The 57,671-nt window shown below is 71.0% G+C and carries 43 protein-coding genes and 3 rRNA genes (2 of these 46 only partly in view); 34 read left to right on the top strand and 12 right to left on the bottom strand.

Features of this window, described 5'->3' with window-relative positions:
* Positions 1-1,033, top strand: the 3' portion of a protein-coding gene (locus F7Q99_RS08250; RefSeq protein ID WP_153460700.1) for a hypothetical protein. 218 nt of this gene lie to the left of the window's left edge; only the last 1,033 of its 1,251 coding nucleotides appear in the window; its start codon lies off the left edge, out of view; its stop codon occupies positions 1,031-1,033.
* A gap of 70 nt (positions 1,034-1,103) precedes the next feature.
* On the opposite strand, the gene F7Q99_RS08245 is transcribed toward F7Q99_RS08250, so the two are convergent.
* Positions 1,104-2,507: an APC family permease gene (locus tag F7Q99_RS08245; protein WP_153460699.1), complete on the bottom strand. Its 1,404-nt coding sequence runs from the start codon at positions 2,505-2,507 to the stop codon at positions 1,104-1,106.
* A gap of 472 nt (positions 2,508-2,979) precedes the next feature.
* Entirely contained in the window at positions 2,980-6,927 is a 3,948-nt protein-coding gene (gene eccCa / locus F7Q99_RS08240) for a type VII secretion protein EccCa (protein ID WP_153460698.1), read from the bottom strand.
* Positions 6,928-7,168: 241 nt separating this feature from the next.
* Between eccCa and eccD the strand changes: the two genes are divergently transcribed.
* From eccD to F7Q99_RS08160, 16 genes are all read left to right on the top strand, one after another.
* Positions 7,169-8,620: a type VII secretion integral membrane protein EccD gene (eccD, locus tag F7Q99_RS08235; RefSeq protein ID WP_153460697.1), complete on the top strand. Its 1,452-nt coding sequence runs from the start codon at positions 7,169-7,171 to the stop codon at positions 8,618-8,620.
* Between the two features lie 171 nt (positions 8,621-8,791).
* A complete protein-coding gene (gene rpsO, locus F7Q99_RS08230) occupies positions 8,792-9,082 on the top strand; it encodes a 30S ribosomal protein S15 (RefSeq protein WP_238741294.1) in 291 nt (96 codons plus the stop codon).
* Between the two features lie 458 nt (positions 9,083-9,540).
* Complete coding sequence (locus tag F7Q99_RS08225) at positions 9,541-11,748, top strand: polyribonucleotide nucleotidyltransferase (RefSeq protein WP_326846421.1); 2,208 nt, start codon at positions 9,541-9,543, stop codon at positions 11,746-11,748.
* A gap of 66 nt (positions 11,749-11,814) precedes the next feature.
* Positions 11,815-13,206 carry a M16 family metallopeptidase gene (locus F7Q99_RS08220; protein ID WP_153460696.1) on the top strand — a complete coding sequence of 464 codons (1,392 nt, stop codon included), beginning with the start codon at positions 11,815-11,817 and terminating at the stop codon, positions 13,204-13,206.
* 14 nt (positions 13,207-13,220) lie between these two features.
* Entirely contained in the window at positions 13,221-13,967 is a 747-nt protein-coding gene (dapB, locus tag F7Q99_RS08215) for a 4-hydroxy-tetrahydrodipicolinate reductase (RefSeq protein ID WP_153460695.1), read from the top strand.
* Between the two features lie 25 nt (positions 13,968-13,992).
* Positions 13,993-14,451, top strand: coding sequence for a tetratricopeptide repeat protein (locus F7Q99_RS08210; protein WP_153460694.1), 459 nt, complete (start codon positions 13,993-13,995; stop codon positions 14,449-14,451).
* Complete coding sequence (gene thyX / locus F7Q99_RS08205) at positions 14,448-15,179, top strand: FAD-dependent thymidylate synthase (RefSeq protein WP_326846420.1); 732 nt, start codon at positions 14,448-14,450, stop codon at positions 15,177-15,179. Before F7Q99_RS08210 ends, thyX begins: the two co-directional genes overlap by 4 nt.
* Positions 15,180-15,417: 238 nt before the next feature.
* Positions 15,418-16,317, top strand: a complete 900-nt coding sequence (gene dapA / locus F7Q99_RS08200) for a 4-hydroxy-tetrahydrodipicolinate synthase (protein ID WP_153460693.1) — start codon at positions 15,418-15,420, stop codon at positions 16,315-16,317.
* A gap of 170 nt (positions 16,318-16,487) precedes the next feature.
* Positions 16,488-18,173 carry a ribonuclease J gene (locus F7Q99_RS08195; protein ID WP_153460692.1) on the top strand — a complete coding sequence of 562 codons (1,686 nt, stop codon included), beginning with the start codon at positions 16,488-16,490 and terminating at the stop codon, positions 18,171-18,173.
* A gap of 484 nt (positions 18,174-18,657) precedes the next feature.
* A 16S ribosomal RNA gene (locus tag F7Q99_RS08190) occupies positions 18,658-20,181 on the top strand.
* Positions 20,182-20,457: 276 nt separating this feature from the next.
* A 23S ribosomal RNA gene (locus F7Q99_RS08185) occupies positions 20,458-23,577 on the top strand.
* 72 nt (positions 23,578-23,649) lie between these two features.
* Positions 23,650-23,766, top strand: a 5S ribosomal RNA gene (gene rrf, locus F7Q99_RS08180).
* The 16S, 23S and 5S rRNA genes sit together here, the layout of an rRNA operon.
* 227 nt (positions 23,767-23,993) lie before the next feature.
* Positions 23,994-26,588, top strand: coding sequence for a sensor histidine kinase (locus F7Q99_RS08175; RefSeq protein WP_153460691.1), 2,595 nt, complete (start codon positions 23,994-23,996; stop codon positions 26,586-26,588).
* Between the two features lie 79 nt (positions 26,589-26,667).
* Positions 26,668-27,348 carry a response regulator gene (locus F7Q99_RS08170; RefSeq protein ID WP_033351413.1) on the top strand — a complete coding sequence of 227 codons (681 nt, stop codon included), beginning with the start codon at positions 26,668-26,670 and terminating at the stop codon, positions 27,346-27,348.
* A 65-nt stretch (positions 27,349-27,413) separates the two neighbouring features.
* The gene (locus tag F7Q99_RS08165) at positions 27,414-27,821 is read left to right on the top strand and encodes an OB-fold nucleic acid binding domain-containing protein (RefSeq protein ID WP_153460690.1); all 408 of its coding nucleotides are present in this window, start codon (positions 27,414-27,416) and stop codon (positions 27,819-27,821) included.
* A gap of 2 nt (positions 27,822-27,823) precedes the next feature.
* Positions 27,824-28,603, top strand: a complete 780-nt coding sequence (locus F7Q99_RS08160) for a DUF3159 domain-containing protein (RefSeq protein WP_326846419.1) — start codon at positions 27,824-27,826, stop codon at positions 28,601-28,603.
* A 75-nt stretch (positions 28,604-28,678) separates the two neighbouring features.
* Here the strand turns inward: F7Q99_RS08160 and F7Q99_RS08155 are convergent, their stop codons facing one another.
* Entirely contained in the window at positions 28,679-29,347 is a 669-nt protein-coding gene (locus F7Q99_RS08155; RefSeq protein ID WP_153460688.1) for a potassium channel family protein, read from the bottom strand.
* Positions 29,347-30,015 (bottom strand): potassium channel family protein, encoded by a 669-nt coding sequence (locus tag F7Q99_RS08150; RefSeq protein WP_326846418.1) that lies wholly within the window; start codon positions 30,013-30,015, stop codon positions 29,347-29,349. The genes F7Q99_RS08155 and F7Q99_RS08150 overlap by 1 nt, the downstream gene beginning before the upstream one ends.
* 237 nt (positions 30,016-30,252) lie before the next feature.
* Between F7Q99_RS08150 and F7Q99_RS08145 the strand changes: the two genes are divergently transcribed.
* Both F7Q99_RS08145 and F7Q99_RS08140 read left to right on the top strand, forming a co-directional pair.
* On the top strand, positions 30,253-32,328 hold the full coding sequence (locus F7Q99_RS08145; protein WP_153460686.1) for an APC family permease: 2,076 nt from the start codon (positions 30,253-30,255) through the stop codon (positions 32,326-32,328).
* A gap of 341 nt (positions 32,329-32,669) precedes the next feature.
* Positions 32,670-34,016 carry a class I SAM-dependent RNA methyltransferase gene (locus F7Q99_RS08140; RefSeq protein ID WP_153465945.1) on the top strand — a complete coding sequence of 449 codons (1,347 nt, stop codon included), beginning with the start codon at positions 32,670-32,672 and terminating at the stop codon, positions 34,014-34,016.
* 69 nt (positions 34,017-34,085) lie between these two features.
* Here the strand turns inward: F7Q99_RS08140 and F7Q99_RS08135 are convergent, their stop codons facing one another.
* Positions 34,086-34,283 (bottom strand): hypothetical protein, encoded by a 198-nt coding sequence (locus F7Q99_RS08135; RefSeq protein WP_153460685.1) that lies wholly within the window; start codon positions 34,281-34,283, stop codon positions 34,086-34,088.
* 242 nt (positions 34,284-34,525) lie between these two features.
* Between F7Q99_RS08135 and F7Q99_RS08130 the strand changes: the two genes are divergently transcribed.
* Together F7Q99_RS08130 and F7Q99_RS08125 are read left to right on the top strand one after the other, a co-directional pair.
* Positions 34,526-34,762, top strand: a complete 237-nt coding sequence (locus F7Q99_RS08130) for a toxin-antitoxin system HicB family antitoxin (protein ID WP_153460684.1) — start codon at positions 34,526-34,528, stop codon at positions 34,760-34,762.
* Positions 34,759-35,181 (top strand): fic family toxin-antitoxin system, toxin component, encoded by a 423-nt coding sequence (locus F7Q99_RS08125; protein ID WP_153460683.1) that lies wholly within the window; start codon positions 34,759-34,761, stop codon positions 35,179-35,181. The genes F7Q99_RS08130 and F7Q99_RS08125 overlap by 4 nt, the downstream gene beginning before the upstream one ends.
* Positions 35,182-35,249: 68 nt before the next feature.
* Here the strand turns inward: F7Q99_RS08125 and F7Q99_RS08120 are convergent, their stop codons facing one another.
* Positions 35,250-36,122 carry a GNAT family N-acetyltransferase gene (locus F7Q99_RS08120; protein ID WP_326846416.1) on the bottom strand — a complete coding sequence of 291 codons (873 nt, stop codon included), beginning with the start codon at positions 36,120-36,122 and terminating at the stop codon, positions 35,250-35,252.
* 234 nt (positions 36,123-36,356) lie between these two features.
* Between F7Q99_RS08120 and F7Q99_RS08115 the strand changes: the two genes are divergently transcribed.
* The 6 genes from F7Q99_RS08115 to F7Q99_RS08090 all read left to right on the top strand — a co-directional run bounded on the left by F7Q99_RS08115 (position 36,357) and on the right by F7Q99_RS08090 (position 41,683).
* Positions 36,357-37,253, top strand: a complete 897-nt coding sequence (locus tag F7Q99_RS08115; protein WP_153460681.1) for an ATP-grasp domain-containing protein — start codon at positions 36,357-36,359, stop codon at positions 37,251-37,253.
* On the top strand, positions 37,250-38,035 hold the full coding sequence (locus F7Q99_RS08110; RefSeq protein ID WP_153460680.1) for an ATP-grasp domain-containing protein: 786 nt from the start codon (positions 37,250-37,252) through the stop codon (positions 38,033-38,035). The genes F7Q99_RS08115 and F7Q99_RS08110 overlap by 4 nt, the downstream gene beginning before the upstream one ends.
* Positions 38,036-38,092: 57 nt before the next feature.
* On the top strand, positions 38,093-38,923 hold the full coding sequence (locus F7Q99_RS08105; protein WP_153460679.1) for a putative RNA methyltransferase: 831 nt from the start codon (positions 38,093-38,095) through the stop codon (positions 38,921-38,923).
* Between the two features lie 213 nt (positions 38,924-39,136).
* Entirely contained in the window at positions 39,137-40,507 is a 1,371-nt protein-coding gene (locus F7Q99_RS08100; protein WP_153460678.1) for an AAA family ATPase, read from the top strand.
* Positions 40,508-40,539: 32 nt separating this feature from the next.
* Positions 40,540-40,929, top strand: a complete 390-nt coding sequence (locus tag F7Q99_RS08095) for a nucleotide pyrophosphohydrolase (RefSeq protein WP_326846415.1) — start codon at positions 40,540-40,542, stop codon at positions 40,927-40,929.
* A 97-nt stretch (positions 40,930-41,026) separates the two neighbouring features.
* Positions 41,027-41,683, top strand: coding sequence for a DUF6099 family protein (locus F7Q99_RS08090; protein ID WP_153460677.1), 657 nt, complete (start codon positions 41,027-41,029; stop codon positions 41,681-41,683).
* Here F7Q99_RS08090 and F7Q99_RS08085 read toward each other — a convergent pair.
* Both F7Q99_RS08085 and dapD read right to left on the bottom strand, forming a co-directional pair.
* Positions 41,629-41,844 (bottom strand): hypothetical protein, encoded by a 216-nt coding sequence (locus F7Q99_RS08085; RefSeq protein ID WP_153460676.1) that lies wholly within the window; start codon positions 41,842-41,844, stop codon positions 41,629-41,631. The two genes, F7Q99_RS08090 and F7Q99_RS08085, sit on opposite strands and share 55 nt — an antisense overlap.
* A gap of 591 nt (positions 41,845-42,435) precedes the next feature.
* Positions 42,436-43,425 carry a 2,3,4,5-tetrahydropyridine-2,6-dicarboxylate N-succinyltransferase gene (gene dapD / locus F7Q99_RS08080; protein ID WP_326846414.1) on the bottom strand — a complete coding sequence of 330 codons (990 nt, stop codon included), beginning with the start codon at positions 43,423-43,425 and terminating at the stop codon, positions 42,436-42,438.
* 141 nt (positions 43,426-43,566) lie between these two features.
* Here dapD and F7Q99_RS08075 point away from each other — a divergent pair, with 141 nt between their 5' ends.
* The 3 genes from F7Q99_RS08075 (at position 43,567) to argF (ending at position 48,986) form a co-directional block, all read left to right on the top strand.
* Positions 43,567-45,192: a 3' terminal RNA ribose 2'-O-methyltransferase Hen1 gene (locus tag F7Q99_RS08075; protein WP_326846413.1), complete on the top strand. Its 1,626-nt coding sequence runs from the start codon at positions 43,567-43,569 to the stop codon at positions 45,190-45,192.
* Positions 45,189-47,861 (top strand): polynucleotide kinase-phosphatase, encoded by a 2,673-nt coding sequence (locus tag F7Q99_RS08070; RefSeq protein WP_153460673.1) that lies wholly within the window; start codon positions 45,189-45,191, stop codon positions 47,859-47,861. The genes F7Q99_RS08075 and F7Q99_RS08070 overlap by 4 nt, the downstream gene beginning before the upstream one ends.
* 123 nt (positions 47,862-47,984) lie before the next feature.
* Complete coding sequence (gene argF, locus F7Q99_RS08065) at positions 47,985-48,986, top strand: ornithine carbamoyltransferase (protein WP_153460672.1); 1,002 nt, start codon at positions 47,985-47,987, stop codon at positions 48,984-48,986.
* Between the two features lie 62 nt (positions 48,987-49,048).
* Here the strand turns inward: argF and F7Q99_RS08060 are convergent, their stop codons facing one another.
* From F7Q99_RS08060 to F7Q99_RS08050, 3 genes are all read right to left on the bottom strand, one after another.
* Positions 49,049-49,582, bottom strand: a complete 534-nt coding sequence (locus F7Q99_RS08060) for a superoxide dismutase family protein (protein ID WP_153460671.1) — start codon at positions 49,580-49,582, stop codon at positions 49,049-49,051.
* Between the two features lie 199 nt (positions 49,583-49,781).
* On the bottom strand, positions 49,782-50,225 hold the full coding sequence (locus F7Q99_RS08055; RefSeq protein WP_230210174.1) for a type II toxin-antitoxin system VapC family toxin: 444 nt from the start codon (positions 50,223-50,225) through the stop codon (positions 49,782-49,784).
* A gap of 191 nt (positions 50,226-50,416) precedes the next feature.
* Positions 50,417-50,776, bottom strand: a complete 360-nt coding sequence (locus F7Q99_RS08050; RefSeq protein ID WP_153460670.1) for a hypothetical protein — start codon at positions 50,774-50,776, stop codon at positions 50,417-50,419.
* Between the two features lie 29 nt (positions 50,777-50,805).
* On the opposite strand from F7Q99_RS08050, the gene F7Q99_RS08045 reads away from it, so the two are divergent.
* The 4 genes from F7Q99_RS08045 (at position 50,806) to F7Q99_RS08030 (ending at position 55,675) form a co-directional block, all read left to right on the top strand.
* On the top strand, positions 50,806-51,930 hold the full coding sequence (locus F7Q99_RS08045; RefSeq protein ID WP_153460669.1) for a hypothetical protein: 1,125 nt from the start codon (positions 50,806-50,808) through the stop codon (positions 51,928-51,930).
* On the top strand, positions 51,927-52,079 hold the full coding sequence (locus F7Q99_RS08040) for a hypothetical protein (protein ID WP_153460668.1): 153 nt from the start codon (positions 51,927-51,929) through the stop codon (positions 52,077-52,079). The genes F7Q99_RS08045 and F7Q99_RS08040 overlap by 4 nt, the downstream gene beginning before the upstream one ends.
* Before the next feature lie 222 nt (positions 52,080-52,301).
* Complete coding sequence (acnA, locus tag F7Q99_RS08035) at positions 52,302-54,947, top strand: aconitate hydratase AcnA (protein WP_326846412.1); 2,646 nt, start codon at positions 52,302-52,304, stop codon at positions 54,945-54,947.
* Positions 54,948-55,033: 86 nt separating this feature from the next.
* Entirely contained in the window at positions 55,034-55,675 is a 642-nt protein-coding gene (locus F7Q99_RS08030) for a maleylpyruvate isomerase family mycothiol-dependent enzyme (protein ID WP_153460666.1), read from the top strand.
* 91 nt (positions 55,676-55,766) lie between these two features.
* On the opposite strand, the gene pepN is transcribed toward F7Q99_RS08030, so the two are convergent.
* Positions 55,767-57,671, bottom strand: partial view of an aminopeptidase N gene (gene pepN / locus F7Q99_RS08025; protein WP_326846411.1) — the 3' portion only. Its footprint extends 660 nt past the window's final position; the window shows 1,905 of its 2,565 coding nt (coding positions 661-2,565); its start codon lies off the right edge, out of view; the stop codon is at positions 55,767-55,769.

Here is a 57,671-nt window from a genome sequence, read left to right as displayed (position 1 = left end):
CGCGGCGGGCACCGCCACGGTCGCCGCCGCCCCCACCACGACCGCGGCGGGCACCGCCACCGCCGCGGCCACCCCGACCGCCGCGCAGTCCTCGGCGCCGACCGTGATCACCGGCGACGAGGTGCTGGCCATCTTCCGGGCCCTGCTGCCCAAGGGCCAGGTGACCGAGGCCAAGGGGCGCGGCACCAACGACGCGCAGTTCAACGGCACGTTCGCGGACGCCGGCCTGGTCTTCGACGACGGCCAGGGCAAGTCGCTGATGAGCATCAGCATCCAGAAGCACCGCCCCAAGAACGTCCAGCCGCGTACCTGCTCGGCGGACTTCACGCTCACCCGCACCGACTCCTGTGCCGTGACCACGCTGCCGGACGGCTCGAAGCTCATGCTCAGCCAGGGCTACGAGTACTCGGACCACCGCGCCGACACCAAGGAGTGGTTCGCGACGCTGGCCCGTCCGGACGGCGGGGAGATCTCCCTCAGCGAGTGGAACTCGGCGCAGGAGAAGGGCGCGCCCGACAGCCGCCCCAACCCGCCGCTCACCCTGGACCAGATGAAGGCGATCGTCACCGACAAGTCCTGGGACCGGGTCGTCGCGGCGGTCAAGTACGACGGCATCGACACCGATGCGATCGACCCCGGCCTCTCGCTGGAGGAGCGCGAGGCGATCCTGGCCAAGCTGCTGCCCTCCGGGGTGACGGTGACGGGCCGCAGCAGCAGGGAGCTCCAGGCCACGTTCCAGCTGGCCCAGGGCGGGACAGCCGGCTCGCTGGTGCTCCGGGTGGAGAACTGGGCGAAGTCGCCCGACACCCCGGTGGCGCGAGCGTTCAAGGACGCGACCGTCCTGCCCGACGGGAGCAAGGTCGTGATGCGCGGCCCGGGTACCGACAGCCCGAAGTCCCCGCAGGTCGTGGACGTCCTGCGTCCCGACGGCGTGGAGGTCGTGGTCGGGGAGGGTCCGACCGGCAAGCCGCTGCTCACTTTCGACCAGTTGAAGGCGATCGCCATCAGCCCGGAGTGGAAGGTCAAGAAGTAAGCGCGTGACGACGCGGCAGTGCCCCGGGCGAGGGGGAAGCCCGGGGCACTGCCGCGTGTGGGGTTGGGGGTCAGGCCTGCTGCTGGTCCTCGGGGAGGGTGATCACCCAGCGGGTGTCCTGCCGGGGGCGCAGGTAGAACACCCAGTAGAGGGTGGCGGCGGCGGTGATGCCGCCGGTCCAGAGCAGGGGCTCGGCGTCCAGCTGGGTCATGACGTAGACCAGGACGGCGATCAGGACCACCGGGACGGCCGGCCACAGCGGCATCCGCCAGGCGGCGGCGTGCTTGTGGTGGGCGCGGCGGGAGAGCAGCGAGGCGATGGCGACCAGCAGGTACATCGCGGTCACGGCGACGCCGGTGATGTTGCTCAGCAGTTCGCCCTTGACGAAGCAGAGGGCGGCGCCGGGCACGCCGACGGCGAGGGTGGCGATCCACGGGGAGCCGAACCGGCCCAGGGCGCCGAAGGCCTTGTTGACCGGCTCGGGCCAGGCCTTGTCGCGGGCGGAGGCGAACAGCACCCGGGAGTTCTGGATGACCATGACGATGCCGGCGTTGATGATGGCCAGCGCGATGCAGAGGCTGATGAAGGTGCCGATCGCCGAGTTGCTCCAGGCGGTGACCATGCCGGAGATGTCGCCGGAGGCCAGGGTCTGCGGGTCGGGGGCGCCCATGGTGATGGCGGCGACCGGGATCAGGATGACGGCGGCGGAGAGGCCGAGCGTCCAGAGCACGGTACGCGAGACGTTGCGGCGGGGGTTCTCCAACTCCTCGGAGAGGTAGACGGCCGTGGAGAAGCCCTGGGTGACGAAGAGGGCGATGCCGAGCGCGCCGATGATGGCGCCGATGCCGACGGTGCTGGTGGTGCCGCCGTCCCCGGCGACCACGCCGTGCAGCAGGCTGGGGTGGTCGGGGTTGGTGTGGGCGAAGCCGAGCACCGAGACGACACCGGCCGCGACGACCTCCAGCACCAGGAAGATGCCGGTGATCCAGGCGTTGGCGCGCAGGTCGAGCAGACCGGCCAGGGTGGCGGCCAGCATCACCGCGGCGCCCGCGATGGGCTTGTCGACGTGCATGACCGGTGCGAGGTAGTCGGCGGTGCCGAGGGCGATGACCGAGGGGACGACCATCACCACGATCAGCGACTGGACGAAGACCAGCCAGCCGGCCAGCCGTCCGGCCAGGGTGCCGACCATCGCGTACTCACCGCCGGCGCTGGGGATCAGCGTGCCGAGCTCGGAGTAGCAGAAGGCGACGGCGATGCAGAGCACCGAGCCGATCGCGATGGCCAGGGCGGTGGCGCTGCCGATGCTGGAGAACAGCTGCGGCACGATCACGAAGAGCGTGGAGGCCGGGGTGACGCACGACAGCGTGAGCAGGGTGCCGCCCACGACGCCGATCGAGCGCTTGAGCGTCTGGGGCGCCGCACCGTCCGCAGTCGAGGCTGCGGGGACTGGCTGGCGAAGCGTGTCGGTCATAGGGCTTCCGATCGGCTCTGTCGGTCCTGGGACGGGAGCGGTATCGCCTCCGCTGACTGGCTGCTCGGGTCTGGTCCGGTCGCTCCCGGGCCGCAATGGAACCTTGGGCGGATTGATCGCGTCAACGGCCGGATTGCTTCGGAATCCGTTGCATGGAAGCGCATAAACATGCGATCCGCGTGATCGCGTAGGGCCAGTGTCAGGTATGTCCGAGTTGTTACGTTGGCCGCATCGCATGTGAATCGAAGGTGAGCAAGGTCTTGAAGGGAATTTTCGAAGGCTGAATCGCACCTGGATGGTGGCGCCCCAAGGCGCCTCCGAGCGGCCTCGCAAGCTCCCGGGCCGGGTACGGGAATCGCAGCCCCGCGCCGTAAAGATGTAGGTAACGTTTCAGCACCTGGGACGCGGAAGGGGCCGGGCCCTGGGAGCCCGACCCCTTCGATCACCCTGCGTAGCCGTCAGGCGGCCGCCGCTACACCACCGGCAGCCAGCCCGTCTGGACCATCTGCCCGCCCGTGGCCCGCCGCGACACGTACAGTCCGCGGCCCGGCGGCAGCGCCTGCGGCTTGACCGTCCCCAGCAGCGCGCCCTCGTCCCGGTTCCCGGACAGGATCACGCCCTGCCCGCCCAGCTCGCGCATCCGCTGCATCACCGGCTCGTACAGCGACCGGCCGGCGCCGCCCGCGCTGCGCGCCACGATCACGCGCAGCCCGATGTCCCGCGCGAACGGCAGGAACTCGGCCAGCGGCGCCAGCGGATTGCCCGAACCCGTCGCGACCAGCTCGTAGTCGTCCACGATCACGAACATGTCCTTGCCGCTGTACCAGCTGCGGTTGCGCAGCTGCTCGGCGGTCACCTGCGGCCCGGGCAGCCGGCGCGAACAGGCCCCGCGCAGCATGCCGACGACCGCCGACATGGCCGGCTGCGCCGCCGCGTACTCCACCAGGTACTCCGGCGGGACGGTGCCCAGCAGTGCGCGCCGGTAGTCGCCGACCACGATGCCCGCCTGGTCCGGCGTGTACCGCTCGGTGATCTGCTTGACCAGCATCCGCAGCAGCGCCGACTTCCCGGACTCGGTGTCGCCGAACACGATGAACAGCGGGTCGGTCTCGAAGTTGACGAAGACCGGCGCCAGCTCGGCCTCGTCCACGCCGAAGGCGACCCCGCGCTCCGGCTGCTCGGAGCCCTTCGGCAGCGAGAGCCCGTCGAGGACGGCCGGCAGCATCCGCACCTGCGGCGCGCGCGGGCCGGTCCAGGCCGCGTCGACGGCGGCGACCAGGCCGGCCACCCCCTCCTGGAGGTCGTCCACCGCGGACGAGCCGTCCATGCGGGGCAGGCCGGACAGGAAGTGCAGCCGGTCCGGGGTGACGCCGCGCCCAGCCAGCGCCGGGACGTTCTGCGCCAGCCGGCGGTCGACCTCGGACTCCATCGAGTCGCCGAGCTTCAGCTCGGTGCGGTTCTGCAGCAGGTCCTTGAGCGCCGGGCGCACCTCCGCGTACCGGGCCGCGGTGATGACCAGGTGGACGCCGTAGCCGAGCCCGCGCTGGGCGATGTCGCCGATGACCGGCTCCAGCACCTCGAACTCCTGCTTGAAGGTGTTCCAGCCGTCGATCACCAGGAACACGTCGCCGAACGCCTCGTCCGGCAGCTGCCCGGCCGCCCGGCGGGCCCGGTAGGTCGCGATGGTGTCGATGCCGGCCGCCCGGAACAGCTCCTCGCGCCGGTTCAGCACCCCGTGCACCTCGGACACCATCCGGCGCACCTTGTCGACGTCCAGGCGCCCGGCCACCCCGCCGACGTGCGGCAGCCCGGCCAGCGACTGGAAGCTGCCCGCGCCGAGGTCCAGCAGGTAGAACTGCACCTCCAGCGGGGTGTGGGTGAGACCGAACGACGCGACCACGGTACGCGCCACCGTCGACTTGCCCGAGCGCGGGCCGCCCACGATCAGGCCGTGGCCGGCCGCCCCCGCGAAGTCGAGCTCCAGGATGTCGGTCTTCTGCTCGCGCGGCTTGTCGACGACGCCGACCGGCACCCTCAGCCGGCCCACCGGGAAGCCCGGCGCGCTCAGCCCGCGCTCCGGCACCACCTGCAGCGGCGGCAGCAGGCGGTCCATGCTCGGCGCGTCGTCCAGCGGCGGCAGCCACACCTGGTGCGCGGCGGGGCCCTGGCCCGCCATCCGCTGCACGAAGACGTCGAGGACCGTGTCCACCAGCGCGTCGTCCTGCTCGGGCTGCTGCGTCGCCGCCTCCTGTGCGGCCGGCTCGGGCGGCGCCTCCACCTCGGCCGCGGTGAACACCACCGGCCGCGCGCCCGCCCGCTGCCCGCCGGTGGACCGCTGCTGTCCCGGCGCCCGGTAGGGCCCCGACACGTACGCGGCCTTGAACCGCTCCATCACGTCCTCGCCGAACTTCAGGTAGCCGACGCCCGGCACCGGCGGCAGGTGGTACGCGTCCGGCGCGCCGATCGCCGCCCGCGACTCGGCCGCCGAGAAGGTGCGCAGACCGATCCGGTAGGAGAGGTAGGTGTCCAGGCCGCGCAGCTTGCCCTCCTCCAGGCGCTGCGAGGCCAGCAGCAGGTGGACTCCCAGCGACCGGCCGATCCGGCCGATCTGGATGAACATCTCGATGAAGTCGGGCTTGGCGGTGAGCAGTTCGGAGAACTCGTCGATGATCAGCACCAGCGAGGGCAGCGGGTCCAGGGCCGCGCCGGCCGCCCGGGCCCGCTCGTACTCGTGGATGTTGGCGTAGTTGCCCGCCCGGTGCAGCAGCTCCTGGCGGCGGTGCAGCTCGCCCTCGATCGCGTCGCGCATGCGGTCGACCAGGGTGAGTTCGCCCTCCAGGTTGGTGATCACTGCGGAGGTGTGCGGCATGTCCGCCATGCCGGAGAAGGTCGCGCCGCCCTTGAAGTCGGCGAGGACGAAGTTCAGGGTCTCCGAGGAGTGCGTCATCGCCAGCGCCAGCACCAGGGTGCGCAGCAGCTCCGACTTCCCGGAGCCGGTCGCGCCGACGCACAGGCCGTGCGGGCCCATGCCCTCCAGCGCGGCCTCCTTGATGTCCAGGTAGACGTGCTCGCCGCTCGCGCCGACGCCGATCGGCACCCGCATCCGCTCGTGCTGGGCGCGCGGGCGCCAGCTGCGGGTGACGTCGAAGGAACCCGGGTCGCCGGAGTTCATCAGGTCGGTGAAGTCGAGGTTGGACAGCAGCGGTTCGTCGTCGCCGCCGGCCGAGATTCGGTACGGCGCCAACTGCCGTGCCAGCGCCTCGGACTGCCAGATGGACAGCAGGTCAGGCGTACCGGTGTAGGTCGCGCCGGACGCCGCGCGCAGCACCAGCTCCCCGGGGTTGACGGTCACCATCAGGTGCCCGCTCGGCTCGTCCAGCTCGCCCGGGACGACCTCGATCACGGTCACCCCCTGCACGCCCTCCGGGCTGGCGAGCAGCGAGTCGTGCGGCACCGCGGCGCCGTCGATCACCACCACCAGGTGCGGCTGGTCCGGCGGCGCGGCCGCGTCCCGGACGAACCGCTGGCGGCCGGAGAGTTCGTCCTGGAGCAGGTACTCCAGTTCCGCCAGACCGGTGGCGGTCAGCCGGCGCGAGCCCGCGCCGTCGGTCTCCTTGCGGTGCTGGTTGTGCGGGAGCCACTTGGTCCACTCCCACTCCTCGGCCGCGCCCGGCGCCGCCGCGACCGCCACCAGCAGGTCGTCCGGCGAGTGCAGGGTGGTCAACTGGGCGATCATCGCCCGCACGTTGCCGTACACCGAGTCCGGGTCGCCGCACACCGTGACGTGGTAGAAGGCGCGCAGCGACACCGCGAGCGGCAGGTCCTGGAGCGTGCCGTGCGCGCTCAGGAAGGAGTGCATGGCCGCCGCCGACAGCGGCTCCAGCTCGTCCATCGGCGCGGTCTGCGGCGCCACCAGTGGTGTGGACAGCTGCACCGGCCCGAGGCCCACCCGGATCTGCGCGAAGTCCGCGTCCCCGGTGCGGCGCTCCCACAGCCGGCGCCCGTCCGCCACGATCGACCACAGCTGGTCCGGCGCCGGGTTCAGGAACAGCAGTGCGCCGCGCTGGCTCTTTGCGGTACGGCGCACCCGGCGGCGCATCTGCTGCAGGTACTTGAGGTAGTCACGGCGGGCGTCGGACGTCGCGGTGGATCCGCCGCGGCGGGCCCGGACGATCTGCGCCAGCGCCATGCCGACCGTCGAGACGATCATCAGACCGCCCATGATCTTCATCGGGGCCGGGGACGTCGGCGCGAAGAAGAACACCGACGAGCCACCCATGCCGAGCATCGGCAGGATGCTCATCATCCAGTCCTCGCCGCCCTGCCGGGGCAGCTCGGGCGGGCCGACCAGCTCCACAGGCTCGTCCGGCACCGCCGGCGGATACGCCCTGGCCGCGCGCTTCACCATGATCACACCCATGCGCCCCCCCACCCCGTGGCGTTGATCGCTGAATACGGCATCAGGCCGCGCCGATCCTACTGGTCGCACCCGCACTCTCCGCCAGCCGCGGACCCTCCGGCCGCCCCGGTGTCGCCACCACCGGTCACGAACCGAGCGGGTAGGGTAACGCCGCGCCAACTCGCGGGCGCGCCGGGCGGGTTCGCCGCGGCACCGTCAACAGGGGGGAACGCCCAGTGCGTCGAACGACCGAGGCGGGCGCATGAACGCCGCCACCACCGGATTCTGCCGGGTCACCGTCGTCACCCCCGACCGCCGGATCGACGTCGCCCTGCCCGAGGACCTCGCGCTCGCCGACGTCTACCCCGAGGTGCTGCGACTGGCCCGGGCCACCCAGCCCGACGGCACCCCCACCGGCTTCCACCTGGTCCGCCGGGACGGCACCGTCCTCGACAGCAGCCTGTCGCTGGCCGCCCAGCACGTCCGCGACGGCGACCTGCTCGCGCTGCGCCCCTTCGCCGAATCCCTCCCGCCCGCCGTGTACGACGACGTCGCCGACGCCATCGCCGCTGCCGTCGAGGCCGACCGCCGGTTCTGGAGCCCCGAACTCATGCGGGCCTTCGGGCTGTCCGGCGCCACGGTGCTGCTCGCCCTGCTCGGCTTCGCCCTCTGGTGCTCCGCGCTGCGCCATGACATGCACGGCCTGCCCGGCATCCTGGCCGGCGTCACCGCCGTCGTCCTCACCGCCCTGGCCGGGGTCCGCGCCCGCGTCTACCGGGACACCCGGGCGGCGCTCGCGTTCGGCCTCGGCGCACTGCCGCACGCCCTGATCGCCGGCAGCGGCATCCTCGCCGCCACGCACGCCGGGGACGGCCCCGGGCGGCTGCAGTTCCTGGCCGGCTGCGTCACCGTCCTGGTCGTCGCCGTGCTGCTGGCCGGTCTGCTCCCCGAGCGCGACGCGGTGTTCGTCGCCGCGGCCGTCGCCGCCGCCGCGGGCGCGCTCGCCGGCTTCGCCGCCGTCCTGCTGCCCGGCACCCCGGCCGGCCACATCGCCGCCGTCACCGGCGTCACCGCCGTCGCCGCGATCGGCTTCCTCCCCGGGCTGTCCGCCCGCTTCGCCCGGCTGCCCGTCGGCTTCAGCGCCCCCGGCCAGGCCCGCACCCGCAGCCGCGAGCACGAGGAGGAGAACCGCGCCGAGACCGTCCAGTACGAGCGGATCGCCCAGCAGGCCCGCCGCGGCCACGAGGTCCTGGTCGGCCTCGTCGGCGGCTGCGCCGCGGTCGCCGCCGGCGCCTGCGCGGTGCTCGGCTTCACCGACGAGGCCTTCCCCGAACTCCTCGCGCTCGTGATCGGCCTCGCCATCATGCTGCGGGCCCGACTGTTCCGCTACACCTCGCAGGTCCTCGCCCTCACCGTCGCAGGGCTGCTCGGCCTCTCGCTGCTGATCGCCGGCCTGGCGCTGCACACCCCGCGGTTCATCCGCGCCGCCGCCGGCCCAACCGACGTCGACCTGCGCACCGTCTGGCTGGCCTGCGCCATCGCCTTCGGCGCCGCGGTGCTCGCCGCGATCGCCCTCGTGGTGCCCCGACTCGGCGTCTCCCCGTTCTGGGGACGCATCCTGGACCTCGTCGACGGCCTCACCCTGATCGCCCTCGTCCCGCTGGCCCTCGCCGTCCTGAACGTCTACCGTCTGGTGCGCGGCGTGACCGGCTGAGCACCGCCGACGGCCCGGGTGGGCGGCACTGGTACGCTTGGCCTTCGAGCGCAGCCGTGTGTCCGCCCCCGGTGGGTCGCAGACCGCCGGCCGCGCTCGTCACGACACCGAGTTCTCGATGAGTCCTGTGTTGTCGACCAGGACCGCTCGGTAGACCCTGAAGGAGTTGCAGTGGCTCTCGCCTCTGACGTCAAGAAGCAGATCATCGCCGAGTTCGGCACCAAGGAGGGCGACACCGGCTCCCCCGAGGTCCAGGTGGCCATGCTCTCCCGCCGCATCTCGGACCTGACCGAGCACCTCAAGGCCCACAAGCACGACCACCACTCGCGTCGTGGTCTGCTGATCCTGGTCGGCCAGCGTCGCCGCCTGCTGCAGTACCTGGCCAAGAAGGACATCGAGCGCTTCCGTACGCTCGTCGACCGTCTGGGCATCCGCCGCGGTGCCGCCGGCGGCGCCCGCTGAGAACGCCGCTCGGGGCGGCTCCCCACACCGGGGAGCCGCCCCTCGCGCGTATGCCGCGGCGCGATGAACCGCGGCACCCGGGCATAACAACTCGCGCGCACCTCCCCAGGTGGCCGAGGATTGCACCGTAGGGTTGTGGGCATGCCGGGTGATGGCGCACCAGCGCGCCACCCAGGCAGAAGGACCCCAACCCCCCAGCGGGCCGAAGGCTTCAAACGGAAGCCGCCCGCATCCGAGAGAGCGTCCAGACGCGGACCGCCCGTCCCGGCCCGGCAGCCGTGAGGCGCCGGTCCTCGGTAGTGGCCCCCGGAAGCCCCGCAGACGAGCGGGGCACCCCGGAGGCTTCGATCGAAGACCGGCCCGACTGCCGCCCTCCCCGACCGGGAGGGCCAGGGCCAACCGGCAGGCAATGCGCGGGGACGCTCTCCCGGAGACGTACGAAAGAGGAGATCTTCCAGGTGGAAGAGAACGTGTTCTACGCCGAGGCCGTGATCGACAACGGTTCCTTCGGCACCCGTACCATCCGCTTCGAGACGGGCCGCCTGGCCCGCCAGGCCGCCGGCTCCGCCGTGGCCTACCTGGACGACGACACCATGGTGCTGTCGGCCACCAGCGCGTCCAAGCAGCCGAAGGAGCACTTCGACTTCTTCCCGCTGACCGTGGACGTCGAGGAGCGGATGTACGCCGCGGGCCGCATCCCCGGCTCGTTCTTCCGTCGCGAGGGCCGGCCCTCCGAGGACGCGGTCCTCACCTGCCGCCTGATCGACCGCCCGCTGCGCCCGTCCTTCGTCAAGGGCCTGCGCAACGAGGTCCAGGTCGTCGTCACCGTGATGGCGCTCAACCCCGACCACCTGTACGACGTGGTCGCCATCAACGCCGCGTCCGCCTCCACCCAGCTGGCGGGCCTGCCGTTCTCCGGCCCGATCGGCGGCGTGCGCGTCGCGCTGATCAAGGGCCAGTGGGTCGCCTTCCCGACCCACAGCGAGCTGGAGTCGGCCGTCTTCGACATGGTCGTCGCCGGTCGCGTCCTGCCGGACGGCGACGTCGCGATCATGATGGTCGAGGCCGAGGCCACCGACAAGACCATCAAGCTGGTCGAGGGCGGCGCCGAGGCGCCGACCGAGGAGGTCGTGGCCGCCGGTCTCGACGCCGCCAAGCCGTTCATCAAGGTGCTGTGCGCCGCGCAGTCGCAGCTGGCCGCCCAGGCCGCCAAGCCCACCGGCGAGTTCCCGGTCTTCCTGGACTATCAGGACGACGTCCTCGCCGCGCTGACCGCCGCCGTCAAGGACGAGCTGGCCCAGGCCCTCACCATCGCGGGCAAGCAGGAGCGCAACAACGAGCTGGACCGCGTCAAGGCGCTGGCCGGCGAGAAGCTGCTGCCCGAGTTCGAGGGCCGGGAGAAGGAGATCAGCGCCGCCTACAACGCGCTGACCAAGAAGATCGTCCGCGAGCGCGTCATCAAGGACAAGATCCGCATCGACGGCCGCGGCGTCACCGACATCCGCACCCTGGCCGCCGAGGTCGAGGCCATCCCGCGCGTCCACGGTTCGGCCCTGTTCGAGCGCGGCGAGACCCAGATCCTGGGCGTCACCACGCTGAACATGCTGCGCATGGAGCAGCAGCTCGACACGCTCTCCCCGGAGACGCGCCGCCGCTACATGCACAACTACAACTTCCCGCCGTACTCGGTCGGCGAGACCGGCCGCGTGGGCTCGCCCAAGCGCCGCGAGATCGGCCACGGCGCCCTGGCCGAGCGCGCCATCCTGCCGGTGCTGCCCACCCGCGAGGAGTTCCCGTACGCCATCCGCCAGGTCTCCGAGGCGCTCGGCTCCAACGGCTCCACCTCGATGGGCTCGGTCTGCGCCTCCACCATGTCGCTGCTGAACGCCGGTGTGCCGCTGAAGGCCGCCGTCGCCGGTATCGCCATGGGCCTGATCTCGCAGGAGATCGACGGTGAGACCCACTACGTCGCGCTGACCGACATCCTCGGCGCCGAGGACGCGTACGGCGACATGGACTTCAAGGTCGCCGGTACCCGCAACTTCGTCACCGCCCTCCAGCTGGACACCAAGCTCAACGGCATCCCGGCGTCGGTGCTCGCCGCCGCGCTGAAGCAGGCCCGCGACGCCCGCCTGCACATCCTCGACGTGATGAACGAGGCCATCGACTCCCCGGACGAGATGTCCCCCAACGCGCCGCGCATCATCACCATCAAGATCCCGGTGGACAAGATCGGTGAGGTCATCGGCCCCAAGGGCAAGATGATCAACCAGATCCAGGAGGACACCGGCGCCGAGATCACGATCGAGGACGACGGCACCATCTACATCGGTGCCGCCGACGGCCCGGCCGCCGAGGCCGCCCGCACCACGATCAACCAGATCGCCAACCCGACCATGCCGGAGGTCGGCGAGCGCTACCTGGGTACCGTGGTCAAGACCACGACCTTCGGTGCGTTCGTGTCGCTCATGCCGGGCAAGGACGGCCTGCTGCACATCTCGCAGATCCGCAAGCTCGCCGGTGGCAAGCGCGTGGAGAACGTCGAGGACGTGCTCGCGGTCGGCGCCAAGGTCCAGGTCGAGATCGCCGAGATCGACCCGCGCGGCAAGCTCTCCCTGATCCCGGTCATCGAGGGCGAGGAGGGCGGCGAGGCCGCTTCCGAGTGAAGCGCCGCTAGCTGACCCCTTGCGGCCCGTACGCCTCCCCGGCGTGCGGGCCGCACCCTGTTGTTCATGCGTTCGTACGCGCGTCTTCCTACGGAGGTACCCCCCGTGGCCCAGGCCCCGGCGGTAAAGCAGCGTCCCGGCACCACCCGGACCCTGCTCAAGGGCGTCGACGGCGCCGGCACGGTGCGCCGCACCGTCCTCCCCGGCGGCCTGCGGGTCGTCACCGAGACCCTGCCGACGGTGCGCTCCGCGACCTTCGGCATCTGGGTCGGCGTCGGCTCGCGGGACGAGACCCCGCAGCTGAACGGCGCCACCCACTACCTGGAGCACCTGCTCTTCAAGGGCACCGAGCGGCGCAGCGCGCTGGACATCTCGGCTGCCCTGGACGCGGTCGGCGGCGAGATGAACGCCTTCACCGCGAAGGAGAACACCTGCTACTACGCCCGGGTGCTGGACACCGACCTGCCGCTGGCCATCGACGTGGTCTGCGACATGCTCACCGGCTCGCTGATCCGCACCGAGGACGTCGAGGCCGAGCGCGGCGTCATCCTCGAGGAGATGGCGATGGCCGAGGACGACCCGGGCGACGTGGTGCACGACCTGTTCGCCAAGGTGATCTACGGCAGCGGCCCGCTCGGCCGCCCGATCCTCGGCACCCAGGAGACCATCAAGACGCTCACCCGGGACCAGATCGCCGGCTTCTACCACCGCCGCTACCGGCCCGAGCACCTGGTCGTGGCCGCGGCCGGCAACCTCGACCACCGCAAGGTGGTCAAGCAGGTCGAGCAGGCCTTCGCCCCCGTCCTGGCCCGCTCCTCCGCCGCCCCCGCCGAGGCCCGGCGCGGCGTCAAGGCGCTGCGCACGGCCGGCAGGGTCGAGGTGCTCAACCGCGCCACCGAGCAGGCCCACCTGGTGCTGGGCGTGCCCGGCGTGCCGCGGCACGACGAGCGCCGCTGGGCGATGGGCGTGCTCAACGCGGCCCTCGGCGGCGGGATGAGCTCCCGGCTGTTCCAGGAGATCCGCGAGAAGCGCGGCCTGGCCTACTCGGTGTACTCGTACTCCTCGTCCTACGCGGACAGCGGCCTGTTCGGCATCTACGCCGGCTGCCAGCCCAAGCGCGTCGAGGAGGTGCTGCGAATCTGCCGCGCGGAGCTGGCCAAGGTGGTCGCCGAGGGCATCACCGAGGAGGAGCTGCAGCGCGCGATCGGCCAGATCTCCGGCTCCACCGTGCTCGGCATGGAGGACACCGGCTCGCTGATGAACCGGATCGGCAAGGCCGAGCTCAGCTACGGGCACCACCTGTCGGTGGACGACATGCTGGCCCGGATCGCGGCCGTGACCCTGGACGACGTCCGGGCGGTCGCCCGTGATGTGCTGGGTGCGTACCGGCCGTCGCTGGCGCTGATCGGCCCGGTCAACGACAAGCGGGCGGCCAAGCTCGCCGATCTGCTGGTGTGAGAGGACGTTTCGCTATGACGCTGCGTGTCGCCGTGATCGGCGCCAAGGGCCGGATCGGCTCCGAGGCCGTCAAGGCCGTCGAGGCCGCGCCGGACATGGAACTGGTCGCCACCCTCGGCCGCGGGTCCCGGCCGGAGGAGCTGACCGAGGCCGGGGCGCAGGTCGCCGTCGAACTGACCCACCCGGACTCGGTGATGGGCAACCTCGACTACTGCCTGCACCACGGCATCCACGTGGTCACCGGCACCACCGGCTGGACGGACGAGCGGCTCGCCACCGTCCGCGGCTGGCTGACCGAGGCACCGGAGCTCGGCCTGCTCATCGCGCCGAACTTCTCCATCGGCGCGATCCTCGGCATGAAGTTCTCCCAGATGGCCGCCCGGTACTTCGAGTCGGTCGAGGTCGTCGAGCTCCACCACGACCGCAAGGCCGACGCCCCCAGCGGCACCGCCACCCGCACCGCCCAGCTGATCGCCGCAGCCCGGGCCGAGGCCGGCCGCCCGCCGCAGCAGGACCCGACCACCCACGGCCTGCCCGGCGCGCGCGGCGCCGACGTGGACGGGGTGCCGGTGCACGCCGTCCGGCTGCGCGGCCTGCTCGCCCACCAGCAGGTGATGTTCGGCGACACCGGCGAGACGCTCACCATCCGGCACGACTCGCTGCACCACAGCAGCTTCATGCCGGGCATCCTGCTGGGTGCCCGCAAGGTCGTCGACCACCCGGGGCTGACCTTCGGCCTCGAACACTTCCTGGACCTGTGACCGTGCTCGTTGTTGGGAGCGGCCGATGACCTCTCGTACCGGCTTCTTCGTCCTGTCCGGCGTGCTGCTGATGGTCGCCCTGATCTGCGTGGGCGAGGGCGTCCAGCTCGTCGCCACCGGCAAGCCGCTCGGCATCGGCATCGGGATCTGCGCCTTCGTCATCCCGGTGATCGGTGTCTGGTTCCTGCGCCAGACCGTCCGCTTCGGCCGGGCCAGCGAGCGTCTGGCCCGGGAACTGGAGGCCGAGGGCGGCCTGCCGGTGGACGAGCTGAAGCGCAGCACCGGCGGGCGGATCGACCGGGCCTCGGCCGACGCGGTGTTCGCCCGCCGCCAGGCCGAGGCGGAGGCCGCGCCCGGCGACTGGCGGGTCTGGTTCCGGCTGGCGGTGGCGTACGCCGACGCCGGCGACACCCCGCGCGCCCGCAAGACCATGCAGCACGCCATCCGGCTGCACAGCACCGAACCCGCAAGGAGTAACGCGTGAGCGACGATACGACGGCCCCCCGGTTCCGCGGCGATGTGACGGTGGAGCTGGTCCGCAGCGCCGCCGCCGACTCGGACGTCATCTGGGCGGCCCGCGTCTCGACCGCGGGGGAGCAGTCCCTGGAGGCGCTCCAGCAGGACCCGGAGAAGTCCAAGGGCCTGATCAACTTCCTGATGCGCGACCGGCACGGCACGCCGTTCGAGCACAACTCGATGACCTTCTTCATCAGCGCGCCGATCTTCGTGTTCCGCGAGTTCCACCGGCACCGCAGCGGCTGGTCGTACAACGAGGAGTCCGGCCGCTACCGCGAGCTGGAGCCGGTCTTCTACGTGCCGGCCGAGGACCGCAAACTGGTCCAGCAGGGCCGCCCCGGCCGCTACGAGTTCGTCGAGGGCAGCCCCGAGCAGCACCGGACCACCACCGAGGCGATGGAGGCCGCGTACCGCGAGGCGTACGCCCGCTACCAGGAGATGCTGGCGGCCGGTGTGGCCCGCGAGGTGGCGCGCGCGGTGCTGCCGGTCGGCCTGTTCTCCTCGATGTACGCGACCTGCAACTCCCGTTCGCTGATGCACTTCCTGTCGCTGCGGACCAAGCGGGAGAACTCGGCCGTGCCGTCCTTCCCGCAGCGCGAGATCGAGATGGTCGCCGAGCAGATGGAGGAGCAGTGGGCGCAGCTCATGCCGCTCACCCATGCGGCCTTCGAGAAGCACGGCCGGGTCGCCCCCTGACCTGGGGCGATGAGCATATGGGCCGGGTGTCTGGCATGTCTGGATTGCGGCTTTTCTAGCCGCTCCCTACATTCGTGAACACGGATTCCGGTGCTGCCTGAACCCCCGAGCGGGCAGCACCGGAATCCCATGTTCCGGCTCTGCCGCCCCCTGTTTCGGCCGCTCAGCGCCCGTGTCCCTGTCCGAACCCTGGACCGGTGTGGATACCGCCCCACCGCCTACGAGTAGTTTTGGACGCATGGCTCCGACCTCCACCCCCCAGACGCCGTTCGGCCGGGTCCTGACCGCGATGGTCACCCCGTTCACCGCCGACGGCCGACTCGACCTCGACGGCGCCCAGCGCCTCGCCACGCACCTCGTCGACTCCGGCAACGACGGACTCGTCGTCAACGGCACCACCGGGGAGTCCCCGACCACCAGCGACACCGAGAAGGCGCAGCTGGTCCGCGCCGTCGTGGAGGCCGTGGGAGACCGCGCCCACGTGGTGGCCGGCGTCGGCACCAACGACACCCACCACAGCGTCGAGCTGGCCCGCCAGGCCGAGGCCGCGGGAGCCCACGGCCTGCTGGTCGTCACGCCGTACTACAGCAAGCCCCCGCAGGAGGGCCTGTACCGGCACACGGTCGAGATCGCCGACGCCACCGGGCTGCCGGTCATGCTGTACGACATCCCGGGCCGCAGCGGTGTCGCGCTGGGCCACGAGACGCTGGTCCGCCTCGGGGAGCACCCGCGGATCGTCGCCAACAAGGACGCCAAGGGCGACCTCGGCGCCGCGGCCTGGGCCATCGCCCGGTCCGACCTCGCCTGGTACTCCGGGGACGACATCCTCAACCTGCCGCTGCTGTCGGTCGGAGCCGTCGGCGTGGTCAGCGTCGTCGGGCACGTCGTCGCCGGCGAGCTGCGGGCGATGATCGAGGCCTACCTGTCGGGTGATGTGGCCAAGGCCACGGCGATCCACCAGGGCCTGCTTCCCGTGTTCAGCGGTATGTTCCGCACGCAGGGCGTGATCCTCGCCAAGGCGGCGCTGGGCCTCCAGGGGCTGCCGGCCGGCCCGCTGCGGCTGCCGCTGATCGGCGCGACGCCCGAGGAGATCGCCCAACTGAAGAAGGATCTCGCCGCAGGCGGGGTAGACCTGTAACAGACACAGACGTGCGCGCCCCGGCTCGCCGGACCCTCACGGGCCCGCCGCTGGACCGGACCGAAGGCGCGAGAGTACAGACCCAGTAGGAACAACGACACTGAGTACGCACGCCATATGTCTCCAGGGGAGGACCCCGGGCATATGGCGTGCGTCGTGAGGAGAGTCTTTTGAGCCACCCGCACCCCGAACTCGGCGCGCCCCCGGCCCTGAAGGAGGGCGCCCTGCGGATCACTCCGCTCGGCGGCCTCGGCGAGATCGGCCGCAACATGACGGTCTTCGAGTACGGGGACCGCATCCTGATCGTCGACTGCGGTGTCCTCTTCCCCGAGGACGAGCAGCCCGGCGTGGACCTGATCCTCCCGGACTTCAGCTACATCCGGGACCGCCTCGACAAGGTCGACGGCATCATCCTCACCCACGGGCACGAGGACCACATCGGCGCCGTGCCCTTCCTGCTCCGGGAGAACCCGGACATCCCGCTGATCGGCTCCAAGCTCACCCTCGCCCTGATCGAGGCCAAGCTCGCCGAGCACCGCATCCGGCCGTACGTTCTGGAGGTGAAGGAGGGCGAGCGCGAGCGCATCGGCCCCTTCGACTGCGAGTTCATCGCGGTCAACCACTCCATCCCGGACGCGCTCGCCGTGGCGATCCGCACCCCCGCCGGCATGGTCGTCGCCACCGGCGACTTCAAGATGGACCAGCTGCCGCTCGACGGCCGCCTGACCGACCTGCCGACCTTCGCCAAGCTGGCGGAGGAGGGCATGGACCTGCTGCTGGTGGACTCCACCAACGCCGAGGTCCCCGGCTTCATCCCGCACGAGCGGGACATCTCGGCCGCGCTGCGGAACGTCTTCGCGAACGCCGAGAAGCGCATCATCGTCGCCTCCTTCGCCAGCCACGTGCACCGCATCCAGCAGGTGCTGGACGCCGCGCACGAGTACAAGCGCAAGGTCGCCTTCGTCGGCCGCTCGATGGTCCGCAACATGGGCATCGCCCGCGACCTCGGGTACCTGAAGGTCCCCGGCAACATGATCGTGGACGTCAAGCAACTGGACGACCTGCCGGACAAGGAGGTCGTGCTGATCTGCACCGGTTCGCAGGGCGAGCCGATGGCGGCGCTGTCCCGGATGGCCAACCGCGACCACCAGATCCGCATCGTCGAGGGCGACACCGTCGTCCTGGCCTCCTCGCTGATCCCCGGCAACGAGAACGCCGTCTACCGCGTCATCAACGGCCTGACCCGCTGGGGCGCCAAGGTCGTGCACAAGGGCAACGCCAAGGTGCACGTCTCCGGCCACGCCTCGGCCGGCGAGCTCCTGTACTTCTTCAACATCTGCAAGCCGCGCAACCTGATGCCGGTCCACGGCGAGTGGCGCCACCTGCGGGCCGCCGCGGATCTGGGCATCCTCACCGGTGTGCCGCGTAACCGCACGGTCATCGCCGAGGACGGCGTCTGCGTCGACCTGGAGGGCGGCGTCGCCCGGATCGCCGGCAAGGTGCGGGCCGGCTACGTCTATGTGGACGGCGCCTCGGTCGGCGACATCACCGAGGCCTCGCTCAAGGACCGCAAGATCCTCGGCGAGGAGGGCTTCATCTCCGTCTTCGTCGCGGTCGACTCCACGAACGGCAAGATCGTGGGCGGCCCGACCATCCAGGCCCGTGGCTCCGGCATCGAGGACAACGCGTTCGTGCCGGTCGCCGCCAAGCTCCAGGAGGCCCTGGACCGCTCGGCGAGCGACGGCGTCCTCGAACCCCGCCAGGTCCAGCAGCTGGTCCGCCGGACCATCGGCAAGTGGGTGGCGGACAACTACCGCCGCCGGCCGATGATCCTGCCGGTCGTCGTCGAGGTCTGATCCTCCTGCGGTCGGTTTGACGTGGGGCGGCCCGGTGCGTAATGTTCTCCGGGTTGCCCCACGGGACGGCCCCGCCGGAAGTCCTCGAATATGAATTCGAGAACGACCGCGGAAAACGGCCCGAGAAACTCTGATAGAGTTCGGGAGCGCCGAAAGGCGAAAGCGGATCGAGTGAATGAAACTCCGGAAACGGAGCGGAAAACATCTGATAAGCTGGAAACACGAAAGAACGAAGCGCCCGGAGGGCCCGCTGGAAGGCGGCCTGAAGGAAGTGTCCGTTCCTTGAGAACTCAACAGCGTGCCAAAAGTCAACGCCAGATATGTTGACATCCCCGGCCTCGGTCATCTGATCGGGGTTGGAGATTCCTTTTGAAATAAACACTAGCGAGGACGCAGTGCGCGGGTCCGCCCTATTCCGGTGGTTGCCGTGCCGCTCAACGCGGGTGTCGACCCGGCGCTTTTAATTGAGCGCTGTGGGTAAACATTCACGGAGAGTTTGATCCTGGCTCAGGACGAACGCTGGCGGCGTGCTTAACACATGCAAGTCGAACGGTGAAGCCCTTCGGGGTGGATCAGTGGCGAACGGGTGAGTAACACGTGGGCAATCTGCCCTGCACTCTGGGACAAGCCCTGGAAACGGGGTCTAATACCGGATATGACCTTCCTCCGCATGGGGGTTGGTGGAAAGCTCCGGCGGTGCAGGATGAGCCCGCGGCCTATCAGCTTGTTGGTGGGGTAATGGCCTACCAAGGCGACGACGGGTAGCCGGCCTGAGAGGGCGACCGGCCACACTGGGACTGAGACACGGCCCAGACTCCTACGGGAGGCAGCAGTGGGGAATATTGCACAATGGGCGAAAGCCTGATGCAGCGACGCCGCGTGAGGGATGACGGCCTTCGGGTTGTAAACCTCTTTCAGCAGGGAAGAAGCGCAAGTGACGGTACCTGCAGAAGAAGCACCGGCTAACTACGTGCCAGCAGCCGCGGTAATACGTAGGGTGCGAGCGTTGTCCGGAATTATTGGGCGTAAAGAGCTCGTAGGCGGCCTGTCGCGTCGGATGTGAAAGCCCGGGGCTTAACCCCGGGTCTGCATTCGATACGGGCAGGCTAGAGTGTGGTAGGGGAGATCGGAATTCCTGGTGTAGCGGTGAAATGCGCAGATATCAGGAGGAACACCGGTGGCGAAGGCGGATCTCTGGGCCATTACTGACGCTGAGGAGCGAAAGCGTGGGGAGCGAACAGGATTAGATACCCTGGTAGTCCACGCCGTAAACGTTGGGAACTAGGTGTTGGCGACATTCCACGTCGTCGGTGCCGCAGCTAACGCATTAAGTTCCCCGCCTGGGGAGTACGGCCGCAAGGCTAAAACTCAAAGGAATTGACGGGGGCCCGCACAAGCAGCGGAGCATGTGGCTTAATTCGACGCAACGCGAAGAACCTTACCAAGGCTTGACATATGCCGGAAAACCGTGGAGACACGGTCCCCCTTGTGGTCGGTATACAGGTGGTGCATGGTTGTCGTCAGCTCGTGTCGTGAGATGTTGGGTTAAGTCCCGCAACGAGCGCAACCCTTGTTCTGTGTTGCCAGCATGCCTTTCGGGGTGATGGGGACTCACAGGAGACTGCCGGGGTCAACTCGGAGGAAGGTGGGGACGACGTCAAATCATCATGCCCCTTATGTCTTGGGCTGCACACGTGCTACAATGGTCGGTACAAAGGGCTGCGATGCCGTGAGGCGGAGCGAATCCCAAAAAGCCGGCCTCAGTTCGGATTGGGGTCTGCAACTCGACCCCATGAAGTTGGAGTTGCTAGTAATCGCAGATCAGCATGCTGCGGTGAATACGTTCCCGGGCCTTGTACACACCGCCCGTCACGTCACGAAAGTCGGTAACACCCGAAGCCGGTGGCCTAACCCGTAAGGGGAGGAGCCGTCGAAGGTGGGACCAGCGATTGGGACGAAGTCGTAACAAGGTAGCCGTACCGGAAGGTGCGGCTGGATCACCTCCTTTCTAAGGAGCATTTATGCCGGTTGCAGGCGAGTGTCCTGCACGGTTGCTCATGGGTGGAACGTTGACTATTCGGCACAGTGAGAGATTGGACGTTAGTACTGCCTTCGGGCGTGGAACGCGGTCTGGGATCGGCTGTGTCGGGCACGTTGTTGGGTCCTGAGGGAACGGAAACGTTGTCTCAGTGGTTGCCGGCCTCACTTGAGGTGGTCCTTTGGATCATTGAGGGTGGGTGACTGGTCGTTGTTTGAGAACTGCACAGTGGACGCGAGCATCTGTGGCCAAGTTTTTAAGGGCGCACGGTGGATGCCTTGGCACTAGGAACCGATGAAGGACGTGGGAGGCCGCGATAGGCCCCGGGGAGCTGTCAACCGAGCTTTGATCCGGGGGTGTCCGAATGGGGAAACCCGGCAGTCGTCATGGGCTGTCACCCGCTGCTGAACACATAGGCAGTGTGGAGGGAACGCGGGGAAGTGAAACATCTCAGTACCCGCAGGAAGAGAAAACAACCGTGATTCCGGGAGTAGTGGCGAGCGAAACTGGATGAGGCTAAACCGTTTTGGTGTGAGACCCGGCAGGGGTTGCCAATGCGGGGTTGTGGGAATGAGCTTCAGTCGTCTGCCGGCGGCTGGGCGAGTCAGAAACCGTATGGGTAGTCGAAGGACATGCGAAAGGTCCGGCGTAGAGGGTAAGACCCCCGTAGACGAAATCTGTACGGCTTGCTTGCTCATCTCCCAAGTAGCACGGGGCCCGAGAAATCCCGTGTGAATCTGGCGGGACCACCCGCTAAGCCTAAATATTCCCTAGTGACCGATAGCGGATAGTACCGTGAGGGAATGGTGAAAAGTACCGCGGGAGCGGAGTGAAATAGTACCTGAAACCGTGTGCCTACAAGCCGTGGGAGCGTCGTTCATCAGCTTGCTGGTGGGCCGTGACTGCGTGCCTTTTGAAGAATGAGCCTGCGAGTTTGCGGTGTGTAGCGAGGTTAACCCGTGTGGGGTAGCCGTAGCGAAAGCGAGTCCGAATAGGGCGTTTGAGTTGCATGCCCAAGACCCGAAGCGGAGTGATCTAGCCATGGGCAGGTTGAAGCGCGGGTAAGACCGTGTGGAGGACCGAACCCACCAGGGTTGAAAACCTGGGGGATGACCTGTGGTTAGGGGTGAAAGGCCAATCAAACTCCGTGATAGCTGGTTCTCCCCGAAATGCATTTAGGTGCAGCGTCACGTGTTTCTTGCCGGAGGTAGAGCACTGGATAGGCGATGGGCCTTACCGGGTTACTGACCTTAGCCAAACTCCGAATGCCGGTAAGTGAGAGCGTGGCAGTGAGACTGTGGGGGATAAGCTCCATGGTCGAGAGGGAAACAGCCCAGAACACCGACTAAGGTCCCTAAGCGTGTGCTAAGTGGGAAAGGATGTGGAGTCGCAGAGACAACCAGGAGGTTGGCTTAGAAGCAGCCACCCTTGAAAGAGTGCGTAATAGCTCACTGGTCAAGTGATTCCGCGCCGACAATGTAGCGGGGCTCAAGCACATCACCGAAGTCGTGTCATTGCAGCAATACTCCTAACGGGGGCTGTGATGGGTAGGGGAGCGTCGTGTGCCGGGTGAAGCGGCGGTGGAAACCAGTCGTGGACGGTATACGAGTGAGAATGCAGGCATGAGTAGCGATACAAGAGTGGGAAACTCTTGCGCCGATTGACCAAGGGTTCCTGGGTCAAGCTGATCTGCCCAGGGTAAGTCGGGACCTAAGGCGAGGCCGACAGGCGTAGTCGATGGACAACGGGTTGATATTCCCGTACCCGCTTTGAAGCGCCAACGCTGAACCAGGTGATGCTAAGGCCGTGAAGCCGTCCTGGATCCTTCGGGTGAAGGGGAGTGGTGGAGCCGCTGATCCAAGTCTGTAGTAGGTGAGCGATGGGGTGACGCAGGAAGGTAGTCCAGCCCGGGCGGTGGTTGTCCCGGGGTAAGGGTGTAGGGCGTTGCGTAGGCAAATCCGCGCAACACGTAGCCTGAGACCTGATGCCGAGCCGATTGTGGTGAAGTGGATGATCCTATGCTGTCGAGAAAAGCCTCTAGCGAGTTTCATGGCGGCCCGTACCCCAAACCGACTCAGGTGGTCAGGTAGAGAATACCGAGGCGTTCGGGTGAACTATGGTTAAGGAACTCGGCAAAATGCCCCCGTAACTTCGGGAGAAGGGGGGCCATTCCTGGTGATAGCACTTGCTGCTTGAGCTGGGGGTGGCCGCAGAGACCAGCGAGAAGCGACTGTTTACTAAAAACACAGGTCCGTGCGAAGCCGTAAGGCGATGTATACGGACTGACGCCTGCCCGGTGCTGGAACGTTAAGGGGACCGGTTAGCTCCATTTCGGTGGGGCGAAGCTGAGAACTTAAGCGCCAGTAAACGGCGGTGGTAACTATAACCATCCTAAGGTAGCGAAATTCCTTGTCGGGTAAGTTCCGACCTGCACGAATGGCGTAACGACTTCTCGACTGTCTCAACCATAGGCCCGGTGAAATTGCATTACGAGTAAAGATGCTCGTTTCGCGCAGCAGGACGGAAAGACCCCGGGACCTTTACTATAGCTTGATATTGGTGTTCGGTTCGGCTTGTGTAGGATAGGTGGGAGACTGTGAAGCGGCAACGCCAGTTGTTGTGGAGTCGTCGTTGAAATACCACTCTGGTCGTGCTGGATGTCTAACCTGGGTCCGTGATCCGGATCAGGGACAGTGTCTGGTGGGTAGTTTAACTGGGGCGGTTGCCTCCTAAAGGGTAACGGAGGCGCCCAAAGGTTCCCTCAGCCTGGTTGGCAATCAGGTGTTGAGTGTAAGTGCACAAGGGAGCTTGACTGTGAGACTGACGGGTCGAGCAGGTACGAAAGTAGGGACTAGTGATCCGGCGGTGGCTTGTGGAAGCGCCGTCGCTCAACGGATAAAAGGTACCCCGGGGATAACAGGCTGATCTTCCCCAAGAGTCCATATCGACGGGATGGTTTGGCACCTCGATGTCGGCTCGTCGCATCCTGGGGCTGGAGTAGGTCCCAAGGGTTGGGCTGTTCGCCCATTAAAGCGGTACGCGAGCTGGGTTTAGAACGTCGTGAGACAGTTCGGTCCCTATCCGCTGTGCGCGTAGGAGTGTTGAGAAGGGCTGTCCCTAGTACGAGAGGACCGGGACGGACGAACCTCTGGTGTGCCAGTTGTTCTGCCAAGGGCATGGCTGGTTGGCTACGTTCGGGAGGGATAACCGCTGAAAGCATCTAAGCGGGAAGCCTGCTTCGAGATGAGCACTCCCACCTCCTTGAGAGGGTAAGGCTCCCAGTAGACGACTGGGTTGATAGGCCGGATATGGAAGCCCTGTGAGGGGTGGAGTTGACCGGTACTAATAGGCCGAGGGCTTGTCCTCAGTTGCTCGCGTCCACTGTGTTGTTCTGAAACAACGACTGCCCTGTCGGCGGGTCGAATAGTTTCATAGTGTTTCGGTGGTCATAGCGTGAGGGAAACGCCCGGTTACATTCCGAACCCGGAAGCTAAGCCTTACAGCGCCGATGGTACTGCAGGGGGGACCCTGTGGGAGAGTAGGACGCCGCCGAACAATTATTCCGAAGAACCCCCATCCGATTCCGGATGGGGGTTCTTCGCGTTTCCCGCCGGGTGGCGGGTGCAGCCCTCGCCTGGGTGTGGCACCGTCAATATGTCGCTAAAACCGCGTGATCAGTGCACCGATCAGCGGAAAATCGTCTCCCACGCCGTAGTCTCGAAGGGGAGGGGAACTGGTGTCCGGGAGTGCTCCCGGGCAGGGCCGGATCAAGAATGGTGCTCATGGGACGAGGCAGGCTGCGGATCTACCTCGGGGCCGCGCCCGGGGTCGGCAAGACGTATGCCATGCTCGCCGAGGCGCAGCGCCGGCTGGCGCGTGGCACCGACGTCGTGGTGGCGTTCGTGGAGGACCACGGCCGGCAGAGCACTGCGGAGCTGGTCAACGGGCTGGAGGTCGTGCTGCGGCAGCAGGTGGTGCACCGGGGCGCCAGGTTCTCCGAGATGGACCTGGACGCCGTGCTCGCCCGCCGGCCGCAGGTGGCGCTGGTGGACGAGCTGGCGCACACCAACGTCCCCGGCTGTCGCAACGCGAAGCGCTGGCAGGACGTGGAGGAGCTGCTCGCGGCCGGGATCGACGTGATCTCGACCGTCAACATCCAGCACCTGGAGTCGCTCGGCGACACCGTCGAGGGCATCACCGGGGTGCGGCAGCGTGAGACCGTCCCGGACGAGGTGGTCCGGCGGGCCGACCAGATTGAGCTGGTCGACATGTCCCCGCAGGCCCTGCGCCGCCGGCTGGCGCACGGCAACGTGTACGCGCCGGAGAAGATCGACGCGGCCCTCGCCAACTACTTCCGCCCGGGCAACCTGACCGCGCTGCGCGAGCTGGCGCTGCTGTGGACCGCGGACCGGGTGGACGAGTACCTGCAGAAGTACCGGGCCGAGCAGGGCATCGTGGGCACCTGGCAGGCCCGGGAGCGGATCGTGGTGGGTCTGACCGGCGGGCCCGAGGGGGCGACGCTGATCCGGCGTGCGGCCCGAATCGCCGCCCGCGGCTCGGGCGGCGAGCTGATGGCCGTCCACATCTCCCGCTCGGACGGGCTCGCGGGCTCCGGCCCGGAGTCGCCGCAGACGCTGATCGAGCAGCGGGCGCTGGTGGAGAGTCTGGGCGGCACGTTCCACGCCGTCCTGGGCGACGACCCCGCAGCCGGGCTGCTGGACTTCGCCCGGGGAGTGAACGCCACCCAGATCGTGCTGGGTACCAGCCGCCGGCCCGCCTGGCAGTACGTCTACGGGCCGGGCGTGGGGACGACGGTGACCCGGGAGGCCGGGGACATCGACGTCCACATGGTCAGCCATGAGCACGCCGGGAGCGGGCGCGGGAAGATCCCGATCCGCCGGATCACCGATCTCGGCCGCACCCGGACGATCGCGGGCTGGCTGATCGGCCTGGCGGGCCCGCCGCTGCTGGCACTGGTGCTGACGGCGATCGGCGGGCTGGGTCTGTCCACCGACATGCTGCTGTTCCTGTCGCTGACGGTGTGCGCGGCGCTGGTCGGCGGGCTGCTGCCGTCGATCGCGTCGGCGCTGGTCGGCTCCTCGGTGCTGAACTACTACTTCACGCCACCGATCCACACGTTCACCATCAACGAGCCGCAGAACATCATGGCGGTGGCGATATTCACCGTCGTCGGCATCTCGGTGGCCTCCGTCGTGGACCTGGCGGCCCGCCGCACCCTCCAGGCGGCCCGCAGCCAGACCGAGGCGCAGACGCTGAGCGCGCTGGCCGGCACGGTGCTGCGCGGCGCGCCGAACGGGGACGGCGTGCTGACCGCGCTGATGGAGCAGGTGCGGGAGACCTTCGGGCAGGAGAGCGCCGTGCTGCTGGAGCGGCCGGAGCCGCTCGGCGCCTGGGTGCCGGTCGCCTCCGCCGGGCCGCGCCCGCCGGAGCGGCCGGAGGAGGCCGACGTGGACGTCCCGGTCGGCGAGAGCCTGGCGCTGGCGCTGCGCGGCCGGGTGCTGCCGGCGGCGGACCGCCGGCTGCTCGGGGCGTTCGCCGCGCAGGCCGCCGTGGTGCTGGAGCGCCGCCGGCTGGCCCGGGAGGCCGCCGCGGCCCGCCGGGAGGCCGAGGGCAACCGGATCCGGACCGCCCTGCTCGCCGCGGTCTCGCACGACCTGCGCACCCCGCTGGCGGGCATCAAGGCCTCGGTCACCTCGCTGCGCTCGGCCGACGTCGACTGGGATCCCGAGGACGAGGCGGAGCTGCTGGCCGGGATCGAGGAAGGGGCCGACCGGCTCGACCACCTGATCAACAACCTGCTGGACATGAGCCGGCTGCAGACCGGCACCGTCACCCCGCTGATCCAGGAGACCGACCTGGACGAGGTGGTGCCGTTCGCGCTCGGCGGCGTCCCGCCGGAGTCCGTCCGGCTGGACGTCCCGGAGACGCTTCCGATGATCCTGGCCGACGGCGGGCTGCTGGAGCGCTCGCTGGCCAACCTGGTCGAGAACGCCGTCAAGTACAGCCCGGACGGTGTGAAGGTGCTGGTCAAGGCCGACGCACTGCAACCGGCGGGCGGGCCCGGCCGGGTCGAGCTGCGGATCGTCGACCGTGGCCCCGGGGTGCCCGAGGAGGCCAAGGAACGGATCTTCGCGCCGTTCCAGCGCTACGGGGACGCGCCGCGCGGCGCCGGGGTGGGCCTCGGCCTCGCGGTGGCACGCGGGTTCGTCGAGGCCATGGACGGCACCGTCACGGCCGAGGACACGCCCGGTGGCGGCCTCACCATGGTCGTCACCCTGCCCGCCGTCGAGCGGCCACCGGAACCGGGCGAGCCGGCCGACGACGGCCACGACCCCCTGTCGCAGCTCACCTTGTGACACCCGGACACACGTCCTGCACCACCGTCCGCACGTCCCACAGACCGCACACCCGACAGCCCCGAAAGGCGGAGCCCGTATGACCCGGGTCCTCGTCGTGGACGACGAACCGCAGATCGTCCGCGCGCTGGTGATCAACCTCAAGGCCCGCAAGTACGAGGTCGACGCGGCCCATGACGGCGCGAGCGCCCTGGAACTGGCCGCCGCCCGCCACCCCGACGTCGTCGTCCTCGACCTCGGCCTGCCCGACATGGACGGCGTCGAGGTGATCCGCGGCCTGCGCGGCTGGACCCGGGTGCCGATCATCGTGCTGTCGGCCCGGCACGCCTCCGACGAGAAGGTCGAGGCGCTGGACGCCGGCGCCGACGACTACGTCACCAAGCCGTTCGGCATGGACGAGCTGCTCGCCCGGATGCGCGCCGCCGTCCGCCGCGCCGAGCCGGTGGCCGGCGAGGACGACTCCCTAGTGGTCACCGAGAGCTTCACCGTCGACCTCGCCGCGAAGAAGGTCAACCGGGACGGCACCGACGTCCGCCTCACCCCCACCGAGTGGCACCTGCTGGAGGTGCTGGTCCGCAACGCCGGCCGGCTGGTCAGCCAGACCCAGCTGCTCCAGGAGGTCTGGGGCCCCGCTTACCGCACCGAGACCAACTACCTGCGCGTCTACCTCGCCCAGCTGCGCCGCAAGCTGGAGCGCGACCCCTCGCACCCGCGCCACTTCATCACCGAGCCGGGCATGGGATACCGGTTCGAGAGCTGAGCGCCGGGCGCCCCCGGAACTCCGTGGCCTGCCGCCGGTGGCCCGAAAACCGGTACCCTTCCGACATGAGTGGTGACAACAGCAGCGACCAGCCGCAGGGGCGTTTGCGCCGCATGCTCAGTCGGCTGACCTCGTCGTCGGAGGAGCTGCAGGCCGAGGAACTGCGCGAGGAGAGCGCGGCGGAGTCGGGCTGCACGCCGATCGCCGGCTGCGCGGACCGCGACCTGGTCACGGTGGCGGGCACGCTGCGCACGGTGACGCTCCGTCCGCGGGCGGGGGTGCCCGCGCTGGAGGCCGAACTCTTCGACGGCACCGAGCCGCTGGACATGGTCTGGCTGGGCCGCCGCTCGATCGCGGGCATAGAGCCCGGTCGCCGACTGGTCGCCAGCGGCCGGATCAGCCAGGCACGCGGGCGCCGCGTGCTGTTCAACCCCCGCTACGAGCTGCGTCCGGTCGGACACGGGAGCGAATGAGCGTGAGCAACCAGCCCGGCGGTGAGTCGGCCGCCCAGCTCGACCTGGCCGCGGACCACCGTGAGACGACCGGCCAGGCCGCCGCCGACAAGGCGGCGCGGAAGGCAGCCGACGAGGCGGCCCGGAAGGCCGCCGCCTCCAAGGAGGCCGCCGACACCGTGCTGCAGGCCTTCGGCGGCGTGCGCGGCATGATCGACATGACGCTGCCCGGCCTGGTCTTCATCGTGACCTACAACATCACCCACCAGGTGAGCACGGCCGGCTGGGCCGCGCTCGCGCTGTGCGCCCTGTTCGTGGTGGTCCGGCTGGCCCGGCGGGAGACCGTCCAGCACGCCTTCAGCGGGGTGTTCGGCGTCGGTCTCGGCGTCTGGATCTCGATGAAGAGCGGCCACGCCGAGGACTTCTACCTGCCCGGCCTGCTGTGGAACGTCGGTTACTGCTTCGCCATGGCCGTGTCGGCCCTGGTGCGCTGGCCGCTGATCGGCGTGATGCTCGGCCCGATCACCGGCGAGATGTTCACCTGGCGCAAGGAGAACCCGGGCCGGCTCGCCGCCTACACCAGGGCGACCTGGGCCTGGGCGGTGATCATGGGCATCAAGCCGGTGATCCTCTTCCCGCTGTACCTCACCCACAACGTCAACCTGCTCGGCTGGCTGAAGGTCGCCCTCGGCATCCCGCCGCTGCTGCTCGCGATGTACGTGACCTGGCAGATCCTGCTGAAGGCGCCGCCGCCGATCAAGGCGCAGCTGGACGACGACGATGAGGAGCCTGCGGCCAAGTAGCCGCACCCGTCCGGAGACGGAACGCACGAGGGCCCGCACCCCGGTGGGGTGCGGGCCCTCGTTCCGTTCCAGGTTCTACTGGGCGCCGGAGGAGGACAGCAGGTCCTCCAGCTCCTCCTCGCGCTCCTGCGCAGCGACGAAGAGCAGCTCGTCGCCGCCCTCCAGGGTGTCGTCCTTGCCCGGCACCAGCACCCGGCCCTCGCGGATGATGGTCACCAGCGCGGTGTCCTGCGGCCAGGCAACGTCGCCCACCCGGGTGCCGACCAGCTCGGTGTCGGAGGCCAGGGTCAGCTCGACCAGGTTGGCGTTGCCCTGGCTGAAGCGCATCAGACGGACCAGGTCGCCGACGCTGACGGCCTCCTCGACCAGCGCGGACATCAGGCGCGGGGTGGAGACGGCGACGTCCACGCCCCAGGACTCGTTGAACAGCCACTCGTTCTTCGGGTTGTTCACCCGGGCGACCACCCGCGGCACCGCGTACTCGGTCTTGGCGAGCAGCGAGACGACGAGGTTGACCTTGTCGTCACCGGTCGCGGCGATCACCACGTGGCAGCGCTGCAGCGCTGCCTCGTCCAGCGAGGTGATCTCGCAGGCGTCGGCCAGCAGCCACTCCGCCATCGGGACCCGCTCCACCGAGATGGAGTTGGGGTTCTTGTCTATCAGCAGGACCTCGTGCCCGTTCTCCAGGAGCTCGCCCGCGATCGAGCGGCCCACGGCACCGGCCCCGGCAATGGCGACCCGCATCAGCGACCCTCCTCCTTCGGTCCCTGCGCGAACGCGGCCTCGACGGCCGCCAGGTCGGCCCGGCGCAGCATCACGTGCACCAGGTCGCCCTCCTGCACCACCATCTGCGGCGTGGGCAGCACGCCCTCGCCGAGCCGGGTGACGAACGCCACCCGGGCGCCCGAGGCCTCCTCCAGCTCGCTGACGCGGCGGCCGACCCAGCTCAGGTGGTAGGCGACCTCGGCCAGCTGCACGCCGCCGCTCGGGTCCTGCCACAGCGGCTCGGCGCCGCTCGGCAGCAGCCGGCGCAGCATCTGGTCGGCGGTCCAGCGGACCGTCGCCACGGTCGGGATGCCCAGGCGCTGGTAGACCTCGGCTCGCCGGGGGTCGTAGATCCGGGCGGCGACGTTCTCGACGCCGAAGTTCTCCCGGGCCACCCGCGCCGCGATGATGTTGGAGTTGTCACCGCTGGAGACGGCCGCGAACGCGCCGGCCTCCTCGATGCCCGCCTCCCGCAGGGTGTCCTGGTCGAAGCCGACCCCGGTCACCCGGCGCCCGCTGAACCCGGCGCCCAGCCGGCGGAACGCGCTCGGGTCCTGGTCGACCACGGCCACCGAGTGGCCCTGTTTCTCCAGCGCTCTCGCGAGGGCCGAGCCCACGCGGCCGCAGCCCATGATGACGATGTGCACCGGCGCTACCTCACCCGTCCCGTAGGGTTCTTGACCTGCGCAAACACCGTTCATCTCCGTTTCCCGTCCCGCTGTCCGGGGCGAGGGTCCTGGTTCGGCACCAACGCGACAACGTGAGTGTTGCCCGTCGACTCGTATCCGACACGCTAGCCGGTCCACCGAACACAGTCGCGATGAAGGGTGGGGACATCCGGCGCAAGTCCTACCGGATAACCCCTACGATTCCTTAACGTGCCTATGCCGACTGACCTTCCGAAACGCCTCCTCATCGGGCGCGCCCTGCGAAGCGACAAGCTGGGCGAGACGCTTCTCCCCAAGCGGATCGCGCTGCCCGTGTTCGCCTCGGACGCGCTCTCCTCGGTCGCGTACGCCCCCGAGGAGATCCTGCTCACGCTGTCCCTCGCAGGCGTGTCCGCCATCCACTTCTCCTGGCAGATCGGCGTCGTCGTCGCCGTCGTCATGCTCGCCGTGGTCGCCTCCTACCGGCAGAACGTGCATGCCTACCCCAGCGGCGGCGGCGACTACGAGGTCGCGACCGTCAACCACGGGCCGGCCGCCGGCCTGGTGGTGGCGAGCGCGCTCATGGTCGACTACGTGCTCACGGTCGCGGTGTCCACCACGTCCGGCGTCGCCAACGTCGTCTCCGCCGTACCCGCCCTACGAGGCCACGAACTGACCCTGTCGGTCGTCGTGATCGTCCTGCTGATGGGCATGAACCTGCGCGGCGTGCGGGAGTCCGGCACCGCCTTCGCCATACCCACCTACGCCTTCATGGCCGGCGTGATCGGCATGGTCGGCTACGGGCTCTTCCGGCACTTCGTGCTGGGCCAGGCCATGCCCGCCGAGAGCTCCGGCTTCCAGCTCGAACCCACCCCCGGCAACGAGTCGCTGGCCGGGTTCGCGATGGTGTTCCTGCTGCTGAAGTCGTTCTCCTCCGGCTGCGCCGCGCTCACCGGCGTGGAGGCCATCTCCAACGGCGTGCCGGCCTTCCGCAAGCCGAAGAGCAAGAACGCGGCCACCACCCTGCTGATGATGGCGAGCGTCGCCGTGGTGATGTTCATGGGCATCATCTGGCTGGCCCGGCTCACCGGCGTCCAGATGGCCGAGAACCCCGCCGAGCAGCTCGTCGGCGCCTCGCCCGACTACCACCAGAAGACCGCGCTCGCCCAGATCAGCGAAGCCGTCTTCGCGAACTTCACGCCCGGCTTCTACTTCGTCGCCGCCGTCACCGGCCTGATCCTGGTGCTCGCCGCCAACACCGCCTTCAACGGCTTCCCGGTGCTCGGCTCGATCCTCGCCCAGGACCGCTTCCTGCCCCGCCAGCTGCACACCCGCGGCGACCGGCTCGCCTTCTCCAACGGCATCATCCTGCTGGCGATCGCCGCGATCCTGTTCGTCTTCGCCTTCGACGCCGACCCCAACCGGCTGATCCAGCTGTACATCGTCGGCGTCTTCGTGTCCTTCAACATGAGCCAGTCCGGCATGATCCGGCACTGGACCCGGCTGCTGCGCAGCGAGACCGACCCGGCCGAGCGCCGCCGGATGCAGCGCAGCCGGGCGATCAACTCCTTCGGCCTGGTGATGACCACGGCCGTGCTGGTCGTCGTCCTGGTCACCAAGATCGGCCACGCCTGGATCGCGATCGCCGCGATGGTCGTGCTGTACGTGATGATGAAGGGCATCCGGCGCCACTACGACCGCGTCTCGGAGGAGCTGGCCGCCGCCGAGGAGCCCGACGACGTGGTGCCGCCCACCCGGGTGCACGCCGTCGTCCTCGTCTCCAAGCTGCACAAGCCGACGCTGCGCGCCCTCGCGTACGCGAAGCTGGCGCGCGCCCACACGCTGGAGGCCGTCTCCGTCGACGTCGACCCGGCGGACACCGCGGCGCTGCGCCGGGAGTGGGACGAGCGCGGCATCGACGTGCCGCTGAAGGTGCTGGACTCGCCGTTCCGCGAGATCACCGGGCCGGTCCTGGACTACGTCAAGAACCTGCGCCGCAGCAGCCCGCGCGACGTCGTGTCGGTGTTCATCCCCGAGTACGTCGTCGGCCGCTGGTACGAGCACCTGCTGCACAACCAGAGCGCGCTGCGGCTCAAGGGCCGCCTGCTGTTCAAGCCCGGCGTGATGGTCACCTCGGTGCCGTGGCAGCTGGAGTCCTCCGAGCGGCGCAGGCCGCAGAAGGCCTGGTCGGCGCCGGGGTCCGTCAGGCGAGGCGAACCGCGGGCGTCGGAGGCCGTAAAGTCGAAGGATTCCGTTCCCACCGGTGCGAGCACCGGTGCGACCTCCGACCGCAGCAAGGACTCCTCCCAGTGACCCGCAACAATCCGCCCCGTTCCTCGGGCAAGTCCGGGGGCAACGCCGGCAAGAGCGCCCGCCGGGGCGGCTCCCAGCCCGGGCAGGTCGCCCGGCCGCGCTGGGGCCGGCCGGCCCGTCCGGAAGCCACCGACCGTGACGGTCACACCGCGCGGACCGCGCCGCTCGCTCCAGGCGAGCGGGCGGAGCCGGAGGCGGCCGCGGACCGGGGCCCGGCGGGCAAGGGCTCGGCCGCTGCGGCCGGCAAGGGCTCGGCTGCCGGCGGGAAGGCCGCGGCCGGGCAGAGCGCGGCCGGCAAGGGCAAGGCGCCGCGCAAGCAGGCCGTCCGGCCGCCGAAGGCGCTGCGCACCACGCCCCGGGCGCAGCGGCCCGAGGCGCCGTCCGGTGACCCGCTGGCCGGGCAGCGGTACGAGGTCGAGGTCGGCCCGGTCGCGCACGGCGGCGGGCACTGCGTGGCCCGGCACGAGGGCCGGGTGCTGTTCGTCCGGCACGCCCTGCCCGGCGAGAAGGTGATCGCGCTGGTCACCGAGGGCACCACGACCTCCCGGTTCCTGCGGGCGGACGCTGTGGAGATCCTGGAGCCCGCCAAGGAGCGGATCGCCGCGCCGTGCCCGTTCGCCGGGCCCGGCAAGTGCGGCGGCTGCGACTGGCAGCACGTCACCCCGGGTGGGCAGCGCAAGCTCAAGGCGGCGGTGCTCACCGAGCAGCTGGCGAAGCTGGCCGGGCTGACCCCGGCCGAGGCGGGCTGGGACGGCAGCGTCGAGCCGGTCGGCGGCAAGCTTCCGGCCGGGCAGGTGCCGGCCTGGCGCACCCGGGTCCAGTACGCGGTGGACCGGGGAACCGGCAAGGTCGGCCTGCGCAAGCACCGCTCGCACGAGATCCAGCCGGTGGACCACTGCCTGATCGCCGCGGAGGGCGTCACCGAGCTGGGCATCGAGGCCCGCGACTGGCCGGGCGTCGCCACGGTCGAGGCGGTCGCCGCGACCGGCTCCTCGGACCGCCAGGTGGTGCTCACCCCGCAGCCCGGCGCCCAGCTGCCGCTGGTCGAGCTGGACCGGCCGGTGTCGATCGCCCGGGTGGACGAGCAGGGCGACGTGCACCGCGTGCACGGCCGCTCCTTCGTGCGCGAGCGGGCCGCCGGGCGCACCTGGCGGGTCAGCAACGGCGGCTTCTGGCAGATCCACCCCGAGGCGCCCGACACCCTGGTGGACGCGGTCCTGGAGGGCCTGGACCCGCAGTGGGGCGAGAACGCGCTCGACCTGTACTGCGGCGTCGGCCTGTTCGCGGGCGCGCTGGCCGACCGGGTCGGCGAGGACGGGGCGGTGCTCGGCATCGAGTCGGCCAAGCAGGCCGTGGCCGACGCCCGGCACAACCTGGCCGCGCTGGACAACGTCCGGATCGAGTGCGACCGGGTGGAGACGCTGCTGCCGCGCACCGGCATCACCGCCACGGACCTGATCGTGCTGGACCCGCCGCGCTCGGGCGCCGGGCGGGAGACCGTCGCGCACCTGGTGGGCCTGGAGGCGCGCCGGATCGCGTACGTCGCGTGCGACCCGGCGGCGCTCGCCCGGGACCTGGCCTTCTTCCGCGAGGGCGGCTACCGGCCGGTCTCGCTGCGGGCGTTCGACCTGTTCCCGATGACGCACCACTTCGAGTGCGTGGCCATCCTGGAGCCGGTCGGGGAGTGACCCCCGGAGAGACGGCGAGGCGGCACCCGGGGTCTTCCGGGTGCCGCCTCGGTCTTTCAGGGCCGCCGGTCAGGGCTCGTCATGCTCCTCCTCGTCGGCGCTGTGCGGAAGGTCGATCCCGTGCTGGGCGGCGAGCCGGAGCAGTCCGGCGATCCGGCCCTCGTACGCCTGGACGCCGTCGGCGTCCCCTTCGGCCCGCGCCGCCGCGAGGTCCCGGCGGGCCCGGGCGAGCTGCTCGCGCAGCTCCTGGTCGAACATGGCTGTCATTGCCGGCCTCCACACAGGTCGGTGCCGCTCCACGGATCGCTGCTCCACGGATCGCTCGGAGCTCAGGGGTGTTCAGGGTCCCGGAAGGTGAAGAACTCTTCAAGTCTCGCTCGCCATGACCGGGGTGGGTCGGCGGTCGGTGGGTATGGGTCTCCAGGGTCGCGCGGGGGCGTGCGGCGAGTGCGTACGGCGGAGGGTGCGCGCCCTTGTTGTGCTAGCACTTCGGCGCTAGCTTGAGGCTCATGGGTAAGAAGCAGCTGAACGTCCGGGTGGACGCCACCACCGCGGAGATGGCCCGGGAACGGGCGGAGCAGCAGGGGATCAGCATGAACCAGTACATCGAGCGTCTGGTCCAGCAGGACATGGGTGAGGCCGGCCGGGCCTTCGTCGACGCCGCCGCGAAGTTCATGAAGGAGTACGAGACGGCCTTCCTCGCCGAGTTCGGGGAGTCGGGCGACCTCCAGGACGTGCGCCGTTGAAACTGGAGGTCGACCTCTCGTGGCTGCTCATGACCGCCGAGCAGTACACGCCCGGTGACCCGCAGGTCACCGACTACGGATCGCTCCTCGCCGCGGTGGCCCGGCACCAGGCCGAGATCTTCGACATCGCCGTCTACCCCGAACCGCAGGACCGCGCCGCCGCCCTGATGCACCAGCTGATCCGGGCGCCGGCCCTGGAGAAGACCAACGAGCTGTACGCGACCGCCGTCGCCTACGCCTACCTCGTCGCCAGCGGCTGCACCGTGGCGACCACCGCGCGTGAGGTGCGCAGCCTCGCCCGGGCCATCCGTGAGGGGCGGCTCGGCGTGTCGGGCGTCGCCGAGCGGCTGTCCGCGTGGGTGGTGGACGAGGCGGAGGGGGAGGGCGTCAGCGGGGCGGACGACGAGGACGACGACTGACCGGTGAGCGGCCGTTGTCCCCGTCTCGTCGGGTCCGTTCCCGTCGGGGTCTGTTCTCCTCGGGCCTGTCAGGTGGTGCTCGCGTCCTGGGCCGCCGGCTCGGCGATCAGGGCCGTCGCGAACGGGCGGAAGCCGGCCCGGCGGTAGATCCGGGCGACGTCCTCGTCCGCGGCGGACAGGAACACCGTCCGCACGCCGTTCGCACGGGCGTGTGCGACCAGCGCCGCCGTGACCGCCAGGCCCAGGCCGCGTCGGCGTGCCGTCGGCAGCGTGCCGACCCCGGCCACCTCGGTCACCGCGCCCACCGGGTTGTGCTGGCCCGCGCACAGCGCCGTACCGTCCTCCAGCGCCGCCGCCAGTACGGTGGCGCCGGCCGTGATCCGCTTCGCGATCCGCTCCACCGCACCCTCGGCCACCAACTTCCCGGCGGTCTCGGCGAGTTCGGCCGTCCCGGCAGCGCCCAGGCCAGTGCCCGGCTCGGCGAACGCCAGGTGCGGGACGGCGACGGCGCCGGCCAGCTCCGGGGCGTCCGCCGTCAGGACCCGCACCTCCACCGGCTCCGGCACGGCGGGCACCGTGGCCGGTCCGTCCGCCAGGCCCAGCACCAGCAGCGGGTGCTCGTGCACCGTCAGCCCGGCCTCCTCGACCGCGGCGCGCAGCCGCGGGTCGTGCTCTGCCACCCACTCGAAGGCCTCCGGCGCGCCCAGTTCCCGCTGCCGGGCCAGCACGCGGCGGACGTCCTCGGCGGTGGCGGCCGGGCCCTCGTGGCCCAGAGTCGGCCGCGCGTAGTACGGCCAGCCGGCGCCCTCGCGGACGAACAGGGTCAGCGGGCCGAAGTCCTCGGCACGGGCGGCACCGCGCGGCACCGCGTCGTAGTAGCGCTCGATCTCGTCGAGGAGGTGGCGGTCGGGGTTCGCGGGTTCATGATCGACAGAAGTCACGGCGTGCATCCAAGCAGGGGCCGCGCCGGGCCGCCACTGGTTTGACAAGGCGCCCGGCGGGCGGTTCCGGGCGGTCGTCGGGACACGCACCGGCCGTCGCACGATTGTTGCCGAACGCTTACGAGCTCGGCGATCTTGGACACGGACCGCGTGGCATGCTGAGGCCTTTACAGCTCTGCCGAGGGGGACGGCGGAACGTCCGGACTCGGCGCGGCAAAGGGGGAAGACAGGCCCATGAGGCTCTGCTTTCTGGTGGAGGAGCACTACCGGCACGACGGCATGCCGCTCGACGTGGCACGCCAACTCACCGCATGGGGACACCGCGTGGATGTGCTGCGCCCCGGTGACTCGCTGCTGGCGATCTCCGAGACGGTACGGGCAGGCAGCCACGACGCGTGGGTGCTCAAGACCGTCTCCGGCGGGCCCGGACTCACCCTGCTGGAAGCGGCCGCCGCCGTCGGGCTCACCACGGTCAACGACGTCCGCTCGATCCGGGGCGTGCGGGACAAGGCGCTCGCCGCCGTCATAGCCCGCACCCGCGGCCTGCCCGTGCCCGTCACCTACGCCGCCGCCCGCTGGGAACGGCTCGCCGAGATCCCCGCCGCCGAGTACCCGCTCGTCGTCAAACCGGCCGACGGCAGCTCCGGGCGCGCCGTGCGGCTCGTCCCCACCCCCGACCACCTCCTCGCCCTCGGCCCCGAACTCGAGCGCGAGGGGCTGCTGATCGCCCAGCCGTACGTGCCCAACTCCGGCACCGACCTCAAGGTGTACTGCGTCGACGGCGAGTTCCACGCCACCGAACGCTGCTCCCCACTGCACCCCGGGCAGGCGGTGCGCGAGCGGCAGGTGCCGCTCGCCGCCGAGGTCGCCAGGATCGCGGCGCAGGTGGGGGAGGTGTTCGGGCTCGACCTGTACGGCGTCGACGTGCTGCTCGGCCCCGACGGGCCCGTCGTCGTGGACGTCAACGACTTCCCGAGCTTCCGGCAGGTGCCGGACGCGGTCGCCCGGGTCGCGCAGGCGGTGCTGCGGCTCGCCCGCAGCGGGACGGCCGTCTCCGCTCCGGCTCCGGCGCTCGTCGGGGCCTACGGGCAACTCGGCTACGACCGTGACGAGTTCGGCGCGGCGATATGAGGGTCTGCCTGATCGCCGCCGACCCGGACCATCCGGTGCTGGCGGCCACCACCGCCGAACTGCTCGCGCGAGGGCACGAGGTGGAGCACCTCTATCCCGGCGCGAGGCCGGGCTCGGGCCGCCTTGCCGACGTCTACCTGCTGAAGGCCAGGACGCCGCAAGCCCTCGCGCTCGCCCGGGAGTTGGAGGAGCGCGGGGCGCCCGTCGTCAACTCGGCCGCGGCGACGGAGCTCTGCCAGGACCGGGTGCGGATGGCGGAGCTCGCCCGGGCCGCCGGGCTGCCCTTCGCGGATACGCGCGCGGTCGGCCGGCTGGACCAACTCGCCGACCCGGTCTACCCGTTCGTCGTCAAGAGCCGGCACAGCCGGCGCCACGACCTGGTCGCCCGCATCGACGGCCCGGAGCGGCTGCGTGAACTCGCCGCGCGCTGGCCGGGCGAGGCCGTCGTCACCCAACCGTTCCTCGACGGGACCGGCTGGGACCAGAAACTGTGGGTCGTCGACGGGCAGGTGTTCGCCGCCCGGCGCCGCTCCGAACTCGCGCCGCCCGACGGAGCCGCCGGGCCGGCGGGAGAGTGGCAGCCGCCCGCCGACCGGGCCGCCCTCGTGCTGCGCGTCGGCGAGGTCTTCGGCCTCGACGTGTACGGCGTCGACCTGCTCGACGGGCCCGCCGAACCCGTCATCGTCGACGTCAACGCCTTCCCCGGCATCCGCGGCCGAACCGGCGCACCCGAGGCGCTGGCGGCCCTCGCCCAGCGCGTCGCGGCGGACAGGGGTCGTTAGGCTGTCCGTCCAGGGCCACCGGGCCCCACGGGGTGAACGGCGAGAGAAGACGGAACGTTGCTGCAGGACATCGAGCCCTACCTGGCCTGCCCGCACTGCGCACAGGCCCTCAACCGGCACGAGCGCACCCTGCGCTGCCCCACCGGGCACAGCTTCGACCTCGCGAAGCAGGGCTACGTCAGCCTCCTCGCCGGCGACGCCCACACCGGCACCGGCGACACCGCCGACATGGTCGCCGCCCGGGCCGACTTCCTCGCCGCCGGCCACTACCGGCCCATCGCCGACGCCCTCGCCGAAGCCGCGATCGCCACCGCCCCCGAAGGCCTCGTCGCCGACCTCGGCGCCGGCACCGGCCACTACCTCGCCCACGTCCTCGACGCCCTGCCCGGCCGGCCCGGCGCCGCCCTCGACATCTCCAAGTACGCGCTGCGCCGCGCCGCCAGGGCCCACCCACGGATCGGCGCCGTCGTCTGCGACGCCTGGCGCCCGCTGCCGCTGCGCGACGCCTCCGCCGGACTGATGCTCAACGTCTTCGCCCCGCGCAACGGGCCCGAGATCCGCCGCGTGTTGCGCCCCGGCGGCATCCTGCTGCTGGTCTCACCGACCTCGCGCCACCTGCGCGAACTCGTCGCCGCGCTCGGGCTGCTGTCCGTCGACGAGGAGAAGCAGCGGCGGATCGACGAGAAGCTCGGGCCGCACCTCACGCCCGCCGGGCAGCGGGAGGTCGAGTTCACGCTGCGGCTCGGGCCGCAGGACGTGCGCACCGTCGTCGGCATGGGGCCCAGCGCCTGGCACACCGACCCGCAGCGGCTCGCCGCCGCGCTCACCGGGCTGCCGGAGCCGGTCGAGGTCACCGCCTCGGTGACGGTCGCGCAATACCGGCGCTGATCGGTCCGCGAGGGGAGCGCCCTCCTCGACGTGGCGGCGTGCCGTCCTCGACGGGATGAATGCGCCGAGTTCCACGATGGGATGAATCTTCCGAGCAGGCACGTTTCTGCCGCGCGGCCTGCGGCTAACGTCCGACGGGTGAACCGCGACGCCACCCGGCCCGCCGTGCCGGCCCACCCCCGACCGGACACGCCAGGGCCCGATCGGCCACCCGTGCCGCGAGCCACCGTCGAGGAGCTCCGACTCACCTCCTTCAAGTCCTACCGGCGCGCCACCCTGCCGCTCGCGCCGCTCACCGTCCTGCACGGGCCCGCCGGCGTCGGCAAGTCCAACGCGCTCGACGCGCTCGCCGTCCTCTCCCGGCTCGCCCGCGGCGAGGAGATCGCCGACTCCCTCGACGGGCTCCCGGGCGCGAGCGGCCCGCTCGCCACGCCCGTCCGCGGAGGACTCGACGGATGCGTCCCGCACGGGCGGGACGCCATCATCCTCGGCTGCACCGTCCGGTCCGCCGAGGGCCGGATCCGGCTCGACCTCGTCATCCGCACCGACGGCCCCGTCCGGATCGCCCGCGAGGCGCTCACCCTCGACGGCCGGACCCTGGTCGAGACCGGCGAACAGGACCTCCGCGGCCGACGCGTCAACGTCTGCTGGCACAACGACACCCGCCAGGGCGACATCCGGGCGCCCTTCCCCAGCGGCACCATGATCACCGCACAGCTCCCGCTCCGGGTCGCCGGCTCCTCGCCCGGCGAGCGCAAGGTCCTCACCGCCACCGAGCACCTCCTCACCGCACTGCGCGAGGTCTTCCCCGTCCACCCCGTGCCCTCCCTCATGCGCGACTGGGCCAGACCCGACCCCCAGGCCCGCCTCCACAGCACCGCCGCCAACATCTCCGCCGTCATCGCCCGGCTCGCCGGCGAATGCCCGCGCCGCTACGGCCAACTGCTGCGGGTCGTCCAGTCCGCAGCCCCGCACCCGCTGCTCGGCCTCGAACTCGCCCACCGCGGCACCGGGCCCGACCGGCGTGTCCTCGCCGTCTTCGACGAAGGCGTCCTCGGGCACACCGGGGCCGACCAGGCCTCCGACGGCATGCTGCGCCACCTCGCGTTCGCCGCCGTGCTGCTCACCGGCGCCGGGGTGCTCGACCTGGACGGGGCCACCGAGGTGCCGTGGGCCCACCGGCAGCTCACCGTGCTCGCCGAGGACCTCGGCGCCGGGCTGTCCACCGAGCAGACCGCCTCGCTGCTGCGGCTGGCGAGGGAAATGTCCGGGCGCAACCAGCTGAGCGTCCTCGCGGTGTTGCAGGAGCCGGCCGCGGCGCGGGAGGCGTTCGGCGGGCCGGGTGGTTCGGGTGGTCCGGGTGGTTCCGGTGGGACGGCTGGCCCCGGCGGCTCTGGTGGTTCCGGTAGCTCTGGCCGTTCCGGTGGGACGGCGGGCGGGGTGGTGCTGGTCGAGTGCCGGCGCGACCCGGACTCCGGGCACACCGTGCTGCGGACCGGGGCCGCTCGGGTGCCGGCCCAGTGCGGCAACGGACACGGGGCCGTCACGGGGGCGGGCGCTGATGCGGTAGACCTGGACGCGTGAACGAACGAGTGACGGAGCCGGGGGAGCCGGTCGTGCCTCCCCGGCCTCCGGTGTCGGCCGAGCCTTCCGGGCCGACGCTGGAGAGCCTGCGGCAGCGGTTGGTGGACTTCGCGGCGGCCCGGGAGTGGGAGCCCTTCCACACGCCGAAGAACCTGGCGGCGGCGCTGAGCGTGGAGGCGGGTGAGCTGCTGGAGATCTTCCAGTGGCTGACGCCCGAGCAGGCCGCCGCGGTGATGTCCGACCCGGAGCGGGCCCACCGGGTGCGTGACGAGGTGGCCGACGTCCTCGCGTACCTGGTGCAGTTCTGCATGGTGGTGGGGGTCGACCCGCTGGCGGCGCTCGCGGCCAAGATCGAGCGGAACGAGGAACGCTTCCCGGTGCCGGGTGCGTCCGCGGACGTCAAGCCGAACGTCGACGAATAACCCCTGCGAGGGACGGGAGTTGTCCACAGCTCCGGAGTTGTCCACAGCTTCGGAAAGGGTGGATGCGGACCTGCCGCCCCCGACGCACGCTTTCGCCATGACCACGAGCCGCCCCCGGCGGCCGTGGCCGGACGGTGACGGCGAGCGGAAAGAGGTGGCGGCCATGGAGGCGCTGCGACTGATCAAGACGGCCCGGCACGCCCTGGCCGAGGCCAGGCATGTACCGGACGTGCTGGCCGAGGCGCGGCAGGCGGCGCTGCTCACCGAGGCGGTGGGGGCCCGGCTGGCGGAGCTGGACGACGAGGAGCTGGCCGGGCTGGGTCGGCAGCTGTCCGAGGCGGGGGCGCACGCGTCCGTCTGTCTGGACCGGTCCGTCGTCAGGGCCGCCGTGCTGAGCGGCGGGCGGGTCCGTGGGCTCGCCGAACTCGGCGAGCTGGGGCCGACGTTGGGTGCGCTGGACGGGCTGCTGCGAGAGCTCGGCGAGACACTGGTGGTGCTGGCCTGCGGGGCCGACACCGAGGGCCTGTACTGGACGTGCATCGACGCCGTCGACGCGGTGGCGGAGTGCAAGGACCTCGCCGTGCGGCTGCGGGAGGCGGCGGGGACGGCGCTCGGCGGCGTGGAAGCCGAACCGGCGGGCCGGGGCGCGCCGTTACTGGTGGTCCGGCTCGGCCCGCCGGGTGAGGCGCAGGCGCCCGACTACCGGCTGCCGGGCGCGACCGAGGCGTCGGAGGTGTCCGTGCCGGCGGGATAGGCGTCCGGGGCGCCGAAGGACTGCAGTTCGGCGAGGTCCGCGGTCACCGAGGCGAGCAGTTGCTGCATCTGCTCCAGCAGGCTTGTCGGAGTGGCGGGCGCGGCCGGCGTGTCGGCGGCCGGGCCCGCCGGGCTGCTCGGGAGCTGCGAGGTTTCGGACATGACGGGACCTCTTCGGATCGGGGTGCGACGTGTAGCGGCCGACGGTGGCTCGGCCCGCGCAGCGGGGTGCCTGATGTATTGCCACCGAGGCAGACGCCCTCGCTGCTGCACTCAACGAACCACTCCGGTGGTGGGTCACGTTGCGCCACCTGATGTGGTCCAACTCCCGTCACGGGTAAGTCGCCCGGGTGACTCTGGGTTGCCGCGTCCGGTGGCCTGGGTCCAGGTGACGCCGGTGGGCGGAGGAAAGAGGTGGCGGCAGGCGGCCGGTGGCGGGCTGGTGGTGTCCGCGCGGAGTGTTGGCTGCTTCGCGCCGGCGTGACCGGCGCCGAGCAGCCCCGAGCAGCCCCAGGAGAGGGCGAGGGGACAGGGGCTCGGGATCGCGGGGCATGGGGACACAGGGCAGGGGCGCGGGGCGGGAGGGGGAGGGGGGAGGGCCCCGTCGCGCGAACCGCAGCACCGGGGCCCTGAAACCGCACCATCACCACCCGCGCTCAAGAGCCAACCTGGAACAGGACCCTCACCGCCGAGCAGGAAGGCCCCCGGCACCGCGAACGCGGCGCCGGGGGCCTCGGCAGTCAAGCTGGTGCGTCAGTTGTGGGCGTGCAGGTCGGCGTTGAGGCCGCCCCAGGAGCCGGAGCGGGCGATGACCTCGACGGCGCCGGTCTGGGAGTTGCGGCGGAACAGGAGGTTGTCCTGGCCGGACAGCTCGACGGCCTTGGCGATCTTGCCGTCCGGGGTGGTGACCCGGGTGCCGGCGGTGACGTACAGGCCGGCCTCGACGACGCAGTCGCTGCCCAGGGAGATGCCGATGCCGGCGTTGGCGCCGAGCAGGCAGCGCTCGCCGACCGCGACGACCTGCTTGCCGCCGCCGGACAGGGTGCCCATGATCGAGGCGCCGCCGCCGATGTCGCTGTGGTCGCCGACGACGACGCCCGCGCTGATGCGGCCCTCGACCATGGAGGTGCCGAGGGTGCCGGCGTTGAAGTTGACGAAGCCCTCGTGCATGACGGTGGTGCCCGCCGCGAGGTGCGCGCCGAGGCGGACGCGGTCGGCGTGGGCGATGCGCACGCCGGTCGGGGCGACGTAGTCGGTCATCCGCGGGAACTTGTCGATGCCGTACACGGCGAGCTGGCCGCCCTGGGCGCGGACCGCGAGGCGGGCCTGCTCGACCTTGTCCACCGGGACGGGGCCGATGCTGGTCCAGGCGACGTTGGCGAGCAGGCCGAAGATGCCGTCCAGGTTCTGGCCGTGCGGCCGGACGAGGCGGTGGCTGAGCAGGTGCAGACGCAGGTAGACGTCGTGCGTGTCGAGCGGCTTCTCGTCCAGCGAGGCGATGGTGGTGCGCACGGCGACCACCTCGACGCCGCGGCGGGCGTCGGCGCGCAGCGCCTCGGCGGCGCCGGAGCCCAGCTCGGCCTCGGCCTGCTCGGCGGTCAGCCGGACGGTCCCGGCGGGGCCGGGCTCGGCGGTCAGGACGGGGGCGGGGAACCAGGTGTCGAGGACGGTGCCGTCGGCGGCGATGGTGGCCAGACCTGCGGCGACGGCGCCGTTCGGGAGGGTGGTGGATTCAGCAGTCACACCGTGCACGTTAACCAATGCGGGGGCCCGGCGCCGAACACGCCCACCGTGCGGACACGGCCGTCGCGGTCCTCCGGCGGGCGACCGCGGGGCAGGAAAACCCGGTGCTCGGGGGCTGGCAGCTGGGCAATACTCGGGCGGGTGTTCATGTCGATCTCCACTACCGGCAGCGCCGAGAGCCCGGCCACGGATCTCGGGTTCCTGCTGCACAAGCACCCCGGCAAGGTCCAGCGGTTCGCGACGTCGCACGGCGAGGCCCACGTCTTCTACCCGGAGGCGCGGGACGAGCTCTGCACGGCGGCGTTGCTGCTGGACATCGACCCGATCGCGCTGGTCCGCAAGGGCCGCGGCAGGGGCCGTGGCGGCTCGCCGGACTTCGCGCTCGCCCAGTACGTCAACGACCGCCCCTACGCGGCGTCCTCGCTGCTCGCGGTGGCACTGCGGACGGTGTTCCGTTCGGCGATGAAGGGCGTGTGCCCGGCCCGCCCCGAACTGCCCGAGCAGGCGCGCCCGCTGCGGATCGCCTTGCCCGCCGTGCCCGCGAACGGAGCGGGCGAGGGCGGCGGTGCGGCGATGGTGGCCCGGTTGTTCGAGCCGCTGGGCTGGCGGGTCGAGGCGGCGGCGATCCCGCTGGACGAGGCGTTCCCGGAGTGGGGCGAGTCCCGGTACGTGCGGATCGAGCTGGCCTCGGAGTCCGTCCGGCTGGCCGACGCGCTGCAGCAGCTGTACGTGCTGCTGCCGGTGCTGGACGGTGCCAAGCACTACTGGGTGGCCCCGGACGAGGTGGACAAGCTGCTCGCCGCCGGCGAGGGCTGGCTGGCCGCCCACCCGGAGCGTGCCCTGATCACCCGCCGCTACCTGTCCCGGCGCTGGTCGCTGACCAGGGCCGCGATGGAGCGCCTGGAGCTGGCCCGGCTCGCGGAGGCGGACGACCGCGAGGTCGAGGAGATCGACAACGCGGTCGACGACCAGCCCGAGACGATCCCCGAGGCGACCCAGGACGAGACCGCAGAGGCGGCCCCGGGAACCACCACCGAGGAGCCCAGGCAGCCCTCCCTCGCCGAGCAGCGCCGCACCGCGATCCTCACCGCCCTGCGCGAGGTGGGCGCGGCCCGGGTCGCCGACCTCGGTTGCGGGCAGGGCGAGCTGATCGGCGCGCTGCTGAAGGACGCCCGGTTCACCGAGGTGCTGGGCGTGGACGTGTCCGCGCGGGCGCTGCAGACGGCGGCCCGCAAGCTGCGCCTGGAGCGGCTGCCGGAGCGCCAGGCGGCCCGCGTGACGCTGGCGCAGGGCGCGCTGACGTACACCGACGCGCGGCTGAAGGGCTTCGATGCCGCGGTGCTGTGCGAGGTGATCGAGCACCTGGACCTGCCGCGGTTGCCCGCGCTGGAGTACGCGGTGTTCGGCAGCGCCCGCCCGGGGGCCGTGGTCGTGACCACCCCGAACGTCGAGTACAACGTCCGCTGGGAGAGCCTGCCGGCGGGCTGCGTCCGGCACGCGGACCACCGCTTCGAGTGGTCCCGCGCCGAGTTCCGGGCCTGGGCGGAGCGGGTGGCCGCGGACTACGGGTACACCGTGGAGCTGCGCCCGGTCGGCCCGGAGGACCCGGAGGTCGGGCCGCCGACCCAACTGGCCCTGTTCCGAACCGCCGCCCCCGTGACCCCTACCCCCGTGACGTCGACACCCGCGACGTCCGCGACATCCGTGACGTCGACCCCCGCGACGTCCACCCTCGCGACGACGCCCGAAGGAGGCGAGCCCCGATGACCGACGAAGCACTGCCGACCCCCGAGACACTGCCGGCCCCCGAGGAGCAGCCCGTGGCCACGCGCCGCCTCCCCGTCACGGACGTCTCCCTGGTCGTCCTGATCGGCACCAGCGGCTCCGGCAAGTCCACCTTCGCCCGCCGCCACTTCCTGCCCACCCAGGTCGTCTCCTCCGACTTCTGCCGCGGCCTGGTGGCCGACGACGAGAACGACCAGTCCGCCTCCGCCGAGGCCTTCGACGTGCTGCACTACATCGTCGGCAAGCGCCTCGCGGCCGGCCGCCTGACGGTCGTGGACGCCACCAACGTCCAGCCCGAGTCCCGCCGCCAGCTGGTGAAGATCGCGCGCGACCACGACGTGCTGCCGATCGCCATCGTGCTGGACGTCCCGCCGGGCGTCTGTGCGGAGCGCAACCGTTCCCGCCCCGACCGCCAGCTGCCGGCCCACGTGATCCCCCGGCAGAACCGCGAACTGCGCCGCTCCCTGCGCGGCCTGGAGTGCGAGGGCTTCCGCAAGGTGCACATCCTGCGCGGCGAGGCCGAGGTGGCGGCGGCCGAGATCGAGCTGGAGAAGCGCTACAACGACCTGCGCCACCTCACCGGGCCGTTCGACATCATCGGGGACGTCCACGGCTGCCGCGCCGAGCTGGAGACCCTGCTGACCAGGCTCGGCTACACCCTCACCCGGGACGACGCGGGCCGCCCGGTCGGCGCCGTGCACCCCGGCGGCCGCACCGCGGTCTTCGTCGGCGACCTGGTCGACCGCGGCCCGGACACCCCCGGCGTGCTGCGCCTGGTGATGGGCATGGTGGCGGCCGGCCACGCGCTCTGCGTGCCGGGCAACCACGAGAACAAGCTGGGCCGGTCGATGGACGGGAAGAAGGTCACCGTCTCGCACGGCCTGCAGGAGTCGCTGGACCAACTGGCCGGCGAGTCCGAGGAGTTCAGGGCCGAGGTGCGCGCGTTCATGCGCGGCCTGGTCAGCCACTACCTGCTGGACGGCGGCGCGCTGGTGGTCTGCCACGCCGGACTGCCGGAGCGGTACCACGGCCGCGCCTCCGGTCGGGTGCGCTCGCACGCCCTGTACGGGGAGACCACCGGCGAGACCGACGAGTACGGGCTGCCGGTGCGCTACCCGTGGGCGGAGGAGTACCGCGGCCGGGCGCTGGTGGTGTACGGCCACACGCCGGTGCCGACGGCGAGCTTCGTCAACAACACGATCTGCCTGGACACCGGCTGCGTGTTCGGCGGCAGCCTCACGGCACTGCGCTACCCGGAGCGCGAGCTGGTGAGCGTCGAGGCCGAGCGCGAGTGGTACGCGCCGGTCCGTCCGATGATCAGCGACGCGCCGGGCGCCCGGGAGGGCCGTCCGCTGGACCTCGCCGACGTGGCGGGGCGGCGGATCGTCGAGACCCGGCTGCACGGGCGGGTCGCCGTCCGGGAGGAGAACGCGGCGGCGGCGCTGGAGGTGATGAGCCGCTTCGCGCTGGACCCGCGGCTGCTCGCCTACCTGCCGCCGACGATGGCGCCGACGGCCACCTCCCGCCGGGACGGCTACCTGGAGCACCCCGAGGAGGCGTTCGCCGGCTACCGCGCGGACGGCGTCCGGCACGTCGTGTGCGAGGAGAAGCACATGGGCTCGCGCGCGGTGGTGCTGGTGGCCCGGGACGGGGCGGCGCTGGAGAAGCGGTTCGGCGTGGCCGGGCCGGGCGCGATCTGGACCAGGACGGGCCGGGCGTTCCTCGCCGACGACGGGCTGACCGCCGCCGTGCTGGGCCGGGTGCGGGAGGCCGCCGAGCGGGCCGGGCTGTTCGAGGAGCTGGGCACCGGCTGGCTGCTGCTGGACGCCGAGCTGATGCCGTGGTCGCTGAAGGCGGTCGAGCTGCTGCGCCGCCAGTACGCGGCGGTCGGCGCGGCGGCGGGTGCTGCCCTGCCGGAGGTGCTGTCCGCACTGGAGCGGGCGGCCGGGCGCGGCCTGGACCTGGCGGAGCTGACCGCCCGGCAGCGGCAGCGCGCCGCCGACGCGCAGGCGTTCACCGAGGCGTACCGCCGGTACTGCTGGCCGACCGAGGGACTGTCGGGCATCCGCCTGGCGCCGTTCCAGCTGCTGGCCGCCGAGGGGGCGAACCTCGCGGTGCGTCCGCACGACGAGCACCTGGCCTGGATCGACCGCCTGGTCGCGGCGGACGAAGCGGTGCACGAAGCGGTGCACGAAGCCGCGAACGACGGGACGGGCGACCCGCAGGCGCCCGTTCTGCACCGCACCGGGCGCCTCGTGGTGGACACCACCGACGAGGCGTCGGTGGCCGCAGCGATCGTCTGGTGGGAGGAACTGACCGCGGCGGGCGGCGAGGGCATGGTGGTCAAGCCGCTGGCCTCGCTGGTGCGGACCGAGCGGGGCGAGGGCCGTCCGGGCGGCCTGGTGCAGCCGGGCGTGAAGGTGCGCGGCCGGGAGTATCTCCGGATCATCTACGGCCCGGACTACACCGAGCACCTGGACGAGCTGCGCGGGCGCACGCTGGGCCACAAGCGCTCGCTGGCGCTGCGCGAGTACGCGCTGGGCCTGGAGGCGCTGGACCGACTGGCGGCCGGCGAGCCGCTGTGGCGGGTGCACGAGCCGGTGTTCGCGGTCCTCGCGCTGGAGTCCGAGCCGGTCGACCCGCGCCTGTAGCGCGGTGGCACGAGGGGGAGCCCGACGGGGCTCCCCCTCGTTCACTCGCGCTATGCATACAAATTCCAGTCATCGTATACACTTGCCGCTTTCCCGTTCGTCCCGTCACCCCAGGAGCCCGGTATGGCGTTCAACCTCCGGAACAGGCACTTCCTCAAGGAGCTCGACTTCACTCCCCAGGAGTTCCGCTTCCTGGTGGACCTCGCCGCCCAGCTCAAGGCGGCCAAGTACGCGGGCACCGAGCAACCCCGGCTGCGCGGCAGGAACATCGCGCTGATCTTCGAGAAGACCTCCACCCGGACCCGCTGCGCCTTCGAGGTCGCCGCGCACGACCAGGGTGCGAGCACCACCTACCTGGACCCGTCCGGCTCGCAGATCGGCCACAAGGAGTCCATCAAGGACACCGCCCGGGTGCTCGGCCGGATGTTCGACGGGATCGAGTACCGGGGCCACGGGCAGGAGGTCGTCGAGGAGCTGGCCGCCCACGCCGGCGTCCCGGTCTGGAACGGCCTCACCGACGAGTGGCACCCGACCCAGATGCTGGCCGACGTGCTCACCGTCACCGAGCACACCGCCAAGCCGCTGACCGAGGTCGCCCTCGCCTACCTCGGCGACGCCCGCTCCAACATGGGCAACTCGCTGCTGGTCACCGGCGCCCTGCTCGGCATGGACATCCGGATCGTCGCGCCGAGCGCGCTCTGGCCGGACGAGGACGTGCAGAAGGCGGCGCAGGACCTGGCCGAGTCGACCGGCGCGCGGATCACCCTGACCGAGGAGGTGGCCGAGGGCGTGGCCGACGCGGACTTCCTCTACACCGACGTCTGGGTCTCGATGGGCGAGCCCAAGGAGGTCTGGACGGAGCGGATCGAGCTGCTCAGGCCGTACCAGGTGTCGATGGACACCGTCCGGGCCACCGGCAACCCGGCCGTGAAGTTCCTGCACTGCCTGCCCGCCTTCCACGACCTCGGCACGGAGGTCGGCCGGCAGATGTACGAAGCGACCGGCATGAGCGAGCTGGAGTGCACCGACGAACTGTTCGAGTCGGCGCACTCCATCGTGTTCGACCAGGCGGAGAACCGCCTGCACACCATCAAGGCGGTCCTGGTCGCCACGCTCGGCTCCTGAACCGGCGACTGCTCCGGCAACCGGCTACTGCTCCGGCAACCGGCGACTGCTCCGGCAACCGGCTACTGCTCCAGCTTGACGCAAGCCACCCGCTCGCCCGCCGCGTGCCGGCCGGCCGGGGTGCCCGCGTGCAGCACCAGCGACCGCGCCTCGCCCGGCCGCGGCTGCCAGGCCACCGTGGCGGAGGCGGTGCCGTCGCCGCGTCCGTCGGTGTGCAGCACCAGCCGCAGTTCGTTCCGGTCGTTGGCGTACGCCGGGTCGGTGGACGGCTGTACCGGGTCGAGGACGTTCTGGTAGTGCGGGCCGGACGCGGCCGGGTCGGCCCCGCAGCTGCCGGTGTGCATGTGCACCGGGAACTCGTGCCCGGGCGCGAGCCCGGCGACCCTGAGGGTGACCACCGTCCGCTCGGCCGTGGAGCGGTCGGTGAAGACGGCGGCGTGCGAGCCGTACGGCACGAGGTCGCTCGCGTAGCTGATCGCGGCCGGCGGGACGAAGGCCGTCGCCGGGTCGAAGTCGGCCTCGACGGCGGACACCGGCGAGGCGGCGGGGGCGAGCATGGCGAGCGGCAGCAGGGCGGTGGCGAGCGGAGCGGACATCGGGGGGCCTTTCCACGGGCGGGGTGACGGTCACCCTGCTCAACGGTCCCGGGCCGCTCAGGACACCGCGGTCCGCCCGGATGCCACCGTCCGTTCGGGTGCCACCGGTCGCCCGGGTGTCACCGTTCGCCCGACTGCAGCCGTTCGCCCGGATGCCGGCGCGCGCGCCCGGATACCGTGTGCAGCCTGGATTCCGCCGTCAGCCCGCCAGGGGCTGGATGCCCCGGATCTCGCAGCGCGGTCCGCTGGCCCGCATCAGCCGCAGGTCCGCGGTGACCAGCGGCACCCCGTACTGCTCGGCGACCGCGACGTACGCGGCGTCGTCCGGGGTGAGGTTGTCCTTGAGCTCCCAGATCCGGCCGAGCAGTGGCGCCACCTCGACCTTGCGGATCGCCAGCCCGGCCAGTTCGACGGTCAGTTCGGCGACCCGCTCGGCGGTCAGCTCCTTGGCCAGGTAGAGGCCGCGCAGCGACTGCATCACCTCGACGACGACGTGCTCGGGCGCCAACCACTCGCCGTCGGAAGCGAGTTCGGCCCGGGCCGCGATGCCGCGCGGGCCCTCGTCGGCCAGCGCGAGCACCAGTGCGGACGCGTCCACCACGATCATCGGTCGGCCCCCGGCCTCTCCCACCCAGCGTGTCATCTCACCGGCCACCGTACCCGGACGCGCTCGGGCCGACGGGAACGGGTGCGCGGTGCCGGCGCCGGGCGGCATGTTCCGCTCCGCGCGTCGTCGTGGAACCGCCGGACCGTCTCCTCGGGGGTGATCTACTCCTGGGCGCCGGTGGCCATGGCGAGCTCGAACTCCGTGGCCGCCTCGGCCCGTGAACCGCGCTACGGGCCGAGCACCGAGGTGGCGAGGAACCCGGCCAGCAGTGACGTCGCATTGGCCGTGCCGGAGACGATCCAGGGCAGCGGGTCGCGCGGGCGCAGCCCGGCGAGCGGGCACAGCAGCAGCGCCTCGGCCGCGCAGACCGCCGCCTCGCTGAGCCAGAAGGCCGTCCAGTACGCTGCGGCGGGCCCGTCGGTCCAGTGCCGGAGGGTCCACCAGAGCAGCGGGTGCGTCACCAGGTTGACCAGTACGGCGGCCGTCGCCGCCCGCTCGGGGTGGACGCCCCCGGGGCGGGTGAGGGCGGCGGTGTAGACGGGTGTCTCGGTCAGCAGGGTGAGGGCGAGGGCCACCGGGTAGCGCACGGCGGGATCGTGCCATGGAGAGGGGAAGCGTGGCGACCACGGGCGCGGCGACCACAGGCGTGGGGGCCACCAGCGCGGCGACGGCCGCGGGCGGCTGGCCCGCGGTCGGTCCGGCGGTGCGGCTGGGCGCGGCCCCGCAGGCGGGGTTCGTCGTGGCGGGCGCGCTGGCCCTGGTGCTGGCGCTGCGGGCGCCGACCGGTCTGGCGGTGCTGGGCCTGGCCGCCTTCGGGCTCCTCCACAACGTGCTGGAACTGCGGTACGTGGCGGGCCGGTTCGCGGTGGTGCTGGCCGGTCCGCTGCTGCGTCTGCTGCTGGTGCTGGTGACCGGCATCGTGGTGTGCCGGCTTCTGCCGCCCTCGCCGGTGTCCCGGTCGGCGGAGATCCTGCTGGCGTACGGCCTGCTGGCGGCGGCCTGCTGGTACGGGCTGCGCGGCCGGCCGCTGCTGCTGGCGGGGAGCGCGGTGGTGCTGGCGGTGGCCGTGGCGGGTTCGCTGGCGTTCCCGGCGTACCACTTCGTGGTGCTGGCGCATCTGCACAACGTGGTGCCGTTGCTGTTCCTGTGGGAGTGGTCGCGGCGGTTGGCGCGGGGGCGCGTCGTGTTCCTCGGGCTGCAGTTCGCCTGGGTGCTGGCGGTGCCGGCGCTGCTGTTGGGCGGGGTGCTGGACGGTTGGCTCTCCGCCGGGTCCGGTGGCTGGACGGACCGGCTGGCCGCGGCCTACACCCCGCCGGGCTGGCTGAGTCCGCAGGTGGGCCTGCGCTTCCTGGCGGTGTTCGCGTTCCTGCAGACGATGCACTACGTGGTGTGGGTGTGGTTCCTGCCGCGCTACGCGCCCGAGGCCGCGGAGGGGTTCGAGGCCCGGGTGCCGGCCCTGCGTGGTGTGCGGGCCTGGGCGCTGGGGGCGGCGGCGGGCGGGTTGCTGGCGCTGCTGTTCGCGGCGGACTACGCGCAGGGCCGGGCGCTGTACGCGGCAGTGGCGAGCTATCACGCCTATCTGGAGTTCCCGGTGCTGCTGATGCTGGTCCTGGGGCTCGGTGACACCCGCCGATCTGACAGCCACCGACGTGACGTCCGCCGGCCCGACCTCGCACGAACCGACCCGATACGACCCGACCCGACACGACCCGACCTCACACGAACCGAGGAGAACGCATGACGAGAACCCTGCTGGCCGATGTCGCCCCCGAGCCGGCCGCCGTCGGCGGTGGTCTGCTGGTGGTGTTGCTACTGCTCGGTGCGGTGGCGGCGGGGGCGGTCTGGCTGATCCGGCTGGAGCGTCGGCGCCGTGGCCCGGATGGGCGCTGACCTGCTCCGATGCAGACCCGGGCATGCCTGCGGTGGTGAACGCGGCAGCATGCACTATGGTTTATCTCGACATCGAGATAACTGCCCCTTACGATATATCTCGACATCAAGATACTTGCCGAGAGGCGCTCGCCGGCGATGCGGGCAAGGTGGGCCTAAGTAAGGCTGACCTTACCACCGCGGCGGCCGGATATCGCACGAAGCACCCAGAAGGAGTCAGTCGTGTCCGCGAACAGCTTCGACGCCCGCAGCTCGCTGCAGGTGGGCGACGAGTCGTACGAGATCTTCAAGCTCTCCGCCGTCGAGGGTTCCGAGCGGCTGCCGTACAGCCTCAAGGTGCTGCTGGAGAACCTGCTCCGCACGGAGGACGGCGCGAACATCACCGCCGACCACATCCGCGCGCTCGGAAACTGGGACGCCGACGCCCAGCCGAGCCAGGAGATCCAGTTCACCCCGGCCCGCGTGATCATGCAGGACTTCACCGGCGTGCCGTGTGTCGTCGACCTCGCCACCATGCGCGAGGCCGTCAAGGAGCTGGGCGGCGACCCGGCCAAGATCAACCCGCTGGCCCCGGCCGAGCTGGTCATCGACCACTCCGTCATCGCCGACAAGTTCGGCACCCCGGACGCCTTCGTCCAGAACGTCGAGATCGAGTACGGCCGCAACAAGGAGCGCTACCAGTTCCTGCGCTGGGGCCAGACCGCGTTCGACGAGTTCAAGGTCGTCCCGCCGGGCACCGGCATCGTCCACCAGGTCAACATCGAGCACCTGGCCCGCACGGTCATGGTCCGGGGCGGCCAGGCCTACCCGGACACCTGTGTCGGCACCGACTCGCACACCACCATGGTCAACGGCCTGGGCGTGCTGGGCTGGGGCGTCGGCGGCATCGAGGCCGAGGCCGCCATGCTCGGCCAGCCGGTCTCCATGCTGATCCCGCGCGTCGTCGGCTTCAAGCTGACCGGCCAGCTGCCGGCCGGCACCACCGCCACCGACCTGGTGCTCACCATCACCGAGATGCTGCGCAAGCACGGTGTGGTCGGCAAGTTCGTCGAGTTCTACGGCGACGGCATCGGCGCCATCCCGCTGGCCAACCGCGCCACCATCGGCAACATGTCGCCGGAGTTCGGTTCGACCTGCGCGATCTTCCCGATCGACGCCGAGACCATCAACTACCTGCGCCTGACCGGCCGCGACGAGCAGCAGCTCGCCCTGGTCGAGGCGTACGCCAAGGAGCAGGGCCTCTGGCACGACCCGTCGGTCGAGCCGGTCTACTCCGAGTACCTGGAGCTGGACGTCTCCACCGTCGTCCCGTCGATCTCCGGCCCGAAGCGCCCGCAGGACCGCGTGATCCTGGCCGAGGCCGCCGACAAGTTCGCCGAGGCGCTGCCGACGTACTCCGCCGAGGCCTCGAAGCCGACCGCCGTCACCGCCCCCGACGGCACGACGTACGAGATCGACAACGGCGCCGTCGTGATCGCCTCGATCACCTCCTGCACCAACACCTCCAACCCCTCCGTCATGCTGGGCGCCGCCCTGCTGGCGAAGAAGGCCGTGGAGAAGGGCCTGCACGTCAAGCCCTGGGTCAAGACCACCCTGGCGCCCGGCTCCAAGGTCGTCATGGACTACTACGAGAAGGCCGGCCTGCTCCCGTACATGGAGAAGCTGGGCTTCAACCTGGTCGGCTACGGCTGCGTCACCTGCATCGGCAACTCGGGCCCGCTGCCCGAGGAGGTCTCGGCCGCCGTCAACGAGGCCGACCTGGCCGTCGTCTCGGTGCTCTCCGGCAACCGCAACTTCGAGGGCCGGATCAACCCCGACGTCAAGATGAACTACCTGGCCTCCCCGCCGCTGGTGGTCGCCTACGCCATCGCCGGCAACATGGGCGTGGACATCACCAAGGACGCCCTGGGCCAGGACGCCGACGGCAACGACGTCTTCCTCGCCGACATCTGGCCGTCGGAGCAGGAGGTGGCCGACGTGGTCGCCAACTCCATCGACCAGGAGATGTTCTCCAAGGACTACGCGGACGTCTTCGCCGGCGACCACCGCTGGCAGTCGCTGCCCGTCCCGACCGGCAACACCTTCGAGTGGGACGCCGAGTCCACCTACGTCCGCAAGCCCCCGTACTTCGAGGGCATGGCCAAGACCCCGAGCCCGGTGACCGACATCGCCGGCGCCCGCGTCCTGGCCAAGCTGGGCGACTCGGTCACCACCGACCACATCTCCCCGGCCGGCAACATCAAGCCGGGCACCCCGGCGGCGCAGTACCTGACCGCCAACGGTGTCGAGAAGCGCGACTTCAACTCCTACGGCTCGCGCCGTGGCAACCACGAGGTCATGATCCGCGGCACCTTCGCCAACATCCGCCTGCGCAACCAGATCGCGCCGGGCACCGAGGGCGGCTACACCCGCGACTTCACCCAGGCCGACGCGCCGGTGTCGTTCATCTACGACGCCTCGCAGAACTACCAGGCCGCCGGCACCCCGCTGGTCGTCCTGGCCGGCAAGGAGTACGGCTCCGGCTCGTCCCGCGACTGGGCCGCCAAGGGCACCGCGCTGCTGGGCGTCAAGGCCGTCATCGCCGAGTCGTACGAGCGCATCCACCGCTCGAACCTGATCGGCATGGGCGTCCTGCCGCTGCAGTTCCCGGAGGGCCAGAACGCCGACTCCCTCGGCCTGACCGGCGAGGAGACCTTCTCCATCACCGGTGTGACCGAGCTCAACGAGGGCCGCACCCCGAAGACCGTCAAGGTCGTCGCCGGTGAGAAGGAGTTCGACGCGGTCGTCCGCATCGACACCCCCGGTGAGGCGGACTACTACCGCAACGGCGGCATCCTGCAGTACGTGCTGCGCTCGCTCATCGGCTGACGTCGGCTGAGTTGAGAGCCTGACCGGCGGCCGGGCCGCGTCCCTTCGGGGGTGCGGCCCGGCCGCCGTCGCTGTAACAAGGAACCATGGCCGACGGAACCAAGGCGACGAGACCGGACACCTGGCCGGACATCTGGGGGACGATCCACACCGAGCGGCACGCCCTGCTCGCCGACGTGGAGGACCTCACCCCCGGACAGTGGGCGACGCCCTCGCTCTGCACCGGGCGGAGCGTGCGGGACACCCTCGCGCACATGGCGGCGACGGCCCGGATGACCCCGCCGGGCTTCTTCGCGAAGCTGGCCAGGGCCGGGTTCCGCTTCGAGGTGATGACCGCCCGCGAGATCGCCGAGCTGACCACCGGAACGCCCGCCGACACCCTCGCCGCCTTCCGGGCGCAGCTGGACTCAGTGAGCCACCCGCCGGGCCCGGTCGACAGCTGGCTGGGCGAGACGGTGGTGCACGCCGAGGACATCCGCCGCCCGCTCGGCATCGCCCGCGGGTACCCGATGACGGCCCTGACCCGCCTCGCGGACTTCTACCGGGGCTCCAACCTGATCGTCGGCGGCAAGCGCCGGGTGGCGGGCCTGACCCTGAGCGCCACCGACACCGACTGGTCGGCGGGCAGCGGCCCCGAGGTGAGGGGGCCGATGCTCGCCCTCCTGCTGGCGATCACCGGACGCAGGGTGGCGCACACCGAACTCGAGGGCGCGGGCTGCCGACCCTGACCTCGCGCAGCTGACGCCTGCCACGTCCCACGCCGACGGGCCGCCGTACGAACTGCGGTGCAGCGACGGGCCCCTCGGCGTCAGCGGTCCGTCAGGCCCGGTCGCAGGCCTGGGCGCGCAGGGCCCGGGCCAGGTCGTCCCGGCCCTCGATCACCAGGCGGCGCAGCGCCGGCGCCGCGTCCGGGTGGCCGTACAGCCAGGCGTCCGCCTCGGCCAGCGTCTGCTCGCCGACCTGGGCGCGCGGGAAGAAACCGCCGACGATCCGCATCGCGATCTCGATGGTCCGTTCGGACCAGACCCGCTCCAGCAGCTTGAAGTAGGGCGCCGCGTAGAGGGCGGTCAGGTCGCGGTGCGAGGGCAGCGCGAAGCCCGCGATGTTCGCCTCGACCAGGGCGTTCGGCAGCTCGTCCGAGTCGACGACGGCCGACCAGGCGGCGGCCTTGGCCTCGGGGGTGGGCCGGGCGGCCAGGCACTGGGTGTGCTGGCGCCGGCCGCTGGCGGTGTTGTCGGCGGCCAGCTCCGCGGCCAGCTCCTCGTCGGTGGCCTGGCCGGCGGCGGCCAGGGCCAGCCACAGCGACCAGCGCAGCTCCTGGTCGACCTCCAGGCCGTCGATCCGCGCGCTGCCGGCCAGCAGGCCGCGGACCAGGCCGAGGTGCTCGGCGCCGCCCGCGGTCTGGGCGAGGAAGCGGGCCCAGGCCAGCTGGTGGTCGCTGCCGGGCACGGCCTCGCGCAGCTCGCGCAGGGCGCCGTCGGCGAGCAGGCGGCTGCCCTCGCCGCGCCAGGCCGGGTCGGCGTACAGGTCGACGGCCGACTTGGCCTGGGTGTGCAGCGACTGCAGGACGCCGATGTTGCCCTCCTGGCCGGCGAAGCGCAGCACCAGGGAGACGTAGTCGCGGGCCGGCATCAGGCCGTCGCGGGTGAGGTTCCAGACGGCGGACCAGGCGAGCGCCCGGGCCAGTTCGTCCCGGATGTCGCCGAGGCCGGTGCGCAGCGTCTCCAGCGAGTCGGGGTCGAAGCGGATCTTGCAGTAGGTGAGGTCGTCGTCGTTGAGCAGGACGAGCGCCGGGCGGGGGCGGCCGGCGGCCTCGGTGACGACGGTGCGGGCGCCGGTGACGTCGAGCTCGATCCGCTCGGTACGCACCAGTGCGCCGCCGGGGTCGCGGTCGTAGAGGCCGACGGCGATCCGGTGCGGGCGCAGCACCTCGCCGTCCTGGAGGACGGCGAGTTCGGTGATCCGGCCGTCGGCGTCCGTGGTGACCTGCGGGGTGAGCGAGTTGACCCCGGCGGTCTGCAGCCAGGCGGCGGCCCAGGACTTGAGGTCGCGTCCGCTGGTCTCCTCCAGGATGTCCAGCAGGTCGGTGAGTTCGGTGTTGCCGAAGGCGTGCCGCTTGAAGTAACGGCGGGCGCCCTCGAAGAAGGCGTCCGAACCGGCGTACGCCACCAGCTGCTTGAGGACGGAGGCGCCCTTGGCGTAGGTGATGCCGTCGAAGTTGAGCTTGGCGTCCTCGAGGTCGCGGATGTCGGCGGTGATGGGGTGGGTGGTGGGGAACTGGTCCTGCCGGTAGGCCCAGGCCTTGCGCTGGTTGGCGAAGGTGACCCAGGCGGAGCTGTAGCGGGTGCGGGCGCCGATGAGGCCGTAGGAGCCCATGAAGTCGGCGAAGGACTCCTTCAGCCACAGGTCGTCCCACCAGCGCATGGTGACCAGGTCGCCGAACCACATGTGCGCCATCTCGTGCAGGATGACGTTGGCGCGGCCCTCGTAGGCGGCGTCGGTGACCTTCGAGCGGAAGACGAACTCCTCGCGGAAGGTGACGCAGCCGGGGTTCTCCATGGCGCCGATGTTGTACTCGGGCACGAAGGCCTGGTCGTACTTGCCGAACGGGTACGGGTAGTCGAACTCCTCGTGGAAGAAGTCGAGTCCGAGCTTGGTGACGCCGAGGATCTCGTCCGCGTCGAAGTAGCGGGCGAGGGACTTGCGGCACATCGCGGAGAGCGG

Origin of the sequence: Streptomyces kaniharaensis, from assembly GCF_009569385.1 — a bacterium.
Lineage (GTDB): Bacteria > Actinomycetota > Actinomycetes > Streptomycetales > Streptomycetaceae > Kitasatospora > Kitasatospora kaniharaensis.
Note: the sequence above shows the minus strand (reverse complement) of the source record. Positions and strands in the feature narration are given on the sequence as shown.

Bases quoted from the DNA above. Each gene is read 5' to 3' on its own strand.
- F7Q99_RS08175 (WP_153460691.1), top strand. From the start codon at position 23,994: ATGGGACGAGGCAGGCTGCGGATCTACCTCGGGGCCGCGCCCGGGGTC.
- F7Q99_RS08090 (WP_153460677.1), top strand. From the start codon at position 41,027: ATGACCACGAGCCGCCCCCGGCGGCCGTGGCCGGACGGTGACGGCGAG.
- argF (WP_153460672.1), top strand. From the start codon at position 47,985: ATGGCGTTCAACCTCCGGAACAGGCACTTCCTCAAGGAGCTCGACTTC.
- F7Q99_RS08055 (WP_230210174.1), bottom strand. From the start codon at position 50,225: ATGACACGCTGGGTGGGAGAGGCCGGGGGCCGACCGATGATCGTGGTG.
- F7Q99_RS08070 (WP_153460673.1), top strand. From the start codon at position 45,189: ATGACCGACGAAGCACTGCCGACCCCCGAGACACTGCCGGCCCCCGAG.
- eccD (WP_153460697.1), top strand. From the start codon at position 7,169: ATGAACGCCGCCACCACCGGATTCTGCCGGGTCACCGTCGTCACCCCC.
- F7Q99_RS08220 (WP_153460696.1), top strand. From the start codon at position 11,815: ATGCGTTCGTACGCGCGTCTTCCTACGGAGGTACCCCCCGTGGCCCAG.
- eccCa (WP_153460698.1), bottom strand. From the start codon at position 6,927: ATGGGTGTGATCATGGTGAAGCGCGCGGCCAGGGCGTATCCGCCGGCG.
- F7Q99_RS08130 (WP_153460684.1), top strand. From the start codon at position 34,526: ATGGGTAAGAAGCAGCTGAACGTCCGGGTGGACGCCACCACCGCGGAG.
- dapB (WP_153460695.1), top strand. From the start codon at position 13,221: ATGACGCTGCGTGTCGCCGTGATCGGCGCCAAGGGCCGGATCGGCTCC.
- F7Q99_RS08135 (WP_153460685.1), bottom strand. From the start codon at position 34,283: ATGACAGCCATGTTCGACCAGGAGCTGCGCGAGCAGCTCGCCCGGGCC.
- F7Q99_RS08030 (WP_153460666.1), top strand. From the start codon at position 55,034: ATGGCCGACGGAACCAAGGCGACGAGACCGGACACCTGGCCGGACATC.
- F7Q99_RS08170 (WP_033351413.1), top strand. From the start codon at position 26,668: ATGACCCGGGTCCTCGTCGTGGACGACGAACCGCAGATCGTCCGCGCG.
- F7Q99_RS08155 (WP_153460688.1), bottom strand. From the start codon at position 29,347: ATGCGGGTCGCCATTGCCGGGGCCGGTGCCGTGGGCCGCTCGATCGCG.
- F7Q99_RS08245 (WP_153460699.1), bottom strand. From the start codon at position 2,507: ATGACCGACACGCTTCGCCAGCCAGTCCCCGCAGCCTCGACTGCGGAC.
- F7Q99_RS08060 (WP_153460671.1), bottom strand. From the start codon at position 49,582: ATGTCCGCTCCGCTCGCCACCGCCCTGCTGCCGCTCGCCATGCTCGCC.
- F7Q99_RS08110 (WP_153460680.1), top strand. From the start codon at position 37,250: ATGAGGGTCTGCCTGATCGCCGCCGACCCGGACCATCCGGTGCTGGCG.
- F7Q99_RS08165 (WP_153460690.1), top strand. From the start codon at position 27,414: ATGAGTGGTGACAACAGCAGCGACCAGCCGCAGGGGCGTTTGCGCCGC.
- F7Q99_RS08040 (WP_153460668.1), top strand. From the start codon at position 51,927: ATGACGAGAACCCTGCTGGCCGATGTCGCCCCCGAGCCGGCCGCCGTC.
- F7Q99_RS08085 (WP_153460676.1), bottom strand. From the start codon at position 41,844: ATGTCCGAAACCTCGCAGCTCCCGAGCAGCCCGGCGGGCCCGGCCGCC.
- F7Q99_RS08115 (WP_153460681.1), top strand. From the start codon at position 36,357: ATGAGGCTCTGCTTTCTGGTGGAGGAGCACTACCGGCACGACGGCATG.
- F7Q99_RS08145 (WP_153460686.1), top strand. From the start codon at position 30,253: ATGCCGACTGACCTTCCGAAACGCCTCCTCATCGGGCGCGCCCTGCGA.
- F7Q99_RS08210 (WP_153460694.1), top strand. From the start codon at position 13,993: ATGACCTCTCGTACCGGCTTCTTCGTCCTGTCCGGCGTGCTGCTGATG.
- dapA (WP_153460693.1), top strand. From the start codon at position 15,418: ATGGCTCCGACCTCCACCCCCCAGACGCCGTTCGGCCGGGTCCTGACC.